Below are 42,753 nucleotides of genomic sequence, written 5' to 3'. Positions count from 1 at the left end.
CGGCCACCCGCCCGGCAAGCATCAATATCCTACATTTTTCTTATCCAAGAAGGTGCCGGCAGGCGGATGAGGGGCAGCCTCGGCGATCTCCTACGGACTCTCTTTTCACCGCAGGCCGATCGCCGTCAGCGCTTGAGGATATAGTCGCAGAGCCGCTCGGCCGCGATCGCCACCTGGGCGGGGTCGCGCAGGAAACAGGCACGCAGGAAGAGTTCGCCGCCGGCGCCGAAGGCAGCCCCGGGAGCAAGGCCGACGCCTGTCTTGTCGACGATATCGATGGCGGCGCTGCGGCTGTCGGCAACGCCGTCGATCTTCAGGAACGCATAGATCGCGCCGTCGGGCTTCAGCGTCTCGACGCGATTGGTGGCAATCAGCGCATCGCAGAGGGTATCGCGCGACCGCGCCGCCTTGGCGATGTTGGCGGCGACGAAATCATCGCCTTGATCAAGGGCTGCGACGGCGCCCTTCTGCATGAACTGCGCCACGCCTGAGGTCGAATACTGGATGAGATTTTCGAGCACCTGGCCCATTTCGGGGGGTGCCACGATCCAGCCGACGCGCCAACCCGTCATCGACCAGTTTTTCGAGAAGGAATTGACGAAGACGATCTTGTCGTCCGGCTCCATCACGTCGAGGAACGAGGCGGCACGGCCGCCGGCGAAGTAATAGCGCGCGTAGATTTCATCCGCCATGATCCAGAGATCATGCTTGCGGGCGAGCGCCAGGATATCGCCGAGATCTTTCTTCGTCGCGGTCCAACCCGTCGGGTTGGAAGGGGTGTTGATGAAGATGCCTCTGGTCCCGGATGTGATGGCGGCTTCGACACGCCCGAGATCGACCGTCCATTTGCCGCCTTCGAACTGCAGCGGGACGCCGACGGAGCGGGCACCTGCTATTTCGAGGGCTGCGGCAATATTCGGCCAGGCGGGGGTGAGATAAACGAATTCGTCGCCAGGCGAAGTCAGCGCCTGCACGCAGATCTGGATCGCCTGCATGCCGGAGCCGGTGACATAGAAATGCTCGGCCGGAAGGCAGACGGCGAAATGCCTGTGGTAATAATCCGACAGCGCCCGGCGAAGCTCCGGAATGCCGCGCTGCCAGGTATAGAAGGTCTCGCCTGATGCAAGCGCTTCCATCGCCGCCCTGCTGATGAAGTCGGGGGTCGGCAGATCGCCTTCACCGACCCAGAGCGGCAACAAGCCTTCGCGGCCGCGAGCATAATTGACGACTTCGACGATCCCGCTTTCGGGCGCCGCTATGGCGCGCGGGCTGAGGCTTTCCACGATCGACATGCATATCTCCGGTTTCCGCCTTCATAGCGGATTTGCGCCGGCAAATCCCATGATAACAAGTGATGGCATATCGATTTTCGTGATGAATGGCGGCCCGCCCGACAGCGGGCCGAAGACCACCGATCAGACGGCCGGGCGTTTGGCCAGCAGATCGCGGATCTCGGTCAGCAGCTGGACGTCGGCCGGCGGCGGCGGCAATTGTTCCGGCTGCTGCTTTTCCTGACGCTCGACCTGCTGGCGCAGATAGTTCACTGCCTTGACCATCAGGAAGATAATCCAGGCAAGGATCAGGAAGTTGATGAGAACGGTGAGGAAGCTGCCATAGGCGAAGACCGCCCCTTGGGCGCGGGCGGCGGCAAGTGTCGGCGCGTTGACGGCCGACGAGAGCGGCAGGAAATAATTGGAAAAATCGAAGCCGCCGAAAATGGCGCCGACGATCGGCATGATAAGGTCGTCGACCAGCGATTTGACGATGCCGCCGAAGGCACCGCCGATGATGACGCCGACCGCAAGATCCATGACATTGCCGCGGGCGATAAAGGCCTTGAACTCATTGAGCATCGGATCCGTCTCCCTTCGATCCCATTTCAGAGATATGCCGTTGTTTCGATTAGCTACATTTTCGTTGCAATTAATCAATTGCAAATCGCAATTATCTGGTGAAGTCGCCACCTGGCCTTTGACTTAAGGTGTAGATGGACGGGAATTTTCAAGGCACCTGAAATGCCTTAAGCTGACTTCGTTGCGGGAGGTGCCGGCGGCTTTTCGCCGGCGGAGGACTAATGCTTCCAGGCTGGGTCATATTCGCGTCTGCCTTCGGCTATCTGCTCCTGCTTTTCGCCGTGGCAAGCTACGGCGACCGAAAGAACCGCGGTCCGGGCGCGCTCGAAGGCGGATGGCCCGTCGTCTATGCGCTCAGCCTTGCGATCTATTGCACCTCCTGGACCTATTTCGGCAGTGTCGGGCTTGCCGCCCAACGCGGCCTGGAATTTGCCGGCATCTATATCGGCCCCATCCTCGTCTTCACGCTCGGCATGCCGCTGCTTCGCCGCATCATCGAGCTTGCCAAGGCGGAGAAGCTCACCTCCGTCGCCGATTTCGTTGCTGCGCGTTACGGCAAGAATCCGACGGTCGCGACGATCGTGGCGCTGATCTCGCTGATCGGCACCATTCCCTATATAGCCTTGCAGCTGAAAGCGATCTCGAGCACCGTCAGCGCGATGGTCAATCCGTCCGACTACGGCATCGGCAGCGGTAATCTCTATTTCCTCGACCTGCCGCTCATAGCCACCCTGGTGCTTGCCTGCTTCGCCATCATGTTCGGCACGCGGCATACGGATGCGACGGAACATCAGGACGGCCTCATCCTCGCCGTCTCGATGGAATCGGTCGTCAAGCTCGTCGCCTTCCTGACAGCCGGCGTCTGCGTCATCTGGTTTCTCTTCGATGGCCCGGCGGACCTCTGGAGCAAAACCGTCGAGAACGACCTAGTCATGTCGGCGCTTAGCTATCATACGCCGATCAGCCGCTGGATCACGCTGATCGTGCTGTCGGCCTTCGCGATCATCATGCTGCCGCGGCAATTCCACGTCACCGTCGTCGAAAACCGAACGGCAAAGCAGCTGAAACTCGCGGGCTTCCTGTTTCCCAGCTACCTCGTCGCCATCAATCTCTTCGTGCTCCCGGTGGCGATCGGGGGCCTCCTGACCTTCGGCGGCACTGGCAATGCCGACTTCTACATGCTGTCGCTGCCGCTTGCCGGCCAGATGCCGGTGGTTTCGCTCATCACCTTCATCGGCGGCTTCTCCGCCGCAACGGCAATGGTCATCGTCGATTCTGTGGCGCTGTCGATCATGGTGTCGAACGACATCATCATGCCGATCTTCCTTCGGCGCAAACTTGCCGGCCGCGCCGGCCAGCGCGACGATTTCGCCAAGACGCTGCTCAACATCCGCCGCAGCGCCATCTTCGCCGTGCTGCTGTTCGGCTATGCCTATTACCGCTCGACCGACAGCACCGCCGGGCTCGCCTCGATCGGCTTGCTGTCCTTTGCGGCGATCGCGCAGATTGCGCCTGCGCTGTTCGGTGGGCTGATCTGGCGGCGGGCAAATGCGCGCGGCGCCATCCTCGGCCTGACCTCCGGCTTCACCATTTGGGTCTATCTGTTGTTCCTGCCGTCGCTCGGCGGTCCCGACTATTCCTATGTGGCGAGCGCCGTGCTCGGCTTCATTTTTCCGGGCGCGACGCTGTTTACCGCGCCCGACGCCGACCCGCTGGTCAATGCGACGGTCATGAGCCTGCTCGTCAACACGGCCTTCTTCATCGTCGGCTCGCTCACCCGCAATGCCCGACCGCTGGAGCGCATCCAGGCCGGCATCTTCGTCAAGCGGCATTCGCGATCGCAGTTTGCGACACGCGGCTGGAAGACCCGCATCAGCGTCGGCGATCTCAAGGCGGCGATCTCGCGTTATCTCGGCGAAGAGCGCATGCAGCGCTCGTTCACGACCTATGAGCAAAGTTCCGGCCGCAAGCTGGAGGACGAACAGCAGGCCGATATGGCGCTGATCCATTTCAGCGAACAGTTGCTCGGCAGCGCCATCGGCTCGTCCTCGGCAAGGCTGGTGCTATCGCTGATTCTGCAGAAGATCGAGGACGCCTCGTCCGACACCGCATGGCTGCTCGACCAGGCAAGCGAAGCGCTGCAATATAACCAGGACATGCTGCAGACGGCGCTGTCGCAGATGGATCAGGGCATTGCCGTCTTCGACAGTTCCAACCGGCTGACGATCTGGAACCGACGCTTCCGGCAACTGCTTGAGCTGCCCGAGAGTGCCGGCCAGGTCGGCTTTCCCCTGTCGGAGATCGTTACCACACTCAGCCAGCGCGGGGACATCGCGCCCGGCGATCTCAACCAGACGGTGCGGCATTTCCTGACGCTCGACAAACCCTTCGCGCTGGTGCTCGGCGGCGGCGAGCGGATCATCGAGGTGCGCTCCAACGCCATGCCCGATAAGGGCATCGTCGCCACCTTCACCGATATCACCCAGCGCGTCAGCGCCGACCAGGCATTGAAGCAGGCGAATGAAACGCTGGAGCAGCGCGTCGCCGAACGGACGGCGGAACTCACCCGCGTCAACCGCGAACTTGCCGAGGCGCGGGCGGCCGCCGACGAGGCGAATATCGGCAAGACCCGCTTCTTCGCCGCCGCCGGCCACGACATTCTGCAGCCGCTCAACGCCGCCCGGCTCTATTCCTCGGCGCTGGTCGAGCGCATGGCGCAATCCGACAACAGCCCGATCGTGCGCAATATCGATTCGGCACTGGAATCGGTCGAAACCATCCTAGGCGCGGTGCTCGACATCTCCAGGCTCGATACCGGCGCCATGCGGCCGCGGCTCGCTTCGGTCGCGCTTTCCGACCTCCTGGAGCGAATCGAGACCGATTTTGCGCCGATCGCCCGTGAGAAACAGCTGAAGCTGGTGGTCATGCCGACATCGCTCAGGGTCCGCTCAGACCCGAACCTCCTGCGCCGCCTGGTGCAGAACCTCGTTTCCAACGCCATAAAATACACGATCACCGGCAAGGTGCTGGTCGGGGCGCGGCGGCGCGGGAACCAGGTGATCATTCAGGTGATCGATTCCGGCATCGGTATTCCGCCATCGAAATTTCGCACCGTGTTCAAGGAATTCGCGCGGCTGGATGAAGGCGCCAAGACTGCCTCCGGCCTCGGGCTCGGCCTTTCGATCGTCGACCGCATCGCCCGCGTGCTCAACCATCCGGTCGAGCTGCTCTCGACGCATGGCAGGGGCACTGAATTTCGCATCTCCATGCCGCTCGACGTCTCACGCCCGGCCGAGGCTGCGGTAGCCGTCGCCCTCGCCGACCGCCCGGGGCAGCCGCTCAAGGGACTGAAAATCCTCTGCATCGACAACGAGCCGAATATCCTCGAAGGCATGCGGCTGCTGCTCAGCGGCTGGGGTTGCGAGGTGACGGCGCTTGATTGCCTTGCCGACGTGATCGCCATGGACGGCCGGCACGGGCCGCCGGATCTTGCCATCGCCGATTATCATCTCGACGACGGCACCGGCCTTGCCGCAATACTGCATCTGCGCCGGCAGTTCGGCATCGACATCCCCGCCTTGCTTGTTACTGCCGACCGCACGCCTGAAGTGCGCAGCGAGGCGGAACGGCACGATATCGCCGTTCAGCACAAACCGGTACGGCCGGCGGCGCTGCGCGCCTATATCACCCAGATATCCGGCCTCAAACGCGCGGCTGCGGAATAGCCGGCAAGCTCAGCCGGCCGGGCTGATGACGCGAGAGACGAGATCGCGTACACGCGCAGTATCCGGCACCTCGCCAAACAGGATGCGGTACATGATCGGCGCCACAACCTGATCCATCACAAGATCGACGTCCGGGAAGGTTTCGCCCCGCGCCTTTGCCCTGTCGGCGATGACGATGATCTGCTGTCGCGTATATTCGCAGCATTTGCTGGCGTTGGCGCCGGCCTGCGCCGCCAACACGTCGCGGATCATCTCGCGGCCCGGCCCGGAGGACATTTCATCGGCATATTGCTCGGCCCAGGCCTGAAGATCGGCCGTGCCGCTGCCGGCGTCGACCGGCTGCATATCGGGCCGCAGCCGCTCGACGGCGACATCGGCGAGAAGCTCCTGCAGGTCGCCCCAGCGGCGATAGATGGTCGACGGCGTCACGCCTGCCCTGGCGGCGATCAGCGGGATCGTCACCTCGGCGCGGTTCATCTCGGCCAACAGATCGCGTGCCGCCTTGTGCACCGACGCCTGGACCCGGGCGCTTCTGCCGCCCGGACGGAGATTCTCTTTCACTGCCATGCCTGCAACCCGACCTTCATCCTGACATCGATGGTTCAAAATCTTTGACAGGAGCATAAACGCAAATAATTTGCCTTTGCGGCGCATCCACCCTACATCGAGCTAACGCAACAGGTTAGCTTTAAGGGGTTTATATATGTTCGCCGCAGCCAAATCCACAGAGAATGCGCCGCGCCCCTCGATCGGTTTCCATGCGCTGACACTCGCCACCTTCTTCGGCGCCTCCTCCGTGCCGACGCCGCTCTACCGGATCTATCAGGAGAATTTCGCGATCTCGCCGGTGCTGATCACCGTTATTTTCGCCGTCTATGCCTTCGCGCTCTTGGCGGCGCTGCTGATAACCGGCTCGATCTCGGATCATCTCGGCCGCAGGCCGGTGATCTTTTCCGCCCTGCTGCTCGAAATCGTCGCCATGATCCTATTCGTCGTCGCCAGCGGCCCCGGCTGGCTTATCGCGGCGCGGATCGTCCAGGGCATTGCCACCGGCATCGCCGGCGCCTCGCTCGGAGCAGCCCTTGTCGATGTCGACCGGGCGAAGGGACAGATCGTCAATTCGATCGCGCCGCTTTCCGGCATGGCGCTGGGTGCGGTCGGAACCAGCGCCCTGATTCAGTACGGCCCCTTCCCGATGCATCTCGTCTATGCGCTGCTGCTCGTCGCCTTCGCGTTGCAGGCGGCCGCCATCTGGCTGATCCCCGAGAGCGGCGGCACGCGCCCCGGCGTTTTCGGCTCGCTGGTCCCGCGCGTTTCCATTCCGCCGCAGGCGAGGCGGCCGCTCTCGCTGGTGACGCCAATCAATATCGCCAATTGGACGGTCGGCGGTTTCTACCTTTCGCTGGTCCCCTCCCTAGTCGCTACCACGACCGGCAGCGCCGCACCGCTGGCGGGCGGAGCAGTCGTCGCCGCTTTGACGGCGAGCGGCGCGATCGCCGTCTATCTCAGGCGCGGCAGGACGGCCACGGCCAATCTCGGCTTCGGCGTGTCGGCAAAGACGCTCGGCATCCTGACGGTCGTCGCCGGCGTGCATCTCGCCAATGTGCCGCTGCTGTTGATCGGCACTATTCTTACCGGCGCCGGTTTCGGCACCAATTTCCTGGGCTCGCTCGGCACCATCATGCCGCTCGCCAAAGCGGACGAGCGGGCCGGACTGCTGTCGGCCTTCTACGTGCAGAGCTACCTCGCCTTCAGCCTGCCGGCGATATTGGCAGGCTTCCTGGCGAAATCCGCCGGCTATCAAGTGACGACGGACATTTATGCGACGGCGGTCCTGCTGTTGCTGGGCGTCGGCATAGTGGCCCTTCGCGCCGCCCGAGGAAAGACTGCGGAGAATGCGGCCTAATTCCGGAGGGAGTGTTCACGGCTGGAGATCCAGCAGTGCCCGGCCGCTGCCATCCATGGCGAAAGGCACCGAGGCGTGCTGGTGGGCGACCAGCCAGCGGCCATCCCGCTTGACGAGGCCGAGGGTCTGACGGAACCAGAGATCGACTTCGGTGCCATCGGTCTTCGTCCCGGTCATCCGCGTGAGGCCACTCCAGAAAGCGACACCCTCGCCGACCGTCAGTTTGGCATCGCGCACCTCGCCGCCAATCGGGCCTTCCCAGGTGTCGAACCAGGCCTGCAGGCCTGCCTTGTCCTTGCCCTTGATGACCAGCGGCGGCGCCAGGGAAAATTCCACGGAATCTTCGGCCTCGTAGGAAAGCGCCTCCTCGGCGTTCTTTTCCCCCAGCGCCTTGGCCCGCATCATCAGCATGGCGATGACCGCCTCTTCCTCGTGCCTAACAATTGCTTCGTCTTTCACGGCCGTTCTCCTTTTCCGCTATGGACAGAGGACGAGCGGCAGGAGAACGATCCGACAATGATGCATTTCACTCTCGGCAATTTCGGACGCAAGATCGCTGCGTTCTACCGGAATTACTTCAGAGATAACTCGTCACTGCGGGCTCGTTCCACCAGGCATCGTGCCTGCCATCGGCGTAACGAACCGGCAGCCCCGCCAGTTCCTCCGGCGTAATATTATCCAGGCAGGCGATGTTGATTGAGACATAGGCGCCGCCGATCGCCTCGACATAACCGTCGCCATAGGCCGGCACCCCGCAGGTGCGGCAGAAGCGGTGATGGCCGCTCATCGTGTTGAACTGGTAATCGGATGTCTCCGCCGGGTCGGACATCAGCCGGAAATCCTCGGGCTTGACGTTGGCGCCCCAATAGCGCCGCTTGGCACAGATCGAGCAATTGCAGCGGCCGGTGCCGGCTTCGAGGTCGATATCCACCTCGTAGTGCACTTTGCCACAATGGCAGCTTCCCTTGTAAGTCTTCTTCATGGCGATCTCCCCATCGGCGTTGCTTTCAGCATGTCAATATGACAATGTCTTGTCATTATGAATGAGATACAGAATAGACAACATGTTGTCAAACAGAATCGGCCGGAGCGAACGGTGGAAGGGGATGCCTTTTCCGCTTTCGCGATCATGGCCCTGCGTCTGGCCGCTCACCTGACGGCGGCCGGCGACCGGTTGGCGAAGCCTGCAGGACAGACCAGTGCGCGCTGGCAGGTGCTCGCCGCGGCAAGGCGCGGCGACCTGTCGGTGGCGCAGATCGCCCGCGCGCTCGGCCTCGCTCGTCAGGGCGTTCAGCGGCTGGCCGACGTGCTGGAGAGCGAAGGGCTGATCGCCTATGCCGACAACCCGCAGCATCAGCGCGCCAAGCTGGTGCGACTGACGGCGGACGGGGCGGCACGGCTCGGGGCGATCGAGGTGGCGCAGGCCGGATGGGCAAACAAGCTCGGCGCCGCGTTTACCTCAGCCGAGCTCGATGTGGCGCGGGCTGTCATGGCGCGGGCAATGGAGGCGATGGAGGTGGACGAGGCGTCCGGCAGCTGAGCAATTCGCCCCGCGGTGATGCGCCCGCCGTGGACTGAAAACGAAAAAAGGCCGGGCTAACCCGACCTTCCCTGCCATCTCGACGAACCGTGCCAGTACATCCGTGGTCACGATCCGGAGATGATATTCAAGCCTCGGAGGCTCAGGCCGCCTGGAGGCGGTCTGCCGACATCTTGCCGGACTTGTTGTCGCGGACGAGATCGTAGGACAGCTTCTGGCCATCCTTGAGGTCACGCATGCCGGCGCGTTCAACGGCCGAGATGTGGACGAAAACGTCGGCAGCGCCGTCATCCGGCTGAATGAAGCCGAAGCCCTTGGTTGCGTTGAACCACTTTACGGTACCTGTGTTCATGACGATATCCTTTCGAATCGCTCATAGAAGATTGCAGCCCGGAACTACCGAACGGCGATGAAAACCGATTTTGGAGGAAGGTCGCCAGGAACGACGCAAGCGCCGTTTCAAAGTTCATCTAGCAAGATCGATGTGCACGGGTGTAATCGGAAATTGTGTCCGCGGCAAGGCGTCGGCAAGGAAAAGAGGAATTCGGCGAACTGGAGAAAGCGCGGGATTCTTTTGCGCCATGACCTGGCATCCCTCTGCCCTGCCCGGCAGAGGGTGGCTACGTTTGGCGGAAACGATAGCAAAAACAGATTACGCCGCCGCCTTCGCTCCTGCATAGGGATCGAACCGCCCATAAAATGTCTCACCCTTGGCGGCCATATCCTTCAACAGCGGCGTCGGCTTGAAATGCTCTCCGTAAGCTGACGCTAACTTTTCTGCCAGTTCCACGAATGCCTTTGCGCCCATCCCATCGATATAGCTCAGCGCCCCGCCGGTGTAGGGCGCGAAGCCAAAGCCGAGGATCGAGCCGACATCGGCTTCGCGCGGATCAGTGACGATGCCTTCCTCTACCGTCCGGGCGGCTTCGAGCGCGATGGTGACGAGGAAACGTTGCTTGAGGATGGCGACGTCGACCTCGTCCGGGCTTTTCTGCGGATAGAAGCTCTTCAGCTCCGGCCAGAGCGACTTCTTCGCCGGTTTCGGCGGATAGTCATAGAAGCCCTTGGAATTCTTGCGGCCGAAGCGTCCTTCCTTTTCGACCATGCGGGAGATCAGCTCCATGTGCCTGGGATCGACAGCCCTTTCGCCGAGATCGGCGACCGTCGCCTTGAGGATCTTCAGCGAAAGGTCGATCGCCACCTCGTCGTTCAAAGCCAGCGGTCCCACCGGCATGCCGGCCATCTTGGCGGCATTTTCGATCATGGCGGGCGGCACGCCCTCGATCAGCATGTCGTAGCTTTCCGACATGTAGCGCAGCACACAGCGATTGACGAAGAAGCCGCGGGTGTCGTTGACGACGATCGGCGTCTTCTTGATCGCCGCGACATAATCGAGTGCGACGGCGAGCGCCTTGTCGCCGGTTTCGCCTCCGAGGATCAGCTCGGTCAGCATCATCTTTTCGACCGGCGAGAAGAAGTGAATGCCGATGAAATTGGCGGGGCGTTTCGAATTCTTCGCAAGGCCCGTGATCGGCAGCGTCGAGGTATTGGAGGCGAAGATCGCGCGCTCGGGCAGCACTGCTTCGACCGCCTCGATAACCGCCTTCTTGACTTCGCGATCCTCGAACACGGCCTCGATGACGAGGTCGGCACTGGCGAGATCGGCATAATCGGCCGACGGCGAGATGCGGGAAAGAAGGGCTGCCGCTTCGTCCTGCGTCAGCCTTCCCTTACCGATCGAATCTTTAACGAGCCCTTCGGAGACGGCCTTGCCCTTGGCGGCCGCTTCCACATCGCGGTCGATCAGGGTCACCGGAATGCCGGCGGCGGCGGTGACATAGGCGAGCGAGGCGCCCATGAAGCCGGCGCCGACGACGCCGACATGTTTCAGCTCCGTCTTCGGGATACCGGCCGGGCGGCGTGCGCCCTTGCCGAGCTCCTGCATGGAGATGAACAAAGAGCGGATCATCGAGAAAGCTTCCCGGGTCTGCAGCACCTCCGTGAAATAACGTTGCTCAATCTTCAGACCGGTGTCGAACGGCACCTGCAGGCCTTCATAGACGCATTTCAGGATGGCAAGCGCTGCCGGATAATTGCCCGACGTCTCGCGGCGCAGGATCGCCGGCGCGGCCGGCCAGAGCTGCGCGGAAGCCGGCGTCCAGATGCCGCCGCCCGGCAGCTTGAAGCCTTTCTCGTCCCACGGGGCGACCGGCTTCAGGCCATCCCTGATCATCTGCTTGGCGGCGGGGATCAGCTGATCCGGCTCGACCACCTGGTGCACGAGGTTCATCGCCTTGGCGCGCGAACCGCTCAACGACTGGCCTGTCGTCATCATCTGCAGCGCATCCTGGGCATTGGCGAGGCGCGGCACGCGCTGGGTGCCGCCGGCGCCGGGGAAGATCCCGACCTTGACCTCGGGCAGCGCGATCTTGACGTTCTTGGCATTGGAAGCGACGCGGCCGTGGCAGGCAAGCGACAGTTCGAAGGCGCCGCCCATGCAGGTGCCGTTGATCGCCGACACCCAGGGCTTGCCGGAGGTTTCGAGCTTGCGGAACAGGCCGCTCATGCGTCCGACCAGACCAAACAGCGTCTGCGCCGCCGTCTCCGGGCTCTTGGCTTTCTCCTCCTGGTAGGAGCTGAACATCGACTTGATCATCGAAAGATCAGCGCCGCCGGAGAAGGAGGATTTGCCTGAGGTGAATACGACGCCCTTGACGGCGACGTCAGCGGTCGTCGCGTCGATGATGGCGTTGAGCTCCTCCATCACCTCGGCGGTGAAGACATTCATCGATTTGCCGGGCATGTCCCAGGTGACGAGAGTGATGCCGTCGGCGTCGGTTTCGAGCGTGAAATTGGTGTAGCTGCTCATTGGGAATTCCTCTCCCTGAATTCTCTTGCGGTGAAGCCCTCCCCTTGTGGAGAGGGTCGCGATCCCATCAAACGCGTTCGATGACCGTTGCCGTGCCCATGCCGGCGCCGATGCAGAGCGTCACCAGCGCGGTGTTGAGGTCGCGGCGCTCCAGCTCGTCCAGCACGGTTCCGAGGATCATCGCGCCGGTGGCGCCGAGCGGATGGCCCATGGCGATGGCACCGCCATTGACGTTGATGCTGTCGTGATCGATGTCGAAGGCCTGCATGTAGCGCAGCACCACGGCGGCGAAGGCCTCGTTCAGCTCAAAGAGGTCGATGTCCGACAAGCTCATGCCGGTCCGCTTCAACAGCTTTTCGGTCACGTCGACGGGGCCGGTCAACATCAGCGCCGGATCGGAGCCAATATTGGCGAAAGCCTTGATGCGGCCACGCGGCTTCAGCCCCATGCTCTCACCGCCAGCCTTCGATCCCAGGAGCACCGCAGCGGCGCCATCGACGATGCCGGAGGAATTGCCGGCATGGTGGACGTAGTTGATCCGCTCGATCTCGGGATGGGCCTGGATGCCGACGGCTTCGAAGCCGCCCATCTCGCCGGGCATCTGGAAGGAGGGGTTGAGAGAGGCAAGCGCCTGCATATCGGTGCCGGGGCGCATGTGCTCGTCCTTATCCAGGATCGTCAGGCCATTCTGATCCTTGACCGGGATCACCGACTTGTCGAACCAGCCCTGCTGCCAAGCATGGGCGGCGCGCTTCTGGCTCTCGATGGCGTAGGCATCGACATCGGTTCTGCTGAAGCCGTATTTGGTGGCGATGAGATCGGCCGAGACGCCCTGCGGCATAAAATAGGCCGGGAAATTCACCGACGGATCCATGAACCAGGCGCCGCCCGACATGCCCAGGCCGACGCGCGACATGCTTTCCACACCGCCTGCGATGACGATATCGTCGGCGCCCTGGGCGATCTTGCCGGCGGCGAAATTGACGGCATCGAGGCCGGAGGCGCAGAAGCGAGAGATCTGCATGCCGGGCGCACGGGTGGAATAACCGGCTTCGAAGGCGGCAGCCTTGGGGATGACGGCGCCGGCATCCATGACCGGGTCGACGCAGCCCATGATGATGTCGTCGACGGTTGTCGTGTCGAGCCCGTTGCGGTCGCGGATCGCTTCCAGCGTCTTGGCGGCGAGGCGGACGGAAGGCACCTCATGCAGGGCGCCGTCCTTCTTGCCGCGGCCGCGCGGCGTGCGGACGTGATCGTAAATGAAAACCTCGGTCATTGTCTCGTCTCCCTGATGGCGCAGACGCGCCTTTGAATTCTGCGAAGACCAAATAGCCCTTCGTTTTAAGCTCAGGGCGTTCGGCGCTCGAAACGATTCACCGGATCGTTTCGTCGGCTGCGCCGACCGCTTTCTCACCTCCAACCCTCCCCACAAGGGGAGGGAGAACCGGCTCAAAACGCTTCCGCGGCCAGCGCCATCATCGTGTCGGCGCCGGCTTCGATGCGGGTCTTGCGAAGGGCGGTTTCCGGCATGATCCGCTCCATGAAGAATTTCGCCGTGGTCAACTTGTTCTTCAGGTAATCCTCGCGGGCGGCATCGCCCGAGGCAAGGCCGTCCTCGGCGGCCTTCGCCATCTTCGCCCACATATAGCCGAGAACGACGAGACCGAAGAGATGCATGTAATCGGTCGAACCGGCGCCGGCATTGTCGGGCTTGGCCATGGCGTTCTGCATGAACCACATGGTCGCGGCCTGGACGTCGTTCAAGCCCTTCTTCAGATGCTTGGTGAAGAAGGAGAGCTTTTCGTCGCTGCGGTTCTCCTCGCAGAAATCGCCGATTTCCTTGAACAGCGCCATGGCGGCGCGGCCGCCGTTGAGCGCGAGCTTGCGCCCGACGAGATCGAGCGCCTGAATGCCGTTGGCGCCTTCGTAGATCATGGCGATGCGGGCATCGCGCACATACTGGCTCATGCCGTGCTCTTCGATATAGCCGTGGCCGCCGAAGACCTGCTGGGCCATGACGGCGTGGTCGAAGCCCCTGTCGGTCATCACACCCTTGAGGATCGGGGTGACGAGGCCGAGAATGTCGTCAGCGGTCTGGCGCTCCTTCTCGTCGGTGGCGCGGTGGGCGATATCGGACTTCAGCGCGGTCCAGAGCAAAAAGGCGCGGCCGGCCTCGTTGAAGGCGCGAATGGTCATCAGAGTCCGGCGGATATCGGGATGGACGATGATCGGATCGGCCTTCTTATCCGGCGCCTTGACGCCGGAGAGCGAGCGGCCCTGGATGCGGTCGCGGGCATAATTCGCGGCATTCTGATAGGCGATTTCGGAAATGGCGATGCCCTGCAGGCCGACCATCAGGCGCGCCTCGTTCATCATCACGAACATGGCATTGAGGCCGCGGTTTTCGGCGCCAATCAGGAAGCCGGTCGCCTCGTCGTAATTCATGACGCAGGTGGCGTTGCCGTGGATGCCCATCTTGTGCTCGATCGCACCGCAGGACACGGCATTGCGGTCGCCAAGAGCGCCGTCCTTGCCGACCAGGTATTTCGGGACGATGAAGAGCGAGATGCCCTTGGTGCCCTCGGGGGCCCCCTCGATGCGAGCCAGAACCAGATGGACTATGTTGTCGGTCAGATCGTGCTCGCCGGCAGAGATGAAGATCTTCTGGCCTGAAATTTTGTAGCTGCCGTCCGCCTGCGGCACCGCCCGGGTGCGCAGCATGCCGAGATCGGTGCCGCAATGCGGCTCGGTCAGGTTCATCGTCCCCGACCAGGAACCGTCGACCATCTTCGGCAGATAGGTTTCCTTCTGCTCCTGCGTGCCATGGACGAGGATCGCGGCGATCGCACCCTGCGTCAGGCCCGGATACATCATCAGCGACATGTTGGCGGCGGAGGTATATTCGCCGACGGCGGCATGCAGCGTATAGGGAAGCCCCTGGCCGCCGAATTCTTCCGGCACGGCAAGGCCGATCCAGCCGCCTTCGCGATAGGCATTATAGGCTTCCTTGAAGCCCTTCGGCGTCGAGACACTGGCGTCGTCCTGACGTCTGCAGCCTTCCTGGTCGCCGGAATAATTGACCGGAAAAAGAACTTCTTCGGCCACCTTGGCCGCCTCGCCGAGGATCGCCTCGATCATATCGGGCGTCGCATCGGCAAATCCGGGAAGATTGTTGTAGCGTTCGAGGCCCAGCACGTCGTTCAAAACGAATAGCGTATCGTTCACCGGGGCCTTGTAGACTGGCATCTCTCAATTTCCTCCCATTCGGATAACCGGATCGCGCCGGCCCTGGTCATCGTCTTACAAAACATTGACGTTTGCGTAAACGTCAAACTCTTCCTCTCGATCGCCTTTCCGTGAAAAAATTCGAGAGGGCGAATCCGCAAGCCGTGGATGCGGAGGCAGGAGACGCCATCTCATCTTCCTTGTCCATTCGGGAATGGCGTATAAGCGCAAGCGTCTTTCACTATGCATCAGGTGGGCCGGCATGATCAGTTTCGAGGCGATAAGGCAGCGTGCGGAAGAGCGAAAAGGCGGTGCGGCCGCGCTGCAGGCAATGCTCGAGAAGCACCAGCCGGATCACAACCGGCTGCGCGCCATGCCGGACGACCGCATCCTGGCCGACATGACCCGCCGCATCTTCTACAGCGGCTTCGTGCAGAAGGTGATCGATGCGAAATGGCCGGGCTTCGAGGCGGCGTTTTCCGGCTTCGATCCGGCGGCGCTGAATATCGCGCCCGACAATTACTGGCATGAGCTGACATCGGACGAGCGGATCATCCGCAACGGCGCGAAGATCATGTCGGTTCGCGCCAATGCCGCCTTCGTCAGAGAGCTGGCGAGCGAACATGGCAGCGTCGGCGCCTTCTTCGCCGACTGGCCGCGGGAGGACCAGATCGGCCTCCTCGAGCTGATGAGCAAACGCGGCAGCCGGCTCGGCGGCATGACCGCCCAGTATTTCCTGCGCGGCATCGGCCGCGACAGCTTCGTCGCCACGCTCGACGTGCTCGCCTGCCTGAGATCGGCCGGCGTGCCGCTCTCCTCCTCCGGCACGACGAAGAAGGACCAGCAGCTGATCCAGCAGGCCTTCAACGATTGGGCCGCCGAGACCGGCCTTTCCTTCATCCACCTCTCGCGCATCAGCGCCTATTCGATCGATGCCGCGCACTGAAATTCCGGCCTGAAGATGTCTATCCGATCCGGCGAATTTAACGGCAATTGCCGCCTAAAGAAGCCTTTCGGCTGCAAACGTTAAAAAATTCTCATCTATCTTAACGGCTTGTTTACCACGTTTCGTGAAAGGTGCGGATTGAGCCGTAGTGATCCGCATTCCTTTTCCCAGTCCCGCGTTCCTAAAGAATGCCGCTACATCGTTCAGCCTGAGGAAAGTCTAATTGACTATCTTCTTATGGATGATGCGCTCCGGTCCGCGTGAAGACGTGGGCAGCAGACGAAGAAGCCACGGATCGAGCTCTGACGAGAGGTCGAGCAGTCGAAGCGAGCAAGAAGATGAACGGATCGCGATCAAATCCTTCCCGACAGTCCGACAGGACCTCGCTCGATGCGCTGAACCGCACGATCGAAGGGCTGGAGGCGCGCATCGAAGGGCTGATGGGCAGCGGACGCGATCAGCGGACGCGCACGCCAACGGCCGAGCGCGATCCTTATGCGGCCTCCAATGCGCCGCGCCCCACACGAGCGTCGGTTGAGCCGCGGCCGGATCCGCTGGCGGAAATTCGCCAGCGCCAGCGCGCATTGGAAGCGGGCCGCGAACGCTCCTATGGGCGCGAGCAGGCCACCCAGCTGCGCGACCCCGCACCGCGCGCCGCCGCGCCACTGGCCGCCTCTGCCTTGCGCGCCGGCGACGACACGATGACCGAGATCGCCCAGGCGCTCGTCAACCTCAGGCAGGACTTGAAGCGCGATATTTCCGAGGGTGTGACCCGCGAGATGAGCGCACTGCGCGCCGAACTGCGCGAGATCAAGGCGACCGCCGGAGACAGCCGCTTCGCCGACGACATTCGCGCCGACATGAACCGCCTGGCCCAGAGCATCAGCCAGTTGACCGGCCGCTCGAGCGGCCCGGAGGCCGCCGGCCTGCGCGAGGATTTCGAGGAGCTGCGATCGCTGATGGACGGGCTGGCGCGCGAGGAATCGCTGCGCCATATGGAAAACCGCTGGGACGGCGTCGAGAGCCGGCTTGCCGCACTCGACACCGAGGGGCTGCAGGAAGAGCTCGTTTCGCTGGCCTACCGGCTCGACGATATTAAGCGCCATCTCGGCGGCATGGGCGAAAGCCCCGCGGTCCGGGCGCTGGAAGACAAGCTCATCGCCATCGCCACGGCGATGGAGCAGTTCGGCAACATGATCCAGCCGCATGACCGGGTCATGTCCGAGCAGTTCGCCGCCATGGATATGCGCCTCGACGAGATCAGCCGGGCGATTGCGGCAAGCGGCCGCGCAGCTGCCGCCAACGATCCGACGCTGATGCAGCGGCTGGAAAGCCGCCTGTCGTCGCTCGCCGACCAGATCGACCTGATGAGCCACGACGCGGCCAGCCGGGCAACCCCGGCCGACGAGCTGGCGATGCGGCTGGAAGCGCTGACGGAGCGCGTCGAGGAGCTGGCCAGGGCGGAAGCGACGTCCCGGCTCGACGAGCGGCTGGAACATCTATCCTACCTGCTGGAGCGCACGCAGAAGGCGGCCGCGCAACCCGACCTCACCGGCCCGCTTTCCGACATCTCCCGCAAGATCGATGCGCTCGAGAATGGAGCGGTCAATGACGTGCTGGCGCAGCGGCTCGATTATCTCGCCCGGCGGATCGACGAGATGGCCTTTCAGCAGCCCGCACCTGCCGTGGCGATCGATGACAGAGCTTTCCAGCGTCTCGAAGGTCGGCTGAGCGAAATCGCCGCCCGGCTGGAAGAAACAACGGCGGCGCCGCCGACCGATCCGCAAGCGCTGAAGAACCTCGAAGACCAGATTGCCAACCTTTCGGCGCTGATGAGCGAGCCGCGCGAAAGTGCCGCGATCCCGGCCGACCTCGACCGGCGCATGGGCGCGATCGAAGATTATATGGCGACAAGCGACGAATATATCATCGAGGCGGCGCGCCAAGCGGCGGAGGCCGTCGTCGAAGCCTATTCGCGCAATGGCGGCCTGCAGGGCGGCGTGCCCGCCGCCGACATGTCGGCGCTGACGGCGCTGGCCGAGGATCTGCGCCATCTCGAGGATATCAGCCGCGACAGCGAGGAGCGCACGCACAAGACCTTCAAGGCGCTGCACGAGACGCTGGTCCACATCGCCGACCGGCTCGACGGCATGGAAGAGCGCGGACGGCCGATCGCTCAGATGCCGATGGCCGACGTCGATTTCGATGTCGACCCCTATGCGCTGATGGTGGCTGAAGCCGCCCAGACGGCGGACGTGCCCCCGGCAGCGAAAGCCTCTCCGGTCATCCGCACGGCTGAGGTCGCGGCGGAACCTGCCGCCCCCGCCCAGGCCGCGAGCATGAGCGCAACAAGCGCGATCGCCATCGAAGCCGCGACGCGGCCGCCGGAGACCCCGACACCGGCGCCGGCAAAAACCAGCCTGTTCGCCAGCCTTGGCAAGCGGCTGCGGCCCGGCAAAAAAGCCGAGGCGCAGGCGAAGGAACGACCGGTGATCGACCCTGCGCCGTCGATCGATCCCGCCGACGTGGTCCCGACGGATGCGGCGAACGAACTGCTCGAGCCGGGTTCGGGCGCGCCCGACGTCAAGAAGATTCTTGAACGGGTGCGCGCCAGCCAGAGTGCCCAACGCGGCAAGCCTGCCATCGAGACGGATCGGGCCGACTACATCGCGGCTGCGCGCCGGGCGGCGCAGGCAGCCGCAATGGAAGTGGACGCCAATCCAAAGCAGGCGGCAACCAAGGCCGACAAGAAGGCCGCAAATGCCGACAAGACGAGCAAGACCGACAAGGCGGGCAAGCTCAGCGCCTTTTCGCGCTACCGCCGACCGATCCTTCTCGCCGTCGGCGCCGTCTTGCTCGCCATCATGGCCTTTCCGCTAGCGCGGACGTTGACGAGCGGCGAACCCGCACCGCAGCCGCCGGCGGAGGTCTCTGCGCTGACGGGAGTGACGGAAAATTCGCAGCCGGCGCCGCCTGAGGCGACACTCGCCCAGCCGGACACCGGCGCTGCCGATCTGAACGTCCCTGCAGCGGCGAGCGCACCGGCCGCCGATCAGGCGCAACCGGAAACAGCCTCGCCGGCCGCCGGCGATCATCTGACCGATGCAACGCCGCTCGATGGCGAAGGGGCTGCAACTTTGGCCCCCGCCGGTTCGTCCGCGACAATGCAGGAAACATCGAGCTTCACTCCGAACAGCCCGACCGCAGCGGCGGCCGAGCCGCAGGCAGCGATCACCATCCCCGACACCGTGCAGCCGAAATCACTTGCCGATGCGGCACAGGGCGGCGACTCCCTGGCGCTGTTCGAGATCGGCGCACGCTATTCGGACGGCCGCAACGGCATGACCGTCGATCAGAAACAGGCCGCAGGCTGGTACCAGCTTTCGGCCGACAAGGGTTTTGCGCCGGCACAATACCGCCTCGGCAGCATGTATGAGAAGGGCAACGGCGTCGAACGCGACATCGCCAAGGCGAAGGGCTTCTACGAGCAGGCGGCGAACCGGGGCAATGCCAGCGCCATGCACAATCTAGCCGTTCTCTACGCCTCCGGCGCGCTCGGCCAGCAGGATTATGCGACGGCGGCCTCGTGGTTCACCAAGGCCGCCAATCTCGGCATCACCGACAGCCAGTTCAACCTGGCGATCCTCTGCGCCAGGGGCAACGGCGTTCCGGCGGATCTCGAAGAATCCTATAAGTGGTTCGCGATCGCCGCCAAGGCCGGCGACAAGGATGCAGCACAGAAGCGCGATGAAGTGGCCAACGCCATGAAGCCTGACCAGCTCGAACGGGCGCGTGCCAAGGCCGACCTCTGGAAGCCAGAACCGCTCGACCATCGCGCCAACGGCATCGACATCCCCGACGAATGGGCGGGCACAGGCATGAAGACGGCAACCGTCGACATGAAGAAGGCGATCCGCAACATCCAGGCGATCCTCAACAATAACGGTTTCGACGCCGGCGTGCCCGACGGCGAAATGGGGGCGAAAACCGTCGCCGCGATCAAGAGCTTCCAGAAGTCGATCGGCCAGGAGCCGGACGGCAAGGTGAGCGACGCGACCGTGAAGGCGCTGCTCGAACGCAACAAGCAGGTCGCCAAGGCGATCTAAGGTGCGTCGACGGAGGTCGACCCGCCGGTGAAGACCCTGCCCCACAAGGGGGAGGGGCTTGCATGCCGCGCCGACGTTATCTCTTCCACGGATTCATCCGCGGAAACGTTGATGTTGCTGTGGGGTGATGCCGCGCATAGCCCTCCCCCTTGGGGAGGGTCTTCGCAGGCCTTGCGGCACTAAGCCGCAAGCTTTTCCGAAATTTTCCCACCCTCGTCACAAAACCTGAAAAAAGCCCGATTATGCCGGACATATCGATCCGCGCATCGCCGAATCTCCCGCCATCGATCTCTATCAATCGGGGCCGATCGAAAGCCTCTGGCAACGATTTCACAGTATGGTGCGCATTCGAACGGGGACGTGACAGGAACCGCCCGGCAGGGGCGGTCATCATTCGGGGTCGGTTGTGACAATTTATCTGCCCATCGCAGAATTGTCGGTGAACATCTTCATCATTCTCGGCATGGGGGCGGCCGTCGGATTCCTGTCCGGAATGTTCGGCGTCGGCGGCGGTTTTCTCATCACCCCGCTGTTGATCTTCTACAATATCCCTCCCGTCGTCGCCGTCGCCACCGGCGCCAACCAGGTCGTGGCGTCGTCGATTTCGGGTGCGATCACCCATTTCCGGCGCGGCACGCTCGACGTCAAGCTCGGCACAGTGCTCCTGGTCGGCGGTCTTACAGGGGCGACCGTCGGCATCTGGATCTTCTCGCTGCTGCGCGCCATCGGCCAGCTCGACCTGATCATCTCGCTGATGTATGTCATCTTCCTCGGAGCGGTCGGCGGGCTGATGCTGCTCGAAAGCATCAATGCAATGCGCCGCGCCGCACGCAACGAGCCGCCCGCGCCGCGCAAGCCGGGCCACCAGCATTGGGTGCACAAGCTGCCGCTCAAGGTGCGCTTCAAGAAATCGAAGATTTTCCTCAGCGTCATTCCGATCGTTGCGCTCGGCTTTGCGATCGGCATCCTGACCTCGATCATGGGTGTCGGCGGCGGCTTCATCATGGTGCCGGCAATGATCTACCTGCTGCGCATCCCGACCAGTGTCGTGGTCGGTACCTCGCTTTATCAGATCATTTTCGTGACCGCCTATACGACGATCGTGCAGGCGGCGACGAACTTCTCTGTCGACATCGTGCTTGCTTTCATCCTGATGGTGGCGGGTGTCGTCGGGGCGCAATACGGCGTGCGCGTCGGCCAGAAGCTTCGCGGCGAGCAGCTGCGCGCCCTGCTCGGCCTGCTGGTTCTGGCCGTCGGCCTGCGTCTGGCGATCGCGCTGGTCGTGACCCCTGCCGACGTCTACTCGGTGGTGATGGGGACCGGCAACTGATGCGCCTGCTTGCCTCGATCCTCCTGCTCCTGTGTCTGCTGCCGCCGGTTGCCGGGGCGCAATGGCTGCCGGGACAGGCAACGGAAGCGGTGCGGGAGGGGCTGGAGATCGGCACATCGACCAGCGAAATCGCCATCACTTCGGATTTCCACGGTGCCGATCTGACGATCTTCGGGGCGCTCTCGAACACCGACCAGCTGCTGCTCGCCATTGGTCAGTATGACGTGGTGGTGGTGCTGGAAGGCCCGCGCGAGGATGCGACGGTGCGCAAGAAGGAGCGCGTCTTCGGCATCTGGGTGAACAGGCGCTCGATGACTTTCGAGGCGGTGCCGCATTCCTATTCGATGTCGAGCTCGCGCATGATCGACGATCTGACGACGCCGCTGGAACTCACCGACCAGGGGATCGGCATCGACCACATTCCGCTGACGCCGGTCGGCTTCGTCGGCGACGGCAGCAATCTCGGCGAGTTCCGTCAGGCTTTCCTGCGGCTGCAGCAGGTGGGCGCGCTTTACGACCGGAACCCGAGCGGCGTGCGGTTCGTTTCATCGAACCTCTTCAAGGCGAGCCTGCGCCTGCCGGCAAATATTCCGAACGGGGTGCACACGGTGCGCGCCTATCTCTTCAAGAGCGGCAATCTCATCACCGATAAATCGCTGCCGCTGCGCGTCATCAAGACGGGCATCGAACAGACGATCACCGATGCGGCCCATGATCAGCCGATCCTCTACGGATTTGCGGCCGTGGCGCTCGCCGTCGTCACCGGCTGGAGCGCCAGCCTGATCTTCCGCAAGGAGTGATCCGGCGCCGCGAACCGTCGCGCTCGTATCTCATGTCTTCAGGAAGGCGAGCCGCTCGTCGACGCGAGCGGGGGCAATTTCCAGAATATCGGCGCTGACGACGCCTTCCGCTACGAAAGGATCCTGCTGAATCCTGGTTTCGAGTTCGGCGCGCGAGGTGTTGTGAGCGACGACTGCTCCACCTGCGCTCGGCTGAAGGCCGCCGGCGAGAAGAAAAATCCCGTCGTCGAAGCCTCGTTTGAGCCAGGCATTATGCGCTTCCATCAGAACCGGTGCTTTGGCCCTGCTTTCAGAAAATTTCAGAGTAATGAAAAACATGCAGTGTCTCCTTCAGGAATGCTGTCGTGAAAGGGTGTCGGGAAAGGAGGGTGTTTCTGGCCGCTGCTCCGCCAGCCACGCGCGCATATTTTCCACCTCGTTTTGAACAAAGATTTCGTCGCGATAGGCGGCCGCAAGCGTCGCAACACCTTGGCTCCGCATCAGAATGTGCATGGCAAGCGCATCGGCTTCAGCCTCGCGGCCAAGCTCGCTGAATTGACGTGAGAGCCAATGGCGAAACAGATCGAAAAGTTCGGCAGCACGGCTCTTGGCAATGTGATCGAGCTTGGCGAGTTCGGCGCAAAGCGTGCCGACCGGGCAACCGTGGGCCATGATTTTCGACTGATTCACGATGAGGAGATTGACGAAGCTGAGAATACGCTCGTCAGGTGCCTCGGCCTGTGCTTCCCACTCATCGAGCATTGACCTGGTTTTGAGGAGGCGATGGGTGATCACCGCATCGAGAAGCTCGTCCTTCGTCTTGAAGTGATAATAAAAATTGCCTCGCGAGAGTCCGACTGTACCCGCAATGTCGGCAAAGGACGTTGCTTCAAAGCCTCTCTCGTAGAAAAGCCTGTCGGCTGCTTCGACAATTTGCTGCCGGGTGGCCGCAGCGACCATTTTCATTCTCCCTTTCTGTCCGCGAAGCTACGATTCGTAGGTCAATTGACCTAGGCATTAGGACAATTGACCTAGAAGAGTCAAGCGCCGGAACTTCTTGTCGGCGGCCCCCTTCGCCTCCATGACCGCTTGCGCATCGCAATCAGTTGAATTACTGTGAACCAGTTGCTTATTAAAAGCGGTTTTCACTTGAGGAGGATGAAATGCGGAAGCTTGTCGTCTGGAACCTGATGACGCTCGATGGCTATTTCGAGGGAACGAAACCGTGGGAGATCGACTTCCACAATCTCGCCTGGGGACCGGAGCTCAAGCGCTATGCCGAGCAGTTCGGCGAGGAAGGTGACCTCCTGGTCTTCGGCCGCAAGACCTATGAGGGCATGGCCGCCTACTGGCCGACTGCCGAGGACGAAGACAAGATCAAGGCCTATATGAACGGCATCGCCAAGATCGCCGTCTCTCGAACAATGACCGATCCCGGCTGGAACAATGCGCGCATCGTCAGCGATCCGATCCCCGAATTGACGAGGCTGAAGCAGGAGGACGGCAAGACGATCTTCATCTTCGGCAGCGCCGCGCTTGCCGACAGCCTGCTGAAGGCGGGCCTTATCGATGAGATCAGGGTTTGTGTGGTGCCGGTCATTCTCGGCGGCGGCAATCCGCTCTTCAAGCCAGCCGAGGCCCAGGTGCCGCTGAGGCTTATTGAATCCTCGACCACGCAAAGTGGCGCGGTGATCCTGCGTTATGAGCCGGTCAGGGCGTAGCGGTGGGTCATGGCTGTCTAGTTTCTGAAAAAGACCCCTCCCCAACCCCCCAACAGGGGAGAGGGTTGAGGAGGGATTTTCATAATAGCCCCCTCAGAAAAGCTCGTATTCGACTAAAAACCGGTTTTTAACATTTACGAGTTAGTAATCTCTCGGAAACGAGAGGTTCTGTCATGCGTACTCGTATCGTTCTGACCGCCGTGGGTCTCGCGCTGCTTGCCGGCTGCGCGACGGCGCCGAAGCAGACGAGGAACATCTGCGCCGTCTTCGACCAGCGCGAAGGACTCTTCTCCAGCTGGCAGAGCGCGGCCGAGCGGACGGAGAAGAAATACGGCGTGCCCGTGCCGATCCTGATGGCGACGATGTACACCGAATCGGGTTTCCAGCCCTACGCGCGGCCGCCGCGCACCAAGCTCTTCGGCTTCATTCCCTGGACCCGGCCGTCGACCGCCTACGGCTATTCGCAAGCGCTCGACGGGACATGGGATCACTATCAGTCGCAGACGGGGAACTGGGCGGCGCGGCGCACGAACTTCGCCGACGCGATCGATTTCATCGGCTGGTATCATTACCAGAACAGTGTGGAGACCGGTATTCCGCTCAACGATGCCTATAATCTCTATCTCGCCTATTATTCGGGGCCGACGGGATATAAGCGCGGCGACTGGCGCTCGAACGGGCAATTGCAGCAGACGGCACAGAAGTTCGCGCGAATGGCGGGGACATATCAGCAGCAATTGCAGGGGTGTGATTAAGTTCAAAGGCGTGCAGTGTGGCACCCCCCACGGCACACATCGAGGACAGACGCTACCCCCGCAAATTCCCATACCTGACCGAATAAATCCGATCGCGTCCCAACAGATGCGCGATCAGCGATTCCTTTTCGAACAAGCCCTTCATCGCATGATGGCCGAGATCGAGGCCGCCGCTCATCACCCCAAAGGCCGGCATGAGGAGGCGAGCGCCGTCCGTGGCGAAGCAGGGGCGGCGGATTGATCGTTCGCGCCGGCGCACGGTCGCCGAAGGATGCAGGTGGCCGGCGATTTCGCCGCTCTGCAAGCCGTTCCTCGGCTCGTGGCGGAAGGTCAGGCCGGCATAATGCACCTCGTCGGCGCAAGCGCCGGGCAGATCGACGATGCCGTCGGGATCATGGTTGCCGTTGATCCAGATCCATTCGCGGCCGCGCGCCATACCGACGATCAGCGCGCGAAAATTTTCCAGCAGATGCTTCGAACCGATGCGGTCGTGAAAATTGTCGCCGAGCGAGACGACGACCTTCGGATCATAGCGGGAAATGACAGCGGCAAGCACGGTCAGCGTCGCCAGCGTGTCATAGGGCGGCAGCATCATGCCACGGCGCGCGAAGGCTGCGCTTTTTTCGAGATGCAGGTCGGAGACGACGAGCAGTCCGGCATCCGGCAGATAGAGGGCGCCGAGCGGATCGCAGACGGCGGCAATGCCGTTCACCGATGTCTCGATGCCGGGGATCGCAGCCAATCCGGAAATGTCGCGCGCCAGCGCCAAGCGGTTCATCACAGTCGTATTTTTCCCAGTCATCATGCCAGAGCTTCGGCGATCAGATCGTCCGCCGCCTCGGCCAATAGCGCATCATGGGCCTCGCCCGGCACCGCCTCCCGGCCGATTTCCAGCATCACCGGCACGGCGAGCGGGGAAATATGGTCGAGCGGGCGGTGGGTGATGTGGCCCCTGATTCGCATCAGCATATCGCCAAGACGGCTTATATCCAAAAGCCCCGTCGCCGCATCCTGGCGCGTTGCCTGCAGCAGGATGTGATCCGGCTCATGGCTGCGCAGCACGTCATAGATCAGGTCGGCCGAGACGGTGATCTGGCGGCCGCTCTTTTCCTTGCCCGGATGGCGGCGCTCGATCAAGCCCGCAATCACGGCGCAATTGCGGAAGGTGCGTTTCAACAAGAAGGATTCGGCGAGCCAGGCCTCGAGATCGTCGCCGAGCATATCCTCATCGAAGAGGTCGGAGAGGATCAACCGGCCATTGGCGATCATCAGCCCCATATCCTCGAGACCCCAGACGGCGAGCGAATAATCGGTGGCGACGAAGCCGAGCGGCTTGGCGCCCGCGCGCTCCAGCCGGCGGGTCAGCAGCATGCCGAGAGTCTGGTGGGCGAGACGGCCTTCGAAGGGATAGGCGACCATATAGCCGCGGCTGCCGCGCGGGAAGGTTTCGATCAGGAACTCGTCGCGCTTCGGCAGCATCGACTTGTCGGTCTGCAGCGACAGCCAGTCGCGCACCTGATCCGGCAAGTGGCGCCAGCGATCGGGATCGGCGATCATCGCCCGCACCTGCTCGGCGAGATAGGTCGACAGCGGAAACTTGCCGCCATTATAGGCGGGGATCTTCGGATCGAGCGAAAAGGCCTGCGACGCCAGGCATTCATTTTCGCGTATGCCTTCGAAACGCAGCACCTTGCCCGAAAACACGAAGGTGTCGCCCGGCGACAATTGCTCGAGGAAATATTCCTCGACCTTGCCCAGCGTGGCGCCGCCGCGACCGAGCCGGCCGCCCTCGCCGCGCTTGACCATGCGGATGTTCAGCATCGGGCTTTCGACGATGGTGCCGAGATTGAGACGGTATTGCTGGGCGACCGCCGGATTGGAGACGCGCCAGCGGCCCTCCTTGGTCTTGCGGATGCGAGCGTAACGCTCGTAGGTCCTAAGCGCATAACCGCCGGTCGCGACGAAATCGACGACGCGCTCGAAGGTCTCCCAGCTAAGATCGGCATAGGGCGAGGCGCTGGTGACCTCGTCATAGAGCTCCAGCATGTCGAAGGGTTCGGCGCAGGCCATGCCGAGTACGTGCTGGGCGAGCACGTCGAGAGCGCCGCGGCCGACGGGCGGCGTGTCCTGGGCGCCGATATAATTGGCGTCGAGGGCTGCCTGGCACTCCATGACTTCAAAGCGATTGGCCGGCACGAGGATCGCCTTCGAAGGCTCGTCCATGCGGTGGTTGGCGCGGCCGATGCGCTGGGCAAGGCGTGAGGCGCCCTTCGGCGCTCCGACATGGATGACGAGATCGACATCGCCCCAGTCGATGCCGAGATCGAGCGTTGAGGTGGCGACGACGGCGCGCAAGCGGTTTTCGGCCATCGCCGCCTCGACCTTGCGGCGCTGGGCGACATCGAGCGAGCCGTGGTGGAGGGCGATCGGCAGGTTGTCGTCATTGATCGTCCAGAGTTCCTGAAACAGCATCTCGGCCTGGCTGCGGGTATTGACGAACAGCAGCGTCGTCTGGTGTTCGAGGAGCTGCTTGTAGACATCGGGAATGGCATAGCGGGCGGCATGACCGGCCCAAGGAATGCGCTCTTCGGTCGACAGGATCGAGATATTGGGTTTGGCACCGCCTTCGACGACGACAAGACCAGCGTGATGTTCCCTCCCCTCCTCCTGGGCGACCAGCCATTTCTGCAAGTCCATCGGCTCGGCGACGGTCGCCGACAGGCCGATGGTCTTCAGGCCGGGGGCAAGGCGGCGAAGGCGCGCAAGGCCGAGCGACAGCATATGGCCGCGCTTGGAGGTGACGAGCGAATGAAGCTCGTCGAGCACGACATATTTCAGGTCCTTGAAGAAGCGCTCCGCCTCGCGGTTCGCCAGCAGCAGGGCAACCTGCTCCGGCGTCGTCAGCAGAATATCCGGCGGATTGAGCTTCTGCCGCTGGCGCTTGGCAATCGGCGTATCGCCGGTGCGGTTTTCGATCGTGACGGGCAGGCCCATCTCTTCGACCGGCTTCATCAGGTTGCGCTCGATATCGATCGCCAGCGCCTTCAGCGGCGAGACATAGAGCGTGTGGATGCCGGTAAAGGCGGAGCCTGGCGGAATGCGGCCGCGGCGGGTGAGATCGGTGAGCGAGGGCAGGAAGCCGGCCAGCGTCTTGCCGGCGCCGGTCGGCGCAATCAGCAGTGTGCTCTGGCCGGCCTCGGCGCGGGCGAGCAGTTCCAGCTGATGGGCGCGCGGCCGCCAGCCCTTTTCCGCAAACCAGCGGGTAAAGGCGGCAGGAAGCAAGGTGTCGGATTCGATCTGGTCCACGCCCTGAAGGTAGTGAAAAGCGGGCGAAAAAGAAGAGCTGGGACGCCGCTTACATCGCGATATAGCGGTCCTTGCGGTGATTGATGGCGAGCGTCAGGTTGAGCACGACGGCGCCGAGCACCGAGCAGGCGATGATGAAGGGGCTGGCGACGAAGAAGGAGAGCGCCAGCACGATGCCGTCAAAGCCGAGCTGGACGAGGCCGGCGCGCCAGCCGAAGCGATCCTGGATATAGAGGGCGAGAATGCCGATGCCGCCGAGGCTGGCGCGGTGGCGGAAGAGCGCCAGCATGCCGGCGGCAATGACGAGGCCGCCGAAGAGCGCTCCGGCAACCGGATGGACATGCGTGACCCCGATGAAGCCGGGCACGAATTCGGACAGGACCGAGGTCAGCCCGATTGCGACGAAGGTCTTGATGGTGAAGGCCGGGCCCAGACGGCGGAAAGCGAGATAATAGAAGGGCAGGTTCACGGCAAAGAAGCACAGGCCGAAACTGATCCCGGTGGCGTAATGGGCGAGGAAGGCAAGGCCCGCGGTGCCGCCGGCGAGCAGGCCGGCGCCGGAAAGAAGCGTGACGCCGAGCACGGCAAGCATGCTGCCGGCGACGATGCCCTGCGCGTCGTCGAACAGCGAATGCCGATCGGCGCTGGAATTCAGAAGGCCTGTGAAGGCGTTGGATGCCATGATGTTCCCCTGTCGGCTTTGCCGTTTTCTATCCGGCGCAGGGATAAAGACAAGTGCCCAGCGAGACGCCGTTGACAGCGCACATAATCATGGATATATCTTATCCACGAATCCAGGAGACGGCGTCGATGAAAATGAGCGATGGAGTCGAGCAAGCCATTCACAGCGTCGCCATGCTCTCCGGCCTCTCCGAAGGCGGTGTGCTTTCGGCGGCTGCGCTGGCGGAATTCCACGGCGTGTCGACAAGCTATCTGCTCAAACATCTGCAGGCGCTGTCGGGCGCCGGCATCCTCGATACCGTGCCCGGGCCGAAGGGCGGTTATCGGCTGGCGAAGGCGCCGGCGGAGATTTCGCTGCTCGACATATTGCTTGCTGTGGAGGGACCGGCCCCGGCCTTTCGCTGCGCCGAAATTCGCCAGCGCGGACCGAACCCGGTCTCTGGCCACTTCTTTTCCAAGCCCTGCAACATCAGCGCGGCGATGCTCCGGGCCGAGCGGGTCTACCGGGCCGAACTTGCCAAGACCAGCATTGCCGATCTCGGCATCGAACTCGCCGCCCTCGACGACGGATCGATCGCAGCCCGAGGCTGCGCCTTCCTTGAAATCCATGAACGCAAGACGGCTCGTTGAGCCATATCAAAGGAGAAAGACATGCAACCGCATTTCAACTTCGCCAAAGCCGCTCCTGATGCCTACAAGGCGGTCGTCGCACTCGAACAATATGTCCAGTCTTCCGGACTGGAGCGCCGCTTCATCCGTTTGATCAAGCTGCGCGCCTCGCAGATAAACGGCTGCGCCTACTGCGTCGATATGCATGTGAAGGAAGCCCGCCACGACGGGCTCAGCGAACAATGGATCAACCTGATGTGCGTCTGGCGGGAATCGCCGGTCTATGACGCGCGCGAAAGGGCCCTGCTCGGATGGGTCGACGCGGTGACCAATATCGCCAAAACAGGCGCGCCTGACGCAGATTACGAGGCACTGAAGGCGCATTTCTCCGAGAAGGAGATGACCGAGATTACGGTGGCGATCGGTGCGATCAATATCTGGAACCGGCTTGCCGTCGGCTTCCGCTCACAGCACCCGATCGATCAGGTGACGAAAGCCGCGTAATCGATATTTACGGGAACCGACCCGAAGATCTCGGGTCGGTCGAATATCAGGTTAATCGCGATCGGCAGCGGCGCGCGCGGCAACGGCTTCAGACCCACTGCCCGAGAGGTCGATGCTGTTGAATATGTCGCGGACGACCTTGGTAATTTCCTCTGCGGAAGCGCCCTTGGCGTATTCTTCCTGCATGCGGCGTCTTACGAGTTTTTCCAAATCTGACATGGTTCACCTCATCAAATCCGGCGCGACAGGAGTGTCGCGCAGAGGCCGATCTGAGGCAAGTTACGATTTGTTTAGAATGGGTTACCGATTTGTAAGGTTAGTCCGCTATCGGTGAAGGTCGATTAGGGCACGTCCCCTCTCCCTGTTTTACGGGGAGAGGGGACGTGCCCTGCGAAAGGTGTGCGAGGAACGGAGAGGTCGCGGCATATCCCTTCGCCTCGCGTGCGGGGTCCGAAGGACGGGTCGAGACCCGTGGTTCGGCCTCGGTGGATGCCCGTAGACGGATAAGGGGGCAGCCACCCCTACAGCGCAATGTAACGATCGGCGCGGTGGTTGATGGCAACGAAGAGGTTGAGGACAATGGCGCCGAGCACCGAATAGAAGACGACCGACGGCGTGGTGACGAAGAAGGCGGCGGCGAGGACGCACATGTCGATGGCGAGCTGGACGAGGCCGGCGCGGATGCCGAAGCGTTCTTGCAGGTAGATGCCGAGAATGCCGACGCCGCCGAGGCTGGCGCGGTGGCGATAAAGCGCCAGCAGGCCGAAGCCGAGCAGCAGGCCGCCGAGAAGGGCAGCCCAGGCCGGGTGGATGCTCGAAATCGAAAAGAAGCGCGACTGCACGTCTGATAGCACCGAGGTCAGGCCGATGGCAATGAAGGTCTTGATCGTGAAGGCCATGCCGAGGCGCTTCCACGAGAGATAGAAGAACGGCAGGTTGAGCAGGAAGAAGGCGAGGCCGAAATTGACGCCGAAGGCATAGTGCAGCAGGAAGGCGACACCGGCGGTGCTGCCGGTGAGAAGGCCGGCACTGGCGAGCACATAAATGCCGAGCGCGGCAATCAGACTGCCGGAGAAGATACCTTGCACATCTTCGATCGGCGTATGGCGGGTCGCGCTGGTATTCCAGACGCCAAGGGCATTGATGCGATGTGTCATATTCCAGTCTCCACGGCAGCCAGGTTCGCGAAAGCCTCGGAGGAACTCCTGAAGGCGGTGACGTTTTTTGCAATGTGAAATGAGCCGGCGGGGCGCGGTCGGTATCGCCGCGCTCTTGGCGATATCAGTGAAATATCAGTCTTCTGCCGTTGCAATCAAGCAAAATAGGTAAGCAATGCTGACCTATTAAAAAATAGCAAGAAAAGTTCGCTTACGCAGCGTTGCGCGTAAGGAACAGAATGCCGGAAACCGGTTTTCCGCCATCTTTGCGAATGACCGTCTTGACGATCTTGAGGATTTCGAAGCCGTGGCGGGAAAGCAGCTGCCTCACATAGGCTTCCGAATGGGCGTAACGCAACGACGGGGCGAGTTGGAAAGCCTCTCCGTCGCCCGCATCCTCGACGGAGAAGGCGAAATCCGCACCGGCGGCGGCGAGTTCACCGACGATCGCAAAGACGCTCTCGAGGTTGCCGAGATACATCAGCACGTCGGCTGCGCTCACGAGGTCGGCCCGCCAGTGCCCGGCATCGTCGAACAGGCCGGAGCGCTCGGGCGCAAGCGACAGATCGGCTCGGGCGAGATGATCATAGGCCCGTTTCTCCGCGGCCTTGGCCAGCATGTTCTGCGAGAGGTCGAAGCCTTCGAGGCGGCGGGCGCGGGCGCGGATCTCCGGGCCGAGCAGGCCGGTGCCGCAGCCGAGATCGACGGCGCATTCGTAACGCCTGGCGGTGGAGGCGATGAGGTCTGCGAGCTTCTGCGGGACGCTGTAATCGAGTTTTTCGACGAGGGCGGTGTCGAATCGATCGGCATAATCGTCGAACAGGCGCTCGACGTAGCGGCTCGGCGGCCGGTCGGGGATAGCAGAGTCGCCGAGAAGGGCAAGCTTGAGGGTGGCGCCGAATATATCCTCGGGATCGAGGGCGATCGTCCGGCGATAGGCCTCGATCGCGGCTTGCCCCCTGCCCGCCTTTTCCAGATAGGTGGCGAGCCGATACCAGCCGGCGGCCCAGGCAGGCACGAGCTCCAGCGCCTGCTCCATCAGCTCGGCCGCTGCCTCCGCCTCGCCGCCTTCTTCGAGCATCCTGGCATAATCGGCGCGGCGGTCGGCGATGACATCGCCTGAGGAAAGCTGGTGGGACTGCATGACGAACCTATCGTTTCGCTGGCATTTGCCGGCGGCCACAAAAAAACTCAAGTCCTATTTCAGAGGCGAAGCGGCCAATTCCGGAAAGGGCTTGCGGGCGGTGCGCCGCGACCTTATTCCAGGGGCAAACAGGAGGTGGCGCATGTCCGATCAGGTGAACAGGTTCCTCGGCGATTCGCTCAGCCGCACATTGATTAAACTCATCGTGGTGTCGCTGATCGTCGGATTCGTCATGACCGTTTTTGGCCTGACGCCGTGGAACATCATCTATGGGTTCCGCGACTTCATCCTGGAACTCTGGCACCGGGGCTTTGCCGCGCTCGGGCGCGTCGGCGACTATCTCCTCCTCGGGGCGACGATCGTCATCCCGCTCTTCGTCATCCTTCGCCTTTTCAGCTATCGCCGATAACATGATATCAATCGATCTTTCCAGGCGCAGCCTGCTCACTCTTTCCGGACTTGCACTCGCCGCCGGCATCGCCGGCTGCACCACGACCCCGCGAATTGCCGGCACGCCCTCGAACGGCGAGGACGAGACGACGAGCGTGCTGCCGCTCGTCAACCAGTTGAGGGCGAAGAACGGCCTGCCGCCGCTTGAGGTCGATCCGGCGGCGCAGACGGCGGCCCTCTTCCAGGCGAAGCGCATGGCGAGCGCCGGCAAGATGGCGCACCTCATGGGCATGACGGACAGCTTCGGCGCCCGCGTCAAGGCGAGCGGCGTGCGGCTGCCGGCGGCCGAGAACATCGCTTCCGGCCAGCAGAGCGTCGATGCCGTTGTGACGGCCTGGATCAATTCGCCGCATCATCTGGAAAACATGCTCGGGCGTTATGACGGCCTCGGCGTCGCGGTCGCCCATAATACGTCTTCCAGGAACCTGCCCTACTGGGCCATGGTGCTTTCCAGCCGAGGCGATTCTGCCTCGATCTAGGGCAGGTCATGGATACGCGCAGCAACAATCACTCCCTTGCCTTCGACGTGACGCACCGGCTGGTGCTGTCGATCGCCGTTCCGATGACGCTCGGCTTCATGACGACGCCGCTGCTCGGGCTGACGAGCACCGCCGTCGTCGGTCATATGGGTAACGCGGAAGCGCTGGCGGGGCTGGCGATCGGCGCGATGCTCTTCGATCTGATCCTCGGCAGTTTCAACTTCCTGCGCGCCTCGACGACGGGACTGACGGCGCAGGCCTATGGCCGGCGCGACGGGCACGAACAGCAGGCTGTCTTCTGGCGAGCGCTGATCTCAGCGCTCGCCTGCGGGCTGGCATTGCTCTGCCTTTCGCCGCTGATCGAGACGGCGGGATTGCGGCTGATGGGCGCGGAAGGGGCGATCGCCGAGGCGACCGGCACCTATTTCGCGATCCGCATGCTGGCGGCACCGGCGGCGCTGGCGAATTACGCCATTCTCGGCTTCGTGCTCGGGCGCGGACAGGGCAGTGTCGGGCTGCTGCTGCAGGCGCTGATCAACGGCATCAATATTCTGCTATCCATCTATCTCGGCCTGTCGCTCGGCTGGGGCGTGGCCGGAGTCGCCTGGGCAACCACGGCCGGTGAAACAGCCGGCGCATTCGCCGGGCTTTTCATCGTGCTCAAAGATTTCGGCAGGGCCGAGCGTCCGGCATGGGCCGAGATCTTTTCCCGGCACCGGCTGGCGGAGCTTTTCGCACTCAACCGCGACATCCTGATCCGCACCTTCGTGCTGATCGGCGCCTTCACGATCATGACGCGGATCGGCACTGGCTTCGGGGCGGTGACACTGGCCGCCAATGCCGTACTGATGAATTTCTTCCTGCTGTCAGGTTATTATCTCGACGGGCTTGCCAATGCCGCCGAGCAGATCACCGGCCGGGCGATCGGCGCGCGTTACAGGCCGGCCTTCGACCGCGGGCTGAAGCTGACAACCATCTGGTCGTTCGCACTGGCCGCATTCGCTTCCGCCTTTTTCTTCCTCGCCGGCCCGTGGCTGATCTCGGTGCTGACCACCTCGCCGGAGGTGCGGCAGGCGGCCGAAACCTATCTGCCCTGGGCTGCGATTACCGGACTAACGGGGGCGCTCGCCTTCCTGATGGACGGCGTCTTCATCGGCGCGACATGGTCGGTCGACATGCGCAACCGGATGCTGATGTCCTTTGCCGGCTACCTCCTTATGCTCGCCGTCTTCGTGCCGCTCTTCGGCAATCACGGTTTGTGGCTTGGCATGAACGCCTTCCTGCTGTTCCGCGGCTTCTTCCTCGCCATGCTGGTCGGGCCGCGGGCCGATCAGACCTTCCGCGCCGCCCAGTAATCCAGCCTGCTGTCACGCAGCGCGCGGATCGAGCCGGCCTTTTCGCGATCGAGCAGCGCCGAAAGACCGCGGACGATATCGCCGGGCAGGCTGGGGCCTTCATAGACCATGCATGAATAGAGCTGGACGAGATCGGCACCCGCCCTGATTTTCTCCAGCGCTGTTTCGGCCGAGGAGACGCCGCCGACGCCGATGATCGGCAGATCAGGGCCGACGCGCTTGCGCATCCGGGCAAGCACCGCCGTCGATTTTTCGAACAGCGGCACGCCGGAAAGACCGCCCGCCTCCTTCGCCTGGCGCTGGTCCTTGAGACCGTCGCGAGACAGCGTGGTGTTGGAGACGATCAGTCCATCCAGCGGATGCGCGAGCGCTTCCGCCGCAATATCGTCCATGCCTTCCTCGGTCAGGTCAGGGGCGATCTTCAGAAAGACCGGGATCTTCCGGCCGGATTTCTGCGCCATCTCGTCGCGCGCCGAAAGCACGGTCGACAGCAGCGCCGCCAGGCTTTCGCGTGCCTGCAGGTCGCGCAGGCCGGGCGTATTCGGCGAGGAGATATTGGCGGTGAAATAACGCGCGACGGAATAGAAGCGGCGGATGCCGGCGACATAATCGGCGATGCGATCTTCGCTATCCTTATTGGCGCCGATATTGACGCCGATCATGCCGCCGCCCGCCAGCGTTGAGAGACGTCCGAAAGCGGCGTCATGGCCCTCATTGTTGAAACCGAGGCGGTTGATCACGGCTTCATCCTCGACCAGGCGGAAGATGCGCGGGCGCGGATTGCCAGCCTGCGGCTTCGGCGTCACGGTGCCGATCTCGGTAAAGCCGAAGCCGAGCTTCAAGAGCGCTTCCGGCACCTCGGCATTTTTGTCGTAGCCGGCCGCCATGCCGAGCGGGTTTTCGAAAGTGAGGCCGGCGATGGTCTGGCGCAGGCGCGGATCGGGAGTGATCCGGCAGGCGGGCACGAGGCCAGACTTCAGCGCGGCGATCGACATGCCGTGCGCCGTTTCCGGGTCGAACAGGAAGAGGCCCTTGCGGGCGATGCGCTTGAAGGGATCGATCATGGCTGCAGCTCCGGGAAGATATGAACGCCGTTCTCATCGAGCGGCAGCGGCGCCTCCCAGAGCACGGCCGCAAGCGGCAGATCGGCGTAGAGATGCGGGAAGAGATCGCCGCCGCGGGAGGGTTCGAAGAGGAGCTTGTCACCGAAACCGCGGCCATCGACGGCGACCAGCACCAGGCCGGACTGGCCGGCAAAATGCAGGGCCGCGGTCTGCTTCACCTGGTCGGCCGTGGAGAAATGGATGAAGCCGTCCTTGAGATCGATGCCGGCGCCATGAAAAACACCGCTTTGTCTGGCTTGCTGCCAGAGCGTTTCCGTCACGATCTTGTAAAGGGTCGGTGTCACGGTCATCATGGCCTCGCGATTGCTGATCCTTGGGTCATGAGCGCTTTGCCGGAAAGAGGCGGCGATGTCCACGCCTCGGCACGCAAAAAGCGGGGCCAGCCCAGGCAAAATCCGGAGGATGAGACGATGAAGATTTTGGTTCTCGCACTTGGCGCTGTTCTCCTGCCGCTTGGCGCCGCAGCGGCCGAGACCGACGCGGGCCGATTCCAACTGGAGAAGAGCGGCGACCATTTCGTCCGGCTCGACCGCCAGACCGGCGCCATGTCGATCTGCCAGGACAAGGACGGCGCCCTCGTCTGCCGTATGGCGGCCGATGAGCGGGCGGCCTATGAGGACGAGCTCGACCGGCTTTCAGAGCGGGTGACAAAGCTGGAACAGGGCGGCCTCATCCAGCGTGCGCTGCCGAGCGACGCCGAGATCGACCGCTCGATCAGCATCATGGAGCGGATGATGAAGAGCTTCATGGGGATGGTGAAGGAGTTCCAGGCTGACGAAAAAGCCAATCCCCTTCCGCAGAAGACATGATCTGATATAGTCATTTCAGAATGCCTGCATGCAATGCCGAGGGGACGGCGCGCATGCGGCATGATCGGACTCTTGGGAGGGAGTTTTCGATGCAGGAACAGACCATCATCATCGCGGACGATCATCCGCTGTTTCGCGATGCGCTGCGCCAGGCGGTGATCGGCATGGAAGGCCGGCAGACCATCGTCGAGGCCGGTGATTTCGCAGCCGCACGCACCGCCGCCGGCACACATCCAGATGCCGACCTGATGCTGCTCGATCTCGCCATGCCCGGCGTCAGCGGCTTTTCCGGCCTGATGGCGCTGCGCGCCGAATTTGCCAGCCTGCCGATCATCATCGTTTCGGCGAGCGACGACGCCACGACGATCCGCCGGGCCCTGGAGCTCGGCGCTTCCGGCTTCATTTCCAAATCCTCGGGCATCGAAGACATCCGCCGCGGCATCCAGACGGTGCTTGCCGGCGATATCGCCACACCGGAAAGCTATCGCGACGGCCAGGAGCAGGATCCCGACGTCGCCGACCTGATCCGCCGCCTGCACACGCTGACGCCGCAGCAGAGCCGGGTGCTGACCATGCTGGCCGAGGGCCTGTTGAACAAGCAGATCGCCTATGAACTCGGCGTCTCCGAAGCGACGATCAAGGCGCATGTCTCGGCAATCCTGCTGAAACTCGATGTCGACAGCCGCACACAGGCGGTCATCCAGCTCGGCAAGATCAATATGGCGATGGTGGCCTGAAAGCGGCCGAAACCGGTCGATAACAGGATTTTATTCCTCCTTACCTTTACGGTCGGCGTGCGGTCGGCTAGTATTCTGTCGCTGAAGCATCGGCTCGAAAAATCGGAATCGATTTTCGGCAGGTGAGATGTTCAGACTTAGAGTGTTAGAGCGTCCTTTATACGTCCGAAGCGGACGCACGGTGCTCTAAAGCGCGGCCTGAGACAGGCTGCACGGAATCGGGCGCATATGCTGTCACACAAGCAGATCTGGGAGGCGATCGACAGGCTTGCCGAACGGCACGAGCTGACGCCATCCGGTCTTGCGCGCCGCGCCGGGCTCGACCCCACCTCGTTCAACAAGTCGAAACGGCTTTCCGCCGATGGGCGGCTGCGCTGGCCATCGACGGAATCGATCGCCAAGGTGCTCGATGCGACGGGGGCGAGCATGGAGCAGTTTCTCGCCTTCATGCAACCGGCCGCCAGTTCCGCCGGAGAGCGGATCGGCGAGCGTGCCGGCCCCCCGCCGGGCAGCGCCATTCCTCTGCTCGGCTTCGCCCAGGCCGGCGCCGGCGGCTTCTTCGACGATAGCGGCTTTCCGGCCGGTCATGGCTGGGACGTGGTGGAGTTTCCGGCCAACCCGTCGCAGAGATCCGGCGTCTACGCGCTGGAGGTGCAGGGCGAAAGCATGATGCCGCTTTATCGGGACGGCGACGTGCTGATCGTCGAGCCCGGGGCGCATGTGCGCCGCAACGACCGCGTCGTCGTGCGCACATGCGCGGGCGAAGTAATGGCCAAGGTGCTGCTGCGCCAGAGCCCACGGTCGATCGAGCTGATGTCGCTCAATCCCGAACATCCCAACCGCACGCTCGATCTTGCCGATGTCGATTGGATCGCCCGCATCATCTGGGCCAGCCAGTAGGAAGATATTCCATGCGCCCTGCCGCCGTCTGTACAGGTATTATGGGGATGGCGGTGGTGGTCGGCCTGCTGAAGGCAGGCGAAGCGAGGCTTCGCGGCGGCACGGGAGGGGAAGAAACCGCAGCCACAGAGGAGACGGCAGCGGCTGCGCCGAATGTTGCCTCCGGGGCCGCCGAACCGGCAGCGACAATATCCGACGAACGTGCCGAAATGATCGCCCGCTCTGTGGAACCGGCGGTCCCGCACCCAGCGGCGGCGACTGAAGGCGCGGCGCCCAGAGCCGCCACCATCCCGCAACAAGCGGCGCCGACATCCAGCCAAACGGCAGGGCCGGCCGACAAAAAGGCCATGGAGCTGCCGCGGCCACTGGTCGAAAACGCGGGCATTCTTTCCTTCGAGGAGCGCAGGCTCCAGCTTGCCGGCATCGCCCCCACGCCGGCCGACAGGATATGCGGGCCGGCAGGCCGGCAATGGCCCTGCGGCATGATGGCGAAGACGGCGCTGCGCCAGCTCTTGCGCAACCGCAGCATCACCTGCGATCTCGACACGGTCGAATGGAAGGGAACGGCGATCGCCGCCTGTCGGCTCGGTACACAGGATCTCGGCGCGTGGCTTGCCGAAAGCGGCTGGGCGGAAGCAGAGGCGGGTTCGCCGCTCGCATCCGTCGCCGACAAGGCGAAACAGGCGCAGAAAGGCGTTTACGGCGGCGATCCGCGCCGCAAATGACAGGCCGCCCGCCGGGGGAGAGCTGCCGATCTCTTGTAAAGGCCGCCGCCAATTCCTAATCTGCGCTGATCAACAAGGAATCAGAAATGAACAAGCCGCTTTCCGCCCATGATGCGCTGATCTACGTGATGGTGATGGCATCCGCCGTCGACAGCACCATGAACGACAGGGAGATGGAAAGGATCGGTCAGCTGATCGGCTTCCTGCCGGTTTTCAGGGATTTTGATGACGACAAGCTCATTCCGATAGCACGCGACTGCGCCGCGCTGCTGGCTGGGCCTGAAGGCCTCGACGTGGTCCTCGAAACGGTCCGCGATACCTTGCCGGCAAAACTCTATGACACCGCTTATGCGCTTGCCGTCGAGGTGGCCTCCGCCGATCTTTCGGTCAAAGCAGAGGAACTGCGACTGCTCAGCCTGCTGCGGGACCGCCTCGGCCTCGATAAGCTCACCTGCGCGGCGATCGAGCGGAGCGCCATTGCCCGCTTCCGCAAGGGATAATCCTTGAGGCTCAGTAGAGCCCGTAGGGAAAATAGCGCAGATAGATCTCCTGGAGACGGCCGGTGCGCGACAGCGCCGCCAGCGCATGATCAATGGCGGATGTCAGCACGCTGTCCTTCTGTCGCAGCATGATCGTCATGCCCTCGCCGAGGAAATGTTCGGAGATATAGGGGCCGTCGAACAGCGCGCAGCATTTGTCGGAGGCCGGGGACGAGACCCAGAAAGAAAGCTGCAGCGCATCGGCGAAGGCAGCATCGACCTTTCGCTCCTTCAGCGCCGCAAGCAGGGCGTCCTTCGTGTCGAAAGCCTGCGCTTTCAGCGCCGGGAAAAAGGCTGCCAGCATCGCCTCGTGCACCGTGCCTTTGACGACGCCGACCGAATAGTTGGAGAGCGCAGCAGCGGTCTTTCCATCAAGCGGGGCGGCGAGATTGCGCACGAAGCGCGCCGGCAGCATCAGATATGGCCGGGAGAAGAGAAATTGCCGGCGTAGCTCCGGGGTGACCGCAAGGCCGGCGATGACGGCATCGCCCTGCGAGGCGGCGAGGGCATCCTTGAGATCGGTGAAAGGCATTGCCTGGATCTGGCACTTATCCGAAATCTCCAGCTCGCCGCAGATTTCGCGGGCGAGATCGACGTTGAAGCCGGAAAGCTTGCCGTTCTGATCGGTGAAATTAAACGGCGGGAAATCAACCGACGTCAGAAAGCGCAGGCGGACCAGCGACGAGAGATCCGGTCTGGCGAGACGCTCGCGGGCATCGAAGAGCAACGGCAGCGAAGGGGCAGCCTGCTGAGCGAATGCAGCAAAGTTTGAAAACAGCGCTGCCAGAAACAGGCCGGCCGCCAGAAAAGCCCTGAGAGTCGGGGATGCCAGCTGGGGTCCAATCATGATGATCCAGTTCCGGGGTTGGGGTCGACGAGATTTAACAGAGTCATGCCCGCCGGGGAATATCATGGGAGTGAGGGAGTGGATGAGGCTCACGAACTCATTGGCCGCGACATCCTCCAACGCTCCTCATTTGCCGCAGCATCCTCCCAGCCCCTCGAAGGATGAGCTCTCTGGAGCGATGGCGCAAACCTCCCGCTGCCCCTCAAAACTAGGGATGCGCCTGCACCTGCACGTTAGCGCGGAATTAAAGAATATCACCTCTATTTGTCGCGACGACACAGGCCCGCCAGCCGATTGCATGATGCATGCGTCAATTCCCTTTCCGGCGCCGCGACAGTCAGGCAGCGGTCTTTACCAACATAATTTCCAAACACCGGACGCGCCGCGCGCCCGGCAAAATCGGGTGACATTTTTCATGTTGAAGCATCTGAAAATCCGTACCAAGATCATTTCGGTCGTGGCGCTGCTCGGGCTGATCACGATGGCGGGGCTCATCTATGTCATCTCCGAGTTCCGCCGGGCGGACGCCGCTTATGGCGCCTTTATCGATCATGAGGCGCAGGCCTCGATGCTGAGCGCACGTGCCAGCGCCTCGGTCGTAGCCTCGGTGCTGCAGGTCACCTTGGTTGCCGAGATGCAGCCCGATACGCCGACATACCAGACGGCGCTTGCCACACCGAGCAAGCTGCCGCAGGCCCGCGACCGGATGAAACAGGCCCTCGCCCTGGTTCCGAGCCGCAAGGCAGCGATAGACGAAATCCAGGCCGGCATCGATGAAATCGAAGCTCTGGCCAATAAGATCATCGAGCAGAACAAGGGCAAGGACAGCGCGGGCGCACTCGCAAACGTCGCCCTGATCAATGCCAAGCTCGATGCGCTGACGCCGAAGATGATCGCCAACAATGATGCGATGATGGCGATGCTCAACGATGGCGGCGACGGCCTCTCGGCATCCGTCAACGGCCGGATCACTTTCTGTCTCACTCTGATCGGCACCGCTGTTCTCACCGCAATCGGCTTTGGCGTCACCATGGCGCAGAAAGGCATTGCCGGCCCGATGACGAAGCTCAGCCTGCGCATGACGCGCCTTGCCGAGGGCGACACCGATAGCGATATCAGTGGTCTCGACCGCCGCGACGAAGTCGGCCAGATGGCAAAGGCGGTCTCGATCTTCCGCGACAACGCGATCGAGCGTCGCCAGATGGAGGCGCGCGCCGAGGCCGACCGCAGCGTCAGCGACGGCGAGCGCCGCGAACGCGAGGCACAGAAAGCCCGCGAGGCAGCAGAACTCGAACGCGCCGTCGCAGCCCTTGGCGATGGCCTGCGCCGCCTTGCGGCCGGCGATCTCGCTTCGCATATCGACGAGCCTTTCGTCGCCCATCTCGATGCGCTGCGCCAGGATTTCAACCATTCGGTCGAGAAGCTCAACGAGACCATGCAGGCAGTCGGGGCCAATGCGCGGGCCATCGGCGCCGGCGCTAACGAGATTCGTTCCTCCGCCGACGAGCTTTCCCGGCGAACGGAACAGCAGTCGGCCTCCGTCGAAGAAACTGCAGCGGCGCTGGAAGAAATCACCACGACGGTGCGCGATGCCGCCAAGCGCGCCGAGGAGGCGAGCCAGCTCGTCACCCGCACCCGCCTCGGCGCCGAAAAATCCGGCGAGATCGTCCGCAAGGCCGTCGCCGCCATGCAGGAGATCGAGAAGTCCTCGGGCGAAATCTCCAATATCATCGGCGTCATCGACGACATCGCCTTCCAGACCAACCTCTTGGCCTTGAATGCCGGCGTCGAAGCCGCGCGCGCCGGCGAGGCCGGCAAAGGCTTTGCGGTCGTCGCCCAGGAAGTGCGCGAGCTCGCGCAGCGCTCGGCCAATGCCGCCAAGGAGATCAAAGCGCTGATCACCAATTCCGGCTCTCATGTCCAGACCGGCGTCACGCTGGTCGGCGAGACCGGCAAGGCGCTCGATGTGATCGTCACCGAGGTGCAGGAAATCAACCATCACGTCCACGCGATCGCCGAAGCCTCGCGCGAACAGTCGATCGGGCTGCAGGAGATCAACACCGCCGTCAACACCATGGATCAGGGCACGCAGCAGAATGCGGCGATGGTCGAGCAATCGACGGCGGCCAGCCACAGCCTCGCCACGGAAGCATCGGCGCTCAACACGCTGCTCGGCCAGTTCCGGCTGACGGGTACCGGCGGCTTTGCCGCCGCCGCACCGATCGCGTCTACGCGGCCGACAGCCCCGCCACCGCGGGTGGCCCCACGCCCGGCTGCTAAGGCAGCGCAGCTCCGCATCGCCAGGGAAGGCACAGCCCGCCCGGCCGCCTCACCGGCCCGCGCACTCGGCCAGAAGATCGCCAACGCCTTCGGCGCCGGCAGCGCGCCGAAAAGCCAGGATGGCGACTGGACGGAGTTCTGAGCCACGACTGTTTAGCTCCCACCCAAAATTGCCCCTCACCCTAGCCCTCTCCCCGTGAACGGGGCGAGGGGACGTGCCCAGCGCGAGATTGGTGGGGAACGGAGAGGTCGCGGCACGGTCCCTTCGCCCCGCAAGCGGGGAGCAACCATGTTCAATTTTTCCGGTATTGGGGCGTCCATTCGGTCTTTCGAAAGAGGATTGTGTTGGCGA

Annotated in this window: 40 protein-coding genes; 20 read left to right on the top strand and 20 right to left on the bottom strand. The window is 62.8% G+C overall.

The annotated features are described in order from the left end of the window. Window positions 1-125: 125 nt before the first annotated feature. Together CO660_RS29665 and mscL are read right to left on the bottom strand one after the other, a co-directional pair. Window positions 126-1,292, bottom strand: coding sequence for a pyridoxal phosphate-dependent aminotransferase (locus CO660_RS29665; protein ID WP_097601615.1), 1,167 nt, complete (start codon window positions 1,290-1,292; stop codon window positions 126-128). 123 nt (window positions 1,293-1,415) lie between these two features. Continuing rightward, complete coding sequence (gene mscL, locus CO660_RS29660) at window positions 1,416-1,853, bottom strand: large conductance mechanosensitive channel protein MscL (protein WP_097601614.1); 438 nt, start codon at window positions 1,851-1,853, stop codon at window positions 1,416-1,418. Window positions 1,854-2,074: 221 nt separating this feature from the next. Between mscL and CO660_RS29655 the strand changes: the two genes are divergently transcribed. Beyond that, entirely contained in the window at window positions 2,075-5,578 is a 3,504-nt protein-coding gene (locus tag CO660_RS29655; protein ID WP_097601613.1) for a hybrid sensor histidine kinase/response regulator, read from the top strand. Between the two features lie 9 nt (window positions 5,579-5,587). Here the strand turns inward: CO660_RS29655 and CO660_RS29650 are convergent, their stop codons facing one another. Then, window positions 5,588-6,145: a TetR/AcrR family transcriptional regulator gene (locus CO660_RS29650; RefSeq protein ID WP_097601612.1), complete on the bottom strand. Its 558-nt coding sequence runs from the start codon at window positions 6,143-6,145 to the stop codon at window positions 5,588-5,590. Window positions 6,146-6,281: 136 nt separating this feature from the next. On the opposite strand from CO660_RS29650, the gene CO660_RS29645 reads away from it, so the two are divergent. Continuing rightward, a complete protein-coding gene (locus tag CO660_RS29645) occupies window positions 6,282-7,484 on the top strand; it encodes an MFS transporter (protein WP_097601611.1) in 1,203 nt (400 codons plus the stop codon). 15 nt (window positions 7,485-7,499) lie between these two features. On the opposite strand, the gene CO660_RS29640 is transcribed toward CO660_RS29645, so the two are convergent. Together CO660_RS29640 and CO660_RS29635 are read right to left on the bottom strand one after the other, a co-directional pair. Continuing rightward, window positions 7,500-7,943, bottom strand: a complete 444-nt coding sequence (locus CO660_RS29640; RefSeq protein ID WP_097601610.1) for a nuclear transport factor 2 family protein — start codon at window positions 7,941-7,943, stop codon at window positions 7,500-7,502. A gap of 118 nt (window positions 7,944-8,061) precedes the next feature. Continuing rightward, window positions 8,062-8,466 (bottom strand): GFA family protein, encoded by a 405-nt coding sequence (locus CO660_RS29635; protein ID WP_097601609.1) that lies wholly within the window; start codon window positions 8,464-8,466, stop codon window positions 8,062-8,064. A 57-nt stretch (window positions 8,467-8,523) separates the two neighbouring features. Between CO660_RS29635 and CO660_RS29630 the strand changes: the two genes are divergently transcribed. Continuing rightward, window positions 8,524-9,024 carry a MarR family winged helix-turn-helix transcriptional regulator gene (locus CO660_RS29630; RefSeq protein ID WP_097601608.1) on the top strand — a complete coding sequence of 167 codons (501 nt, stop codon included), beginning with the start codon at window positions 8,524-8,526 and terminating at the stop codon, window positions 9,022-9,024. Window positions 9,025-9,166: 142 nt separating this feature from the next. On the opposite strand, the gene CO660_RS29625 is transcribed toward CO660_RS29630, so the two are convergent. The 4 genes from CO660_RS29625 to CO660_RS29610 form a co-directional block, all read right to left on the bottom strand. Next, entirely contained in the window at window positions 9,167-9,376 is a 210-nt protein-coding gene (locus CO660_RS29625) for a cold-shock protein (RefSeq protein ID WP_011423929.1), read from the bottom strand. A gap of 300 nt (window positions 9,377-9,676) precedes the next feature. Then, on the bottom strand, window positions 9,677-11,893 hold the full coding sequence (locus CO660_RS29620; RefSeq protein WP_097601607.1) for a 3-hydroxyacyl-CoA dehydrogenase NAD-binding domain-containing protein: 2,217 nt from the start codon (window positions 11,891-11,893) through the stop codon (window positions 9,677-9,679). Window positions 11,894-11,960: 67 nt separating this feature from the next. Further along, window positions 11,961-13,169, bottom strand: a complete 1,209-nt coding sequence (locus CO660_RS29615) for an acetyl-CoA C-acetyltransferase (protein WP_097601606.1) — start codon at window positions 13,167-13,169, stop codon at window positions 11,961-11,963. A 173-nt stretch (window positions 13,170-13,342) separates the two neighbouring features. Then, window positions 13,343-15,139 carry an acyl-CoA dehydrogenase C-terminal domain-containing protein gene (locus tag CO660_RS29610; protein WP_097601605.1) on the bottom strand — a complete coding sequence of 599 codons (1,797 nt, stop codon included), beginning with the start codon at window positions 15,137-15,139 and terminating at the stop codon, window positions 13,343-13,345. 241 nt (window positions 15,140-15,380) lie between these two features. On the opposite strand from CO660_RS29610, the gene CO660_RS29605 reads away from it, so the two are divergent. From CO660_RS29605 to CO660_RS29590, 4 genes are all read left to right on the top strand, one after another. Then, window positions 15,381-16,064: a DNA-3-methyladenine glycosylase I gene (locus CO660_RS29605; RefSeq protein ID WP_097601618.1), complete on the top strand. Its 684-nt coding sequence runs from the start codon at window positions 15,381-15,383 to the stop codon at window positions 16,062-16,064. Window positions 16,065-16,402: 338 nt separating this feature from the next. Then, window positions 16,403-20,170 carry a peptidoglycan-binding protein gene (locus tag CO660_RS29600; RefSeq protein WP_097601604.1) on the top strand — a complete coding sequence of 1,256 codons (3,768 nt, stop codon included), beginning with the start codon at window positions 16,403-16,405 and terminating at the stop codon, window positions 20,168-20,170. Window positions 20,171-20,576: 406 nt separating this feature from the next. Continuing rightward, entirely contained in the window at window positions 20,577-21,500 is a 924-nt protein-coding gene (locus tag CO660_RS29595; protein WP_097601603.1) for a sulfite exporter TauE/SafE family protein, read from the top strand. Further along, window positions 21,500-22,300 (top strand): TIGR02186 family protein, encoded by an 801-nt coding sequence (locus CO660_RS29590; RefSeq protein ID WP_097601602.1) that lies wholly within the window; start codon window positions 21,500-21,502, stop codon window positions 22,298-22,300. Before CO660_RS29595 ends, CO660_RS29590 begins: the two co-directional genes overlap by 1 nt. Window positions 22,301-22,330: 30 nt before the next feature. On the opposite strand, the gene CO660_RS29585 is transcribed toward CO660_RS29590, so the two are convergent. Next, complete coding sequence (locus tag CO660_RS29585; RefSeq protein WP_097601601.1) at window positions 22,331-22,618, bottom strand: YciI family protein; 288 nt, start codon at window positions 22,616-22,618, stop codon at window positions 22,331-22,333. 12 nt (window positions 22,619-22,630) lie between these two features. After that, window positions 22,631-23,239, bottom strand: coding sequence for a TetR family transcriptional regulator (locus tag CO660_RS29580; RefSeq protein ID WP_097601600.1), 609 nt, complete (start codon window positions 23,237-23,239; stop codon window positions 22,631-22,633). A 203-nt stretch (window positions 23,240-23,442) separates the two neighbouring features. On the opposite strand from CO660_RS29580, the gene CO660_RS29575 reads away from it, so the two are divergent. Together CO660_RS29575 and CO660_RS29570 are read left to right on the top strand one after the other, a co-directional pair. Continuing rightward, window positions 23,443-24,000: a dihydrofolate reductase family protein gene (locus CO660_RS29575; protein ID WP_097601599.1), complete on the top strand. Its 558-nt coding sequence runs from the start codon at window positions 23,443-23,445 to the stop codon at window positions 23,998-24,000. 173 nt (window positions 24,001-24,173) lie between these two features. After that, the gene (locus CO660_RS29570) at window positions 24,174-24,755 is read left to right on the top strand and encodes a transglycosylase SLT domain-containing protein (RefSeq protein WP_097601598.1); all 582 of its coding nucleotides are present in this window, start codon (window positions 24,174-24,176) and stop codon (window positions 24,753-24,755) included. Window positions 24,756-24,807: 52 nt separating this feature from the next. On the opposite strand, the gene pdeM is transcribed toward CO660_RS29570, so the two are convergent. From pdeM to CO660_RS29555, 3 genes are read right to left on the bottom strand one after another with little or no spacing between them, the layout of a single operon-like run. After that, window positions 24,808-25,533, bottom strand: a complete 726-nt coding sequence (gene pdeM, locus CO660_RS29565; protein WP_097601597.1) for a ligase-associated DNA damage response endonuclease PdeM — start codon at window positions 25,531-25,533, stop codon at window positions 24,808-24,810. A 23-nt stretch (window positions 25,534-25,556) separates the two neighbouring features. Continuing rightward, window positions 25,557-28,061, bottom strand: coding sequence for a ligase-associated DNA damage response DEXH box helicase (locus CO660_RS29560; RefSeq protein WP_097601596.1), 2,505 nt, complete (start codon window positions 28,059-28,061; stop codon window positions 25,557-25,559). A 49-nt stretch (window positions 28,062-28,110) separates the two neighbouring features. After that, a complete protein-coding gene (locus CO660_RS29555) occupies window positions 28,111-28,743 on the bottom strand; it encodes a YitT family protein (protein WP_097601595.1) in 633 nt (210 codons plus the stop codon). A 128-nt stretch (window positions 28,744-28,871) separates the two neighbouring features. Between CO660_RS29555 and CO660_RS29550 the strand changes: the two genes are divergently transcribed. Together CO660_RS29550 and CO660_RS29545 are read left to right on the top strand one after the other, a co-directional pair. Beyond that, entirely contained in the window at window positions 28,872-29,372 is a 501-nt protein-coding gene (locus CO660_RS29550; protein ID WP_097601594.1) for an Rrf2 family transcriptional regulator, read from the top strand. Window positions 29,373-29,393: 21 nt separating this feature from the next. Continuing rightward, on the top strand, window positions 29,394-29,855 hold the full coding sequence (locus tag CO660_RS29545; protein WP_097601593.1) for a carboxymuconolactone decarboxylase family protein: 462 nt from the start codon (window positions 29,394-29,396) through the stop codon (window positions 29,853-29,855). Between the two features lie 51 nt (window positions 29,856-29,906). Here the strand turns inward: CO660_RS29545 and CO660_RS33505 are convergent, their stop codons facing one another. From CO660_RS33505 to CO660_RS29535, 3 genes are all read right to left on the bottom strand, one after another. Beyond that, entirely contained in the window at window positions 29,907-30,074 is a 168-nt protein-coding gene (locus tag CO660_RS33505; RefSeq protein ID WP_157131363.1) for a hypothetical protein, read from the bottom strand. Between the two features lie 302 nt (window positions 30,075-30,376). Further along, window positions 30,377-31,012, bottom strand: a complete 636-nt coding sequence (locus tag CO660_RS29540; RefSeq protein WP_097601592.1) for a YitT family protein — start codon at window positions 31,010-31,012, stop codon at window positions 30,377-30,379. A 211-nt stretch (window positions 31,013-31,223) separates the two neighbouring features. Further along, window positions 31,224-32,156 carry a methyltransferase domain-containing protein gene (locus tag CO660_RS29535; protein ID WP_097601591.1) on the bottom strand — a complete coding sequence of 311 codons (933 nt, stop codon included), beginning with the start codon at window positions 32,154-32,156 and terminating at the stop codon, window positions 31,224-31,226. 142 nt (window positions 32,157-32,298) lie between these two features. On the opposite strand from CO660_RS29535, the gene CO660_RS29530 reads away from it, so the two are divergent. From CO660_RS29530 to CO660_RS29520, 3 genes are read left to right on the top strand one after another with little or no spacing between them, the layout of a single operon-like run. Next, complete coding sequence (locus CO660_RS29530; protein WP_097601617.1) at window positions 32,299-32,565, top strand: DUF6460 domain-containing protein; 267 nt, start codon at window positions 32,299-32,301, stop codon at window positions 32,563-32,565. A 1-nt stretch (window position 32,566) separates the two neighbouring features. After that, window positions 32,567-33,085 (top strand): CAP domain-containing protein, encoded by a 519-nt coding sequence (locus tag CO660_RS29525; RefSeq protein ID WP_097601590.1) that lies wholly within the window; start codon window positions 32,567-32,569, stop codon window positions 33,083-33,085. 8 nt (window positions 33,086-33,093) lie between these two features. Further along, complete coding sequence (locus CO660_RS29520; RefSeq protein ID WP_097601589.1) at window positions 33,094-34,440, top strand: MATE family efflux transporter; 1,347 nt, start codon at window positions 33,094-33,096, stop codon at window positions 34,438-34,440. On the opposite strand, the gene CO660_RS29515 is transcribed toward CO660_RS29520, so the two are convergent. Next, window positions 34,416-35,504, bottom strand: a complete 1,089-nt coding sequence (locus tag CO660_RS29515; RefSeq protein ID WP_097601588.1) for a quinone-dependent dihydroorotate dehydrogenase — start codon at window positions 35,502-35,504, stop codon at window positions 34,416-34,418. The two genes, CO660_RS29520 and CO660_RS29515, sit on opposite strands and share 25 nt — an antisense overlap. Further along, entirely contained in the window at window positions 35,501-35,854 is a 354-nt protein-coding gene (locus CO660_RS29510; protein ID WP_097601616.1) for a DUF952 domain-containing protein, read from the bottom strand. Before CO660_RS29510 ends, CO660_RS29515 begins: the two co-directional genes overlap by 4 nt. 120 nt (window positions 35,855-35,974) lie before the next feature. Here CO660_RS29510 and CO660_RS29505 point away from each other — a divergent pair, with 120 nt between their 5' ends. From CO660_RS29505 to CO660_RS29485, 5 genes are all read left to right on the top strand, one after another. Next, window positions 35,975-36,373 (top strand): hypothetical protein, encoded by a 399-nt coding sequence (locus tag CO660_RS29505; RefSeq protein ID WP_097601587.1) that lies wholly within the window; start codon window positions 35,975-35,977, stop codon window positions 36,371-36,373. A gap of 89 nt (window positions 36,374-36,462) precedes the next feature. Next, window positions 36,463-37,110 (top strand): response regulator transcription factor, encoded by a 648-nt coding sequence (locus tag CO660_RS29500; RefSeq protein WP_085776838.1) that lies wholly within the window; start codon window positions 36,463-36,465, stop codon window positions 37,108-37,110. A 228-nt stretch (window positions 37,111-37,338) separates the two neighbouring features. Further along, window positions 37,339-38,010: a helix-turn-helix transcriptional regulator gene (locus tag CO660_RS29495; protein ID WP_097601586.1), complete on the top strand. Its 672-nt coding sequence runs from the start codon at window positions 37,339-37,341 to the stop codon at window positions 38,008-38,010. 11 nt (window positions 38,011-38,021) lie between these two features. Then, complete coding sequence (locus tag CO660_RS29490) at window positions 38,022-38,735, top strand: thermonuclease family protein (protein ID WP_097601585.1); 714 nt, start codon at window positions 38,022-38,024, stop codon at window positions 38,733-38,735. Between the two features lie 86 nt (window positions 38,736-38,821). After that, on the top strand, window positions 38,822-39,235 hold the full coding sequence (locus tag CO660_RS29485; protein ID WP_011423905.1) for a tellurite resistance TerB family protein: 414 nt from the start codon (window positions 38,822-38,824) through the stop codon (window positions 39,233-39,235). A 10-nt stretch (window positions 39,236-39,245) separates the two neighbouring features. Here CO660_RS29485 and CO660_RS29480 read toward each other — a convergent pair whose 3' ends face one another. Next, window positions 39,246-40,121 carry a transporter substrate-binding domain-containing protein gene (locus tag CO660_RS29480; RefSeq protein ID WP_097601584.1) on the bottom strand — a complete coding sequence of 292 codons (876 nt, stop codon included), beginning with the start codon at window positions 40,119-40,121 and terminating at the stop codon, window positions 39,246-39,248. Window positions 40,122-40,536: 415 nt separating this feature from the next. Between CO660_RS29480 and CO660_RS29475 the strand changes: the two genes are divergently transcribed. Beyond that, window positions 40,537-42,543, top strand: a complete 2,007-nt coding sequence (locus CO660_RS29475) for a methyl-accepting chemotaxis protein (RefSeq protein WP_097601583.1) — start codon at window positions 40,537-40,539, stop codon at window positions 42,541-42,543. The last annotated feature ends 210 nt before the right edge of the window (window positions 42,544-42,753 follow it).

This window comes from Rhizobium sp. L9 (genome assembly GCF_002531885.1).
Classification (GTDB): Bacteria; Pseudomonadota; Alphaproteobacteria; order Rhizobiales; family Rhizobiaceae; genus Rhizobium.
Note: the sequence above shows the minus strand (reverse complement) of the source record. Positions and strands in the feature narration are given on the sequence as shown.

Bases quoted from the DNA above. Each gene is read 5' to 3' on its own strand.
- CO660_RS29665 (WP_097601615.1), bottom strand. From the start codon at position 1,292: ATGTCGATCGTGGAAAGCCTCAGCCCGCGCGCCATAGCGGCGCCCGAA.
- mscL (WP_097601614.1), bottom strand. From the start codon at position 1,853: ATGCTCAATGAGTTCAAGGCCTTTATCGCCCGCGGCAATGTCATGGAT.
- CO660_RS29655 (WP_097601613.1), top strand. From the start codon at position 2,075: ATGCTTCCAGGCTGGGTCATATTCGCGTCTGCCTTCGGCTATCTGCTC.
- CO660_RS29650 (WP_097601612.1), bottom strand. From the start codon at position 6,145: ATGGCAGTGAAAGAGAATCTCCGTCCGGGCGGCAGAAGCGCCCGGGTC.
- CO660_RS29645 (WP_097601611.1), top strand. From the start codon at position 6,282: ATGTTCGCCGCAGCCAAATCCACAGAGAATGCGCCGCGCCCCTCGATC.
- CO660_RS29635 (WP_097601609.1), bottom strand. From the start codon at position 8,466: ATGAAGAAGACTTACAAGGGAAGCTGCCATTGTGGCAAAGTGCACTAC.
- CO660_RS29630 (WP_097601608.1), top strand. From the start codon at position 8,524: ATGAATGAGATACAGAATAGACAACATGTTGTCAAACAGAATCGGCCG.
- CO660_RS29625 (WP_011423929.1), bottom strand. From the start codon at position 9,376: ATGAACACAGGTACCGTAAAGTGGTTCAACGCAACCAAGGGCTTCGGC.
- CO660_RS29620 (WP_097601607.1), bottom strand. From the start codon at position 11,893: ATGAGCAGCTACACCAATTTCACGCTCGAAACCGACGCCGACGGCATC.
- CO660_RS29615 (WP_097601606.1), bottom strand. From the start codon at position 13,169: ATGACCGAGGTTTTCATTTACGATCACGTCCGCACGCCGCGCGGCCGC.
- CO660_RS29610 (WP_097601605.1), bottom strand. From the start codon at position 15,139: ATGCCAGTCTACAAGGCCCCGGTGAACGATACGCTATTCGTTTTGAAC.
- CO660_RS29605 (WP_097601618.1), top strand. From the start codon at position 15,381: ATGATCAGTTTCGAGGCGATAAGGCAGCGTGCGGAAGAGCGAAAAGGC.
- CO660_RS29600 (WP_097601604.1), top strand. From the start codon at position 16,403: ATGAACGGATCGCGATCAAATCCTTCCCGACAGTCCGACAGGACCTCG.
- CO660_RS29590 (WP_097601602.1), top strand. From the start codon at position 21,500: ATGCGCCTGCTTGCCTCGATCCTCCTGCTCCTGTGTCTGCTGCCGCCG.
- CO660_RS29585 (WP_097601601.1), bottom strand. From the start codon at position 22,618: ATGTTTTTCATTACTCTGAAATTTTCTGAAAGCAGGGCCAAAGCACCG.
- CO660_RS29580 (WP_097601600.1), bottom strand. From the start codon at position 23,239: ATGGTCGCTGCGGCCACCCGGCAGCAAATTGTCGAAGCAGCCGACAGG.
- CO660_RS29575 (WP_097601599.1), top strand. From the start codon at position 23,443: ATGCGGAAGCTTGTCGTCTGGAACCTGATGACGCTCGATGGCTATTTC.
- CO660_RS29570 (WP_097601598.1), top strand. From the start codon at position 24,174: ATGCGTACTCGTATCGTTCTGACCGCCGTGGGTCTCGCGCTGCTTGCC.
- pdeM (WP_097601597.1), bottom strand. From the start codon at position 25,533: ATGAACCGCTTGGCGCTGGCGCGCGACATTTCCGGATTGGCTGCGATC.
- CO660_RS29555 (WP_097601595.1), bottom strand. From the start codon at position 28,743: ATGGCATCCAACGCCTTCACAGGCCTTCTGAATTCCAGCGCCGATCGG.
- CO660_RS29550 (WP_097601594.1), top strand. From the start codon at position 28,872: ATGAAAATGAGCGATGGAGTCGAGCAAGCCATTCACAGCGTCGCCATG.
- CO660_RS29545 (WP_097601593.1), top strand. From the start codon at position 29,394: ATGCAACCGCATTTCAACTTCGCCAAAGCCGCTCCTGATGCCTACAAG.
- CO660_RS33505 (WP_157131363.1), bottom strand. From the start codon at position 30,074: ATGTCAGATTTGGAAAAACTCGTAAGACGCCGCATGCAGGAAGAATAC.
- CO660_RS29540 (WP_097601592.1), bottom strand. From the start codon at position 31,012: ATGACACATCGCATCAATGCCCTTGGCGTCTGGAATACCAGCGCGACC.
- CO660_RS29535 (WP_097601591.1), bottom strand. From the start codon at position 32,156: ATGCAGTCCCACCAGCTTTCCTCAGGCGATGTCATCGCCGACCGCCGC.
- CO660_RS29530 (WP_097601617.1), top strand. From the start codon at position 32,299: ATGTCCGATCAGGTGAACAGGTTCCTCGGCGATTCGCTCAGCCGCACA.
- CO660_RS29525 (WP_097601590.1), top strand. From the start codon at position 32,567: ATGATATCAATCGATCTTTCCAGGCGCAGCCTGCTCACTCTTTCCGGA.
- CO660_RS29520 (WP_097601589.1), top strand. From the start codon at position 33,094: ATGGATACGCGCAGCAACAATCACTCCCTTGCCTTCGACGTGACGCAC.
- CO660_RS29515 (WP_097601588.1), bottom strand. From the start codon at position 35,504: ATGATCGATCCCTTCAAGCGCATCGCCCGCAAGGGCCTCTTCCTGTTC.
- CO660_RS29510 (WP_097601616.1), bottom strand. From the start codon at position 35,854: ATGACCGTGACACCGACCCTTTACAAGATCGTGACGGAAACGCTCTGG.
- CO660_RS29505 (WP_097601587.1), top strand. From the start codon at position 35,975: ATGAAGATTTTGGTTCTCGCACTTGGCGCTGTTCTCCTGCCGCTTGGC.
- CO660_RS29500 (WP_085776838.1), top strand. From the start codon at position 36,463: ATGCAGGAACAGACCATCATCATCGCGGACGATCATCCGCTGTTTCGC.
- CO660_RS29495 (WP_097601586.1), top strand. From the start codon at position 37,339: ATGCTGTCACACAAGCAGATCTGGGAGGCGATCGACAGGCTTGCCGAA.
- CO660_RS29490 (WP_097601585.1), top strand. From the start codon at position 38,022: ATGCGCCCTGCCGCCGTCTGTACAGGTATTATGGGGATGGCGGTGGTG.
- CO660_RS29485 (WP_011423905.1), top strand. From the start codon at position 38,822: ATGAACAAGCCGCTTTCCGCCCATGATGCGCTGATCTACGTGATGGTG.
- CO660_RS29480 (WP_097601584.1), bottom strand. From the start codon at position 40,121: ATGATTGGACCCCAGCTGGCATCCCCGACTCTCAGGGCTTTTCTGGCG.
- CO660_RS29475 (WP_097601583.1), top strand. From the start codon at position 40,537: ATGTTGAAGCATCTGAAAATCCGTACCAAGATCATTTCGGTCGTGGCG.